General features: G+C 63.4%; 59 protein-coding genes and 1 tRNA gene (2 of these 60 running past the window's edge). 29 read left to right on the forward strand and 31 right to left on the reverse strand.

Annotated features, from left to right (window positions below):
* Positions 1 to 745, reverse strand: the beginning of a protein-coding gene (locus AC1DX4_RS09470; RefSeq protein WP_477220067.1) for an amino acid permease. Its footprint begins 797 nt before the window's first position; 745 of the gene's 1,542 nt are visible here — the first part of the coding sequence; its start codon is at positions 743 to 745; its stop codon lies off the left edge, out of view.
* Positions 746 to 768: 23 nt separating this feature from the next.
* A complete protein-coding gene (locus AC1DX4_RS09475; RefSeq protein ID WP_477220068.1) occupies positions 769 to 1,587 on the reverse strand; it encodes an N-formylglutamate amidohydrolase in 819 nt (272 codons plus the stop codon).
* A gap of 137 nt (positions 1,588 to 1,724) precedes the next feature.
* On the opposite strand from AC1DX4_RS09475, the gene AC1DX4_RS09480 reads away from it, so the two are divergent.
* The 3 genes from AC1DX4_RS09480 to AC1DX4_RS09490 all read left to right on the forward strand — a co-directional run bounded on the left by AC1DX4_RS09480 (position 1,725) and on the right by AC1DX4_RS09490 (position 7,044).
* Positions 1,725 to 2,552: a MurR/RpiR family transcriptional regulator gene (locus tag AC1DX4_RS09480; protein ID WP_027030940.1), complete on the forward strand. Its 828-nt coding sequence runs from the start codon at positions 1,725 to 1,727 to the stop codon at positions 2,550 to 2,552.
* A gap of 203 nt (positions 2,553 to 2,755) precedes the next feature.
* Complete coding sequence (locus tag AC1DX4_RS09485) at positions 2,756 to 3,916, forward strand: efflux RND transporter periplasmic adaptor subunit (protein ID WP_477220069.1); 1,161 nt, start codon at positions 2,756 to 2,758, stop codon at positions 3,914 to 3,916.
* Complete coding sequence (locus AC1DX4_RS09490; RefSeq protein WP_477220070.1) at positions 3,913 to 7,044, forward strand: efflux RND transporter permease subunit; 3,132 nt, start codon at positions 3,913 to 3,915, stop codon at positions 7,042 to 7,044. Before AC1DX4_RS09485 ends, AC1DX4_RS09490 begins: the two co-directional genes overlap by 4 nt.
* Positions 7,045 to 7,078: 34 nt before the next feature.
* On the opposite strand, the gene AC1DX4_RS09495 is transcribed toward AC1DX4_RS09490, so the two are convergent.
* The 7 genes from AC1DX4_RS09495 to AC1DX4_RS09525 all read right to left on the reverse strand — a co-directional run bounded on the left by AC1DX4_RS09495 (position 7,079) and on the right by AC1DX4_RS09525 (position 13,531).
* On the reverse strand, positions 7,079 to 7,489 hold the full coding sequence (locus AC1DX4_RS09495) for a GtrA family protein (RefSeq protein ID WP_477220071.1): 411 nt from the start codon (positions 7,487 to 7,489) through the stop codon (positions 7,079 to 7,081).
* The gene (locus AC1DX4_RS09500) at positions 7,486 to 8,304 is read right to left on the reverse strand and encodes a ChbG/HpnK family deacetylase (protein ID WP_477220072.1); all 819 of its coding nucleotides are present in this window, start codon (positions 8,302 to 8,304) and stop codon (positions 7,486 to 7,488) included. Before AC1DX4_RS09500 ends, AC1DX4_RS09495 begins: the two co-directional genes overlap by 4 nt.
* The gene (locus AC1DX4_RS09505) at positions 8,301 to 9,284 is read right to left on the reverse strand and encodes a glycosyltransferase family 2 protein (protein ID WP_477220073.1); all 984 of its coding nucleotides are present in this window, start codon (positions 9,282 to 9,284) and stop codon (positions 8,301 to 8,303) included. Before AC1DX4_RS09505 ends, AC1DX4_RS09500 begins: the two co-directional genes overlap by 4 nt.
* The gene (locus AC1DX4_RS09510; protein WP_477220074.1) at positions 9,277 to 10,458 is read right to left on the reverse strand and encodes a glycosyltransferase family 87 protein; all 1,182 of its coding nucleotides are present in this window, start codon (positions 10,456 to 10,458) and stop codon (positions 9,277 to 9,279) included. The genes AC1DX4_RS09505 and AC1DX4_RS09510 overlap by 8 nt, the downstream gene beginning before the upstream one ends.
* Positions 10,459 to 10,642: 184 nt before the next feature.
* Positions 10,643 to 11,122: a hypothetical protein gene (locus AC1DX4_RS09515; protein ID WP_477220075.1), complete on the reverse strand. Its 480-nt coding sequence runs from the start codon at positions 11,120 to 11,122 to the stop codon at positions 10,643 to 10,645.
* A gap of 71 nt (positions 11,123 to 11,193) precedes the next feature.
* Positions 11,194 to 12,231, reverse strand: a complete 1,038-nt coding sequence (locus tag AC1DX4_RS09520) for a zinc-binding dehydrogenase (protein ID WP_477220076.1) — start codon at positions 12,229 to 12,231, stop codon at positions 11,194 to 11,196.
* A gap of 58 nt (positions 12,232 to 12,289) precedes the next feature.
* Positions 12,290 to 13,531 (reverse strand): acyl-CoA dehydrogenase, encoded by a 1,242-nt coding sequence (locus AC1DX4_RS09525; protein WP_477220077.1) that lies wholly within the window; start codon positions 13,529 to 13,531, stop codon positions 12,290 to 12,292.
* A 121-nt stretch (positions 13,532 to 13,652) separates the two neighbouring features.
* On the opposite strand from AC1DX4_RS09525, the gene AC1DX4_RS09530 reads away from it, so the two are divergent.
* The 6 genes from AC1DX4_RS09530 (at position 13,653) to AC1DX4_RS09555 (ending at position 17,973) form a co-directional block, all read left to right on the forward strand.
* The gene (locus tag AC1DX4_RS09530; protein WP_477220078.1) at positions 13,653 to 14,468 is read left to right on the forward strand and encodes an SDR family oxidoreductase; all 816 of its coding nucleotides are present in this window, start codon (positions 13,653 to 13,655) and stop codon (positions 14,466 to 14,468) included.
* Positions 14,469 to 14,507: 39 nt separating this feature from the next.
* Positions 14,508 to 14,993: a MaoC family dehydratase gene (locus tag AC1DX4_RS09535; RefSeq protein ID WP_477220079.1), complete on the forward strand. Its 486-nt coding sequence runs from the start codon at positions 14,508 to 14,510 to the stop codon at positions 14,991 to 14,993.
* On the forward strand, positions 14,990 to 16,024 hold the full coding sequence (locus AC1DX4_RS09540) for a phosphotransferase (RefSeq protein WP_477220080.1): 1,035 nt from the start codon (positions 14,990 to 14,992) through the stop codon (positions 16,022 to 16,024). Before AC1DX4_RS09535 ends, AC1DX4_RS09540 begins: the two co-directional genes overlap by 4 nt.
* Entirely contained in the window at positions 16,024 to 16,800 is a 777-nt protein-coding gene (locus AC1DX4_RS09545; RefSeq protein ID WP_477220081.1) for an SDR family NAD(P)-dependent oxidoreductase, read from the forward strand. The genes AC1DX4_RS09540 and AC1DX4_RS09545 overlap by 1 nt, the downstream gene beginning before the upstream one ends.
* A 92-nt stretch (positions 16,801 to 16,892) precedes the next feature.
* Entirely contained in the window at positions 16,893 to 17,537 is a 645-nt protein-coding gene (locus AC1DX4_RS09550) for a TetR/AcrR family transcriptional regulator (RefSeq protein ID WP_477220082.1), read from the forward strand.
* 187 nt (positions 17,538 to 17,724) lie between these two features.
* A complete protein-coding gene (locus AC1DX4_RS09555) occupies positions 17,725 to 17,973 on the forward strand; it encodes a DUF680 domain-containing protein (RefSeq protein ID WP_477220083.1) in 249 nt (82 codons plus the stop codon).
* Positions 17,974 to 18,022: 49 nt separating this feature from the next.
* On the opposite strand, the gene AC1DX4_RS09560 is transcribed toward AC1DX4_RS09555, so the two are convergent.
* The 8 genes from AC1DX4_RS09560 to AC1DX4_RS09595 all read right to left on the reverse strand — a co-directional run bounded on the left by AC1DX4_RS09560 (position 18,023) and on the right by AC1DX4_RS09595 (position 25,826).
* A complete protein-coding gene (locus tag AC1DX4_RS09560) occupies positions 18,023 to 19,072 on the reverse strand; it encodes a Gfo/Idh/MocA family protein (RefSeq protein WP_477220084.1) in 1,050 nt (349 codons plus the stop codon).
* A gap of 31 nt (positions 19,073 to 19,103) precedes the next feature.
* Positions 19,104 to 19,889, reverse strand: coding sequence for a ThuA domain-containing protein (locus tag AC1DX4_RS09565; protein ID WP_477220085.1), 786 nt, complete (start codon positions 19,887 to 19,889; stop codon positions 19,104 to 19,106).
* Positions 19,890 to 19,967: 78 nt separating this feature from the next.
* On the reverse strand, positions 19,968 to 20,198 hold the full coding sequence (locus tag AC1DX4_RS09570) for a hypothetical protein (protein ID WP_172348645.1): 231 nt from the start codon (positions 20,196 to 20,198) through the stop codon (positions 19,968 to 19,970).
* A 59-nt stretch (positions 20,199 to 20,257) separates the two neighbouring features.
* A complete protein-coding gene (locus tag AC1DX4_RS09575; RefSeq protein WP_477220086.1) occupies positions 20,258 to 20,842 on the reverse strand; it encodes a sarcosine oxidase subunit gamma in 585 nt (194 codons plus the stop codon).
* Entirely contained in the window at positions 20,835 to 23,843 is a 3,009-nt protein-coding gene (locus AC1DX4_RS09580; protein ID WP_477220087.1) for a sarcosine oxidase subunit alpha, read from the reverse strand. Before AC1DX4_RS09580 ends, AC1DX4_RS09575 begins: the two co-directional genes overlap by 8 nt.
* Positions 23,840 to 24,136: a sarcosine oxidase subunit delta gene (locus AC1DX4_RS09585; protein ID WP_019861127.1), complete on the reverse strand. Its 297-nt coding sequence runs from the start codon at positions 24,134 to 24,136 to the stop codon at positions 23,840 to 23,842. Before AC1DX4_RS09585 ends, AC1DX4_RS09580 begins: the two co-directional genes overlap by 4 nt.
* Positions 24,137 to 24,147: 11 nt before the next feature.
* Positions 24,148 to 24,570: a hypothetical protein gene (locus tag AC1DX4_RS09590; protein WP_477220291.1), complete on the reverse strand. Its 423-nt coding sequence runs from the start codon at positions 24,568 to 24,570 to the stop codon at positions 24,148 to 24,150.
* Positions 24,571 to 24,572: 2 nt separating this feature from the next.
* Positions 24,573 to 25,826 carry a sarcosine oxidase subunit beta gene (locus AC1DX4_RS09595; protein ID WP_477220088.1) on the reverse strand — a complete coding sequence of 418 codons (1,254 nt, stop codon included), beginning with the start codon at positions 25,824 to 25,826 and terminating at the stop codon, positions 24,573 to 24,575.
* A 201-nt stretch (positions 25,827 to 26,027) separates the two neighbouring features.
* Between AC1DX4_RS09595 and AC1DX4_RS09600 the strand changes: the two genes are divergently transcribed.
* The 8 genes from AC1DX4_RS09600 to AC1DX4_RS09635 all read left to right on the forward strand — a co-directional run bounded on the left by AC1DX4_RS09600 (position 26,028) and on the right by AC1DX4_RS09635 (position 32,068).
* On the forward strand, positions 26,028 to 26,396 hold the full coding sequence (locus AC1DX4_RS09600; protein ID WP_477220089.1) for a DUF2568 domain-containing protein: 369 nt from the start codon (positions 26,028 to 26,030) through the stop codon (positions 26,394 to 26,396).
* 110 nt (positions 26,397 to 26,506) lie between these two features.
* Complete coding sequence (locus AC1DX4_RS09605; RefSeq protein ID WP_477220090.1) at positions 26,507 to 27,265, forward strand: SDR family oxidoreductase; 759 nt, start codon at positions 26,507 to 26,509, stop codon at positions 27,263 to 27,265.
* Between the two features lie 111 nt (positions 27,266 to 27,376).
* On the forward strand, positions 27,377 to 27,763 hold the full coding sequence (locus AC1DX4_RS09610) for an SET domain-containing protein (protein WP_477220091.1): 387 nt from the start codon (positions 27,377 to 27,379) through the stop codon (positions 27,761 to 27,763).
* Between the two features lie 176 nt (positions 27,764 to 27,939).
* Complete coding sequence (rpsU, locus tag AC1DX4_RS09615) at positions 27,940 to 28,218, forward strand: 30S ribosomal protein S21 (protein ID WP_023810129.1); 279 nt, start codon at positions 27,940 to 27,942, stop codon at positions 28,216 to 28,218.
* 138 nt (positions 28,219 to 28,356) lie between these two features.
* A complete protein-coding gene (locus tag AC1DX4_RS09620) occupies positions 28,357 to 29,211 on the forward strand; it encodes a tetratricopeptide repeat protein (RefSeq protein ID WP_477220092.1) in 855 nt (284 codons plus the stop codon).
* Positions 29,212 to 29,419: 208 nt separating this feature from the next.
* On the forward strand, positions 29,420 to 29,896 hold the full coding sequence (locus AC1DX4_RS09625) for a DUF992 domain-containing protein (protein ID WP_477220093.1): 477 nt from the start codon (positions 29,420 to 29,422) through the stop codon (positions 29,894 to 29,896).
* A 90-nt stretch (positions 29,897 to 29,986) separates the two neighbouring features.
* Complete coding sequence (locus tag AC1DX4_RS09630; RefSeq protein WP_477220094.1) at positions 29,987 to 30,472, forward strand: DUF992 domain-containing protein; 486 nt, start codon at positions 29,987 to 29,989, stop codon at positions 30,470 to 30,472.
* A 159-nt stretch (positions 30,473 to 30,631) separates the two neighbouring features.
* Positions 30,632 to 32,068: an MFS transporter gene (locus tag AC1DX4_RS09635; protein WP_477220095.1), complete on the forward strand. Its 1,437-nt coding sequence runs from the start codon at positions 30,632 to 30,634 to the stop codon at positions 32,066 to 32,068.
* An 18-nt stretch (positions 32,069 to 32,086) separates the two neighbouring features.
* Here the strand turns inward: AC1DX4_RS09635 and AC1DX4_RS09640 are convergent, their stop codons facing one another.
* Genes AC1DX4_RS09640 through kdpF form a run of 7 tightly spaced genes read right to left on the reverse strand, consistent with a single transcriptional unit; the run spans position 32,087 to position 40,300 of the window.
* Complete coding sequence (locus AC1DX4_RS09640) at positions 32,087 to 32,779, reverse strand: response regulator transcription factor (protein ID WP_477220096.1); 693 nt, start codon at positions 32,777 to 32,779, stop codon at positions 32,087 to 32,089.
* Positions 32,776 to 35,508: a DUF4118 domain-containing protein gene (locus AC1DX4_RS09645; protein ID WP_477220097.1), complete on the reverse strand. Its 2,733-nt coding sequence runs from the start codon at positions 35,506 to 35,508 to the stop codon at positions 32,776 to 32,778. Before AC1DX4_RS09645 ends, AC1DX4_RS09640 begins: the two co-directional genes overlap by 4 nt.
* A 57-nt stretch (positions 35,509 to 35,565) precedes the next feature.
* Positions 35,566 to 36,132: a potassium-transporting ATPase subunit KdpC gene (gene kdpC, locus AC1DX4_RS09650; protein WP_477220098.1), complete on the reverse strand. Its 567-nt coding sequence runs from the start codon at positions 36,130 to 36,132 to the stop codon at positions 35,566 to 35,568.
* A gap of 12 nt (positions 36,133 to 36,144) precedes the next feature.
* A complete protein-coding gene (kdpB, locus tag AC1DX4_RS09655) occupies positions 36,145 to 38,238 on the reverse strand; it encodes a potassium-transporting ATPase subunit KdpB (protein WP_477220099.1) in 2,094 nt (697 codons plus the stop codon).
* Positions 38,235 to 38,450 carry a hypothetical protein gene (locus AC1DX4_RS09660; protein WP_027043198.1) on the reverse strand — a complete coding sequence of 72 codons (216 nt, stop codon included), beginning with the start codon at positions 38,448 to 38,450 and terminating at the stop codon, positions 38,235 to 38,237. The genes kdpB and AC1DX4_RS09660 overlap by 4 nt, the downstream gene beginning before the upstream one ends.
* A gap of 25 nt (positions 38,451 to 38,475) precedes the next feature.
* Positions 38,476 to 40,179: a potassium-transporting ATPase subunit KdpA gene (kdpA, locus tag AC1DX4_RS09665; RefSeq protein WP_477220100.1), complete on the reverse strand. Its 1,704-nt coding sequence runs from the start codon at positions 40,177 to 40,179 to the stop codon at positions 38,476 to 38,478.
* Positions 40,180 to 40,210: 31 nt separating this feature from the next.
* On the reverse strand, positions 40,211 to 40,300 hold the full coding sequence (gene kdpF, locus AC1DX4_RS09670) for a K(+)-transporting ATPase subunit F (protein ID WP_292584858.1): 90 nt from the start codon (positions 40,298 to 40,300) through the stop codon (positions 40,211 to 40,213).
* Positions 40,301 to 40,672: 372 nt separating this feature from the next.
* On the opposite strand from kdpF, the gene AC1DX4_RS09675 reads away from it, so the two are divergent.
* A complete protein-coding gene (locus AC1DX4_RS09675) occupies positions 40,673 to 41,170 on the forward strand; it encodes a YciE/YciF ferroxidase family protein (protein ID WP_027043200.1) in 498 nt (165 codons plus the stop codon).
* Between the two features lie 176 nt (positions 41,171 to 41,346).
* Here AC1DX4_RS09675 and AC1DX4_RS09680 read toward each other — a convergent pair whose 3' ends face one another.
* Positions 41,347 to 42,066 carry a Crp/Fnr family transcriptional regulator gene (locus tag AC1DX4_RS09680; RefSeq protein ID WP_477220101.1) on the reverse strand — a complete coding sequence of 240 codons (720 nt, stop codon included), beginning with the start codon at positions 42,064 to 42,066 and terminating at the stop codon, positions 41,347 to 41,349.
* A gap of 221 nt (positions 42,067 to 42,287) precedes the next feature.
* Between AC1DX4_RS09680 and AC1DX4_RS09685 the strand changes: the two genes are divergently transcribed.
* Together AC1DX4_RS09685 and AC1DX4_RS09690 are read left to right on the forward strand one after the other, a co-directional pair.
* Positions 42,288 to 42,524 carry a DUF6894 family protein gene (locus tag AC1DX4_RS09685; RefSeq protein WP_477220102.1) on the forward strand — a complete coding sequence of 79 codons (237 nt, stop codon included), beginning with the start codon at positions 42,288 to 42,290 and terminating at the stop codon, positions 42,522 to 42,524.
* Positions 42,525 to 42,663: 139 nt separating this feature from the next.
* Positions 42,664 to 42,861 carry a hypothetical protein gene (locus AC1DX4_RS09690; protein ID WP_477220103.1) on the forward strand — a complete coding sequence of 66 codons (198 nt, stop codon included), beginning with the start codon at positions 42,664 to 42,666 and terminating at the stop codon, positions 42,859 to 42,861.
* A gap of 144 nt (positions 42,862 to 43,005) precedes the next feature.
* On the opposite strand, the gene AC1DX4_RS09695 is transcribed toward AC1DX4_RS09690, so the two are convergent.
* Both AC1DX4_RS09695 and AC1DX4_RS09700 read right to left on the reverse strand, forming a co-directional pair.
* Positions 43,006 to 43,308 (reverse strand): DUF982 domain-containing protein, encoded by a 303-nt coding sequence (locus AC1DX4_RS09695; protein WP_172224268.1) that lies wholly within the window; start codon positions 43,306 to 43,308, stop codon positions 43,006 to 43,008.
* A 301-nt stretch (positions 43,309 to 43,609) separates the two neighbouring features.
* Positions 43,610 to 43,792 (reverse strand): hypothetical protein, encoded by a 183-nt coding sequence (locus tag AC1DX4_RS09700; protein WP_477220292.1) that lies wholly within the window; start codon positions 43,790 to 43,792, stop codon positions 43,610 to 43,612.
* 528 nt (positions 43,793 to 44,320) lie between these two features.
* Between AC1DX4_RS09700 and AC1DX4_RS09705 the strand changes: the two genes are divergently transcribed.
* Entirely contained in the window at positions 44,321 to 45,823 is a 1,503-nt protein-coding gene (locus tag AC1DX4_RS09705) for a winged helix-turn-helix domain-containing tetratricopeptide repeat protein (RefSeq protein ID WP_477220104.1), read from the forward strand.
* 50 nt (positions 45,824 to 45,873) lie between these two features.
* On the opposite strand, the gene AC1DX4_RS09710 is transcribed toward AC1DX4_RS09705, so the two are convergent.
* Together AC1DX4_RS09710 and AC1DX4_RS09715 are read right to left on the reverse strand one after the other, a co-directional pair.
* Positions 45,874 to 46,101, reverse strand: coding sequence for a hypothetical protein (locus AC1DX4_RS09710; protein ID WP_477220105.1), 228 nt, complete (start codon positions 46,099 to 46,101; stop codon positions 45,874 to 45,876).
* Between the two features lie 162 nt (positions 46,102 to 46,263).
* Positions 46,264 to 46,353: transfer RNA gene (locus AC1DX4_RS09715), tRNA-Ser, on the reverse strand.
* Positions 46,354 to 46,837: 484 nt separating this feature from the next.
* On the opposite strand from AC1DX4_RS09715, the gene AC1DX4_RS09720 reads away from it, so the two are divergent.
* The 5 genes from AC1DX4_RS09720 to AC1DX4_RS09740 all read left to right on the forward strand — a co-directional run bounded on the left by AC1DX4_RS09720 (position 46,838) and on the right by AC1DX4_RS09740 (position 50,341).
* The gene (locus tag AC1DX4_RS09720) at positions 46,838 to 47,458 is read left to right on the forward strand and encodes a hypothetical protein (protein WP_477220106.1); all 621 of its coding nucleotides are present in this window, start codon (positions 46,838 to 46,840) and stop codon (positions 47,456 to 47,458) included.
* 107 nt (positions 47,459 to 47,565) lie between these two features.
* On the forward strand, positions 47,566 to 47,889 hold the full coding sequence (locus AC1DX4_RS09725) for a hypothetical protein (RefSeq protein WP_477220107.1): 324 nt from the start codon (positions 47,566 to 47,568) through the stop codon (positions 47,887 to 47,889).
* Positions 47,890 to 47,927: 38 nt separating this feature from the next.
* Positions 47,928 to 48,590, forward strand: coding sequence for a peptide-methionine (S)-S-oxide reductase MsrA (gene msrA / locus AC1DX4_RS09730; RefSeq protein WP_477220108.1), 663 nt, complete (start codon positions 47,928 to 47,930; stop codon positions 48,588 to 48,590).
* Positions 48,591 to 48,802: 212 nt separating this feature from the next.
* Positions 48,803 to 49,792 (forward strand): BMP family lipoprotein, encoded by a 990-nt coding sequence (locus AC1DX4_RS09735; protein WP_477220109.1) that lies wholly within the window; start codon positions 48,803 to 48,805, stop codon positions 49,790 to 49,792.
* Positions 49,793 to 49,900: 108 nt separating this feature from the next.
* Entirely contained in the window at positions 49,901 to 50,341 is a 441-nt protein-coding gene (locus tag AC1DX4_RS09740; protein WP_477220110.1) for a GNAT family N-acetyltransferase, read from the forward strand.
* Here AC1DX4_RS09740 and AC1DX4_RS09745 read toward each other — a convergent pair.
* Positions 50,336 to 50,731, reverse strand: coding sequence for a hypothetical protein (locus AC1DX4_RS09745; RefSeq protein ID WP_477220111.1), 396 nt, complete (start codon positions 50,729 to 50,731; stop codon positions 50,336 to 50,338). The two genes, AC1DX4_RS09740 and AC1DX4_RS09745, sit on opposite strands and share 6 nt — an antisense overlap.
* A gap of 22 nt (positions 50,732 to 50,753) precedes the next feature.
* Positions 50,754 to 50,960: a SlyX family protein gene (locus AC1DX4_RS09750; RefSeq protein WP_477220293.1), complete on the reverse strand. Its 207-nt coding sequence runs from the start codon at positions 50,958 to 50,960 to the stop codon at positions 50,754 to 50,756.
* Positions 50,961 to 51,177: 217 nt separating this feature from the next.
* On the opposite strand from AC1DX4_RS09750, the gene AC1DX4_RS09755 reads away from it, so the two are divergent.
* The 3 genes in view from AC1DX4_RS09755 to AC1DX4_RS09765 are tightly spaced (at most 1 nt apart) and all read left to right on the forward strand, a layout consistent with a single transcriptional unit that may run on beyond the window.
* Positions 51,178 to 52,710 carry an ABC transporter ATP-binding protein gene (locus tag AC1DX4_RS09755; protein WP_477220112.1) on the forward strand — a complete coding sequence of 511 codons (1,533 nt, stop codon included), beginning with the start codon at positions 51,178 to 51,180 and terminating at the stop codon, positions 52,708 to 52,710.
* On the forward strand, positions 52,707 to 53,846 hold the full coding sequence (locus AC1DX4_RS09760) for an ABC transporter permease (RefSeq protein WP_477220113.1): 1,140 nt from the start codon (positions 52,707 to 52,709) through the stop codon (positions 53,844 to 53,846). The genes AC1DX4_RS09755 and AC1DX4_RS09760 overlap by 4 nt, the downstream gene beginning before the upstream one ends.
* 1 nt (position 53,847) lies before the next feature.
* On the forward strand, positions 53,848 to 54,114 hold the 5' portion of the coding sequence (locus AC1DX4_RS09765) for an ABC transporter permease (RefSeq protein ID WP_477220114.1). 705 nt of this gene lie beyond the right edge of the window; only the first 267 of its 972 coding nucleotides appear in the window; its start codon is at positions 53,848 to 53,850; its stop codon lies beyond the right edge, outside the window.

Here is a 54,114-nt window from a genome sequence, read left to right on the forward strand (position 1 = left end):
TGATGGTATAAAGCGGGTAGAGAAGGCCGATAAGGAAGGCCACAAGTGCGGTGCGGGCCGTCGGAACATAGGCACCGCCGGGATCGCCGGTCGTGTTGACGAAAGTCGTCAGCCGCGAAAGATCGAAGCCATGCGCGCCCCAGATCAGGAAGGTCAGCGTCAGCACGACCGCAACGACGAGGATGAGGTAGCCGGAAAAGTCCGTCAACATCGTCGTCGTCTTGATGCCGAGATGATTGAAGAGGCCTTGGGTTACGGTAATCATGACGACTGCCGCCGTCTGCTGCCAGAAGCCCCAGCTCGATGTGTCCCAACCGAAGATCGGGCCCGCTACGAGCCCTTGAAACAGCAGGTAGACGCCGACATTCACCGAGGCGACGACGAAGATCAGGCCGAGCAGGTTGATCCAGGCCGTGGCCCAACCCCAGCCGCGTCCGCCCAGGATCGACGACCAGTGATACAGGCCGCCGGCTGTCGGATAGGCTGATCCGATCTGGCCGAGGGAAGCCGCGACCACGAGCGCAAAGACACCGCCGATTACCCAGCCGATGGTCGCCTCGAAACCGCTGCCGGTGGCCATCGCCAGCGGGAATGACGTGATGCCGCCAGCCAGAATGCAGATGATCGAGAAGGAAATGGCGAAGTTGGAGAAGCCGCTCATGCGGCGAGACAATTCCTGGGCGTAGCCCATACTGTGAAGGATTTTTGTGTCCTCCGACTTGTCAGAATGATCCGGTGTTGTCATGTCAGAATTCCCCTTATTGGTTCTTAGCTGGCCGATTGAACTGACTTTCCGACTACGCTTCGTCGAGAGCCCTTGGCCTCCTCTGGCTCCAGATCCGAAAAAATGCCCGTGAGCAGATCCGCCCATTTCCGCTGCCCGGTCTCGCCGGAGATTTCATCGTTGCGGATTTCGATCATGGCGCAGGGCAGCCCGCGCGAGCGTGCATGCCGTTCCAGCGTGAAATAGACGCGGTCATCAGGCGAATAGGGTTCGTTGACGCCGACGGTGACGCCGGCAAGCCGCTTGAGCGCCGATATCAGCGGCGACGCCAGCCGCTGATCGTCATCGTGGATGATGCCGATATGCCAGGGCCGGTTGCGGCCCTTGTAGACCGGCGTGAAAGAATGGACGGAAACCAGCCGGGTCTCCTGGCCGCGGGCCAGCCGCTCCTCGACGATGCCTTCGATGGTGCTGTGAAACGGCTGCCATGACAGGGCGACCCGCGCCGCAAGCTGTTTTTCCGACAGGCCGGTATTGCCTGGTATGGCTGTCGTCTCGCTGACCGGCGGCACCAGGTCCGGCGCATCGAGCGGCCGGTTGCAGTCGACGACCAGACGCGAAATGCGGGTTTCGACCAGCGTCGCATCGAGCGCATGCGCCATGCGCGTTGCCACCGGCAGCGCACCCGGATCCCAGGCGATATGGCGGGACAGGTCCTCGGCGGCAAGACCGAGCGTGCCGAATTCGGCGGGCAGGAAATTGGAAGCGTGATCGCAGGTCAGTACGAACGGGCTCGCTCCGCGTGGGTTCGTCACCCCCACGGAATCAGGCGATGCAAGGCTGGTACGCCGCGCTGTCTCCATAGTCCTGCCGTCCCCGGGGAGCGCTGTACCGTATGTTACGTATTTTGTATCATTGCGTCCCTATGGATGATTTCATACAGTTTGCCCGGCTTTGTCAAATGCGATCTCAGGGGGCGGGCCAACGGGTGGGGGAAAAGATGATTTCCAGCATTGCCGAACTGATCGCCGACCGCATCGGCACGATGCCGGCCAGCGAACGGCGCGCGGCGCAGACGCTGATCGCCAGCTATCCGATGATCGGCCTGAAGACGGTCGCCGAATTCTCGACCGCGGCCGGCGTCTCCTCGCCGACGATCCTACGCTTCGTGGCTCGGCTCGGCTTCCAGAACTATCCGGAATTCCAGTCGAGCCTGCAGGACGAACTGGCGGCGCAGCTGCAGTCGCCGGCGATACGGACGCTCAACCCGCCCTCGCCCGGCGGCGGTACAGTGTCGCCAATGCTGGAAGCGACGCTCGACAATATGCGCGAGACCTTCCGCCACCTCTCCGACAAGCAGCTTGCCGACATCGCCGCACGGCTTGCCGACCGGCGGGGCAAGACATTCCTCATCGGCGGCCGCTTCACCGACCCGCTGGCGCGCTACATGGCCGCCCACCTCGCCGTCATCCAGCCCGATGTCTTTCATCTCGCCGGCCAGGAGAGCATGTGGCGCGACCGGCTGATCGACATGGGCAAGCGCGACGTGCTGGTGATCTTCGACATCAGGCGCTACCAGGACAGCCTCGTGCGCTTCGCCGAGAAGGCGCATCAGCGCGGCGTGCAGATCGTGCTGTTCACCGATCAGTGGCTGTCGCCGATCGCCCGCTTCGCCCGCCATGTCATCGCCGGACGGACCGCTGTGCCGTCGGCATGGGATTCCTCGGCAGCACTTTTCGTCGTCGCCGAAACGCTGATCGGCGCCGTCACCAGGCAGCTCGAGGCCGACGGCGCACGGCGTATTCGGGAAATGGAAGGGCTGCGTTAAGCGGGCTCCGCGCAGTCTCATCCACCCCAAAGCAAGCGTGCGGACATCACGTTACCGCGATTTAATGTGCACGATTGCGTGATAATTGCCATAAACCGATGATATCGGGAGTGGGAGTGGCCGGTTTTGCCCCCCAGCCCTTGTCGTCGCTGCATCCACTTCCACTTGGAACCAGCAGAACGATTCTTGCCGCTGGAGTGCCGATGTCGAGTTGGAAACAGATTGTCCTTGCGCTTGTCGTCGTGGTCGCCGCCACGGCCGCGTGGGCTCGCTTCTATCCCGGCGCTCCCGAAGTGCTGGCGCGCTGGGGCATCGACTGGGCCTATGGCGCCACACCTCGGGCGAAGGACACGGCGGCGGCTGGTTCCCGGCAGGCAGGGCGCAACGGCGCCCAGATTGCCACCATCGTTGCATCGCCGGCCGCCTCGGCTGTTATCAACGACCGCCTGCAGGCGATCGGCACCGGCCGCGCCAACGCTTCGGTGACCGTCAACCCTTACAGCTCCGGCCGCCTTGCCGAACTGCTGGTCGAATCCGGTACTCATGTCGACAAGGGGCAGATCATCGCGACGCTTGATTCCGAAACCGAGATCATCTCCCAGGACCGGGCCAAGCTCGCCTTGCAGGATGCGCAATCTAAACTTGATCGCGTCAAGTCGCTGCGCGCTTCCAATGCCGCGACGCCTGTCGCCGTTGCCGACGCCGAAGTGGTGCTGGCAGGCGCGAAGCTGGCGCTCCAGGATGCCGAGCTTGCGCTGCAGCGGCGCTCCATCCTGGCGCCGATCGCCGGCACTGTCGGCATCCTGCCGATCTCGGCCGGCAACTATGTCACCAACCAGTCGGCGATCGCCACGCTCGATGACCGCTCCTCGATCCTGGTGGATTTCCAGGTGCCCGAGCGTTTCGCCGCCGCGGTCAAGGTCGGTGGGCAATTGACGGCAACGCCGATCGCCAATCCGAGCAACGCCTATACCGGCACGATTTCGGCCATCGACAATCATATCGACGAAAAGAGCCGCACGCTGCTGGTCAAGGCCAAGATCGCCAATCCCGCCGATTCGCTGCGCGCCGGCATGTCGTTCTCCATCACCATGAAATTCCCCGGCGAAACCTATCCGGCCGTCAGCCCGCTGGCGATCCTGTGGGGATCGGACGGCGCCTATGTCTGGCAGATCGAGGACGGCAAGGCCAAACGCGTGCCGGTGCGCATCATCCAGCGCAACACCGAGACCGTACTGATCGACGCCGAGATCGACAGCGGCGACATGGTTGTCACCGAAGGCACGCAGAACGTCAGCGAGGGCGGCGAAGTCCGCATCGCCGGCCAGGAACCGCGTGCCGCCAACGCCGCCGAAGGCTCATGACCGGACCCGTCAACGCTGCCAGCGATACCGGCTTTACCGCCCTGTTCATCCGCAGGCCGGTCATGGCCTTCGTGCTCAACGTCCTCATCGCGGTTGCGGGCCTCGCCGCCTTCTACGGCGTCGAGATCCGCGAATTGCCCGACGTCGACCGCGCCGTGGTTACCGTCTCGACCACCTTCGAAGGGGCGGCTGCCGAAACCGTCGACCGCGAACTGACCGACACGATCGAGGGCGCTGTAGCCCGCGTCTCCGGCGTCAAGTCGATCTCGTCTTCCTCCTCCTTCGGCTCGAGCCGCGTCACCATCGAATTCAACGACGGTGTCGACCTCAATGTCGCCGCCTCCGATGTGCGTGACGCCGTCGGCCGCGTCGCCAACCAGATGCCGGACACCGCCGACCCGCCGCGCATCGTCAAGGCCGATGCCAATTCCGACGCTGTGATGCGCCTGGCGGTGACCTCCGACAACATGTCGATCCAGGACATGACGGTCGTCGTCCAGGACCAGATCGAGGATGAACTGGCCGCCGTGCCTGGCGTTGCCGACGTCCAGGTCTATGGCGACCGCGACAAGATCTTCCGCATCGACGTCGACCAGAACAAGCTCGCCAGCCTCGGCTTCACGGTGGCCGATCTCAGGACAGCCCTTGCCTCGGTCGCCTTCGATTCCCCGGCCGGGTCGATCACCACCACCAACCAGGACCTGATCGTCCGCACGACGGCCGATGTGACGACGCCCGAGGAATTCGAAAACATCATCATCGGCGGCACGACGCGCATCCGCGACGTCGCCACCGTCACGCTCGGCCCCGATGTCGGCCAGACCACGCTGCGCTCGGACGGCAAGACCGGCATCGGTATCGGCATCATCCGCCAGGCGGAATCGAACACGCTGGATATTTCCACCGGCGTCCAGGCCGCCGTCGCCAAATTGCAGGAAAACCTGCCCAAGGGCATGGCGATCAAGATCACCAGCGACGACGCCGTCTTCGTCAAGGGCGCCGTGCACGAGGTCGAAATCGCGCTCGGCCTGTCGGTGACCATGGTGCTGATCGTCATCTACATCTTCCTGCTCGACTGGCGCGCCACGCTCATCCCAGGCCTGTCGATGCCGGTCGCCATGATCGGCACCATCGCCGCCATCTACCTGGCCGGCTTCTCCGTCAACATCCTGACGCTGCTCGCCATGGTGCTGGCCACGGGCCTTGTCGTCGATGACGCCATCGTCGTCCTGGAAAACATCGTGCGACGACGCAACGAAGGCATGGGGCCGCGTGCGGCTGCCGTGCTCGGCGCGCAGGAAGTGTTCTTCGCCGTCGTTGCCACGACGCTGACGCTGGTCGCCGTCTTCGTGCCGATCTCCTTCCTGCCCGGCCAGACCGGCGGGCTGTTCCGCGAATTCGGCTTCGTGCTTGCCATGTCGGTGCTTCTGTCCTGCGTGGTGGCGCTGACACTTTGCCCGATGCTCGCCTCGCGCATGCTGACCAGCGCCTCGCTCCACCATGAAGGCGGCCACGGCATTGGCGCTCGTATCGGCGGCGCGTTGAATGCCGCCTACAAGCGGATCCTGCACGCTTGCCTCGATGCGCCCTGGATCGTGGTTCTGGTTGCGGTGCTGTTTGCCGGCACCGCTTTCGCGCTGTTCGGCACCATCCGCCAGGAACTGACGCCAACCGAGGATCGCGCGGCCGTGCTGTTGCGCATCAATGCCCCGCAAGGCGTCAGCCTCGATTACACGACGCAGCAGATGCAGAAGATCGAGAAGCTGATCCAGCCGATGCGCGATTCCGGCGAGATCCGTTCGACCTTCGAGAATGCCGGCCAGAACGGCTCCTATAATTCCGGCTTCATGGTGATGACGCTGGCGCCATGGAACGAGCGCAGCCGCAGCCAGCAGGAGATCATGGCCGAGATCAGCCAGCTGACCAAGCAGGTGCCGAGCGTGCGCATCTTCCCGGTGCAGCCCAACAGCCTCGGCATCCGTGGCGCCGGCAACGGCCTGCAATTCGCGCTGGTCGGCAACGACCGAAAGGCGCTCGGCGACGCGGCGGTGAAGATCATAGCCGAAATGCAGAAGGACCCGCGCTTCCAGACGCCGCGCCTGTCGATCGACCCGACGCAGCCGCAGCTGGCCGTCGCCATCGACCGCGAGCGCGCCTCCGACCTCGGCATCGATATTACGGGCCTCGCCAACACCATGCAGGCCATGCTCGACGGCAACGACGTCGTCGACGTCTACATCGCCGACCGCAGCTATGGTGTGAAGCTGGTCTCGACCACCAATCCGATCAACGATCCGACCGATCTGGAAAATGTCTTCCTGAAGACAGCCGATGGCCGCTTCGTGCCGATGTCGACCATCGCCACGCTGACCGAACGCGCGGTGCCGCCGTCGCTGTCGCGCGAACAGCAGCAGCCATCGGTGGCCATCACCTCCAACCTCTCAGGCAATTTCGCCCTTGGCGATGCGCTGAGCCAAGCCGAAGAGATCGCCACGCCGCTGCTGCCGCCGGGTAGCCGCATCCTGCCGCTGGCCGAGGCCGCGACGCTGGGCGAAACCAACAGCGCCATGGTCACCATCTTCGGCTTCGCGCTGGTCATCATCCTGCTGGTGCTGGCCGCGCAGTTCGAAAGCTTCGTCAGTGCCGTCATCATCATGGCGACGGTGCCGCTTGGCCTCGCCTGCGCCATCTTCGCCTTGCTGCTGTCGGGCACCAGCCTCAACGCCTACAGCCAGATCGGCCTAGTGCTTCTGGTCGGCGTCATGGCCAAGAACGGCATCCTGATCGTCGAATTCGCCAACCAGCTGCGCGACCGCGGGCTTGGTGTGCGCGAGGCGATCGAGCAGGCCTCGATCATCCGCTTGCGGCCGGTGATGATGACGATGATCTGCACCATACTTGGCGGCGTACCGCTGGTGCTGGCGGCAGGCGCCGGGGCCGAGGCACGCGTGGCACTCGGCTGGGTGATCGTCGGCGGGTTGGGGCTGGCCACCGTCTCGACGCTATTCCTGACGCCGGTCGCCTATCTCCTGCTTGGCCGCTTCGTCACCCCGAAGACGCATGAAGAAGCGCGCCTCAAGCGTGAGCTCGAGGAAGCCGCCTACACCAATATGGAGCCGGCGGAGTAGAGCAATCCCGGCAAGATGGATTGCGGTTTTCCGTCTATTTCAGCAGCCGGCCCTCGATCGACCAGCGTGCGGCGAGGAAATTCAGCACCGCCGCCACGATGACGCCGCCGATCTTGGCCGGCCACACGCCGGCGATGCCGGCGAACAGCGCGAGCGAAAGGCTGGAGACGCCGAGCGAAATCAGCGCACCCAGCGAGACGAAGCGAAGGAAGGCATCGCGCAGCCGAATGGTCCGATCGCGCTCGAACGACCACAAACTGTTGGCGGTGAAAGAGAAGATGACGGCAATGAACCAGGAGGTGACATTGGCCGGCAGCGGCGGGACATGCAGCTTGAGCAACACGAAGAAGCCGGCAAGGTCGATGGCCGTATTGACCAGTCCGACGATGGCAAAGCGAACGATCTTGCTGCCGGTCGAACGTCGGGGCTGGTCCGCGCCGCTCATCCCTGGCCGTCCATGATCTCGACATTGGCGCGGGCCAGGCTGTCGCCGAAATCGTCCGAGGCCAGGACCGCGAACTCCACCTCGCGCACGCCTTGCATCGGGTCGCGCGCCCGCAGCGTCTCGTCGACATGGCCGGGGTGGCACATGAATAGCGCTCGTTCCGGCAGTGCGTCGACGGCGGCCTGCAGAACCGGCGCAAATCTCTCGGGTTGCCGCCAGTCATAGATGCCGGCGAGCGGCTCGAAAAGGCTGAAGCCGGCGCGCCGCATCGACCCATTGAAACCGGCAGCCACGGCGGCGATTGCCGCGACTTTCGGCGCCACGACGGCATTGCCAAGTGCCGGCGCACCGCGCAGTATCGGCCTGCCGCCAGCTTCGGAAAAATGCGCGCGCAGCCATTTGCGCACGACCGGCAGGAAATGCACGTGCTGGTGGCCGTCGATGAAGTCAGGTTGGCGGCCAAGCGCCTCGACGAAACGGTTGTGCTGGGCGTCGAGCTCGGCATGGACATCCCGCTCGTCAATGCTGCCGCGCAGGACCGGCAATGCCAGCGAACGCAGCGGCGGCAGTCGGCCCTCCGGCGCCAGGCTCGACCGGCCGGTGACGGCAGGCTGGTCGGTGAGGGTCAGGTGCAGCCCGACCGCCGCGCGGCCGCACAGCGGCTTGATCCGCGTCGCCGCATCAGGCCATTCCGGAAAGCCGGTCATGCAACTGGTGCCGGTCAGGCGGCCGCGATCGAGCAGGTCGAGAATCCCGGTGGAGACGCCCGGCGCCAGGCCGTAGTCGTCAGCGATCAGGCGGATGCGCCGCGTCATGCGCCGGGCGCGCCTGTCGGCCTGTCCGGAACGTCGCCGCGCAGGACATCGCGCACGATATAGACCGGCCGATCCTTGCTCTCCGAAAGCGTGACCCAGACATATTCGCCGATCAGGCCGAGCAAGGTGAGGTTGAGGCCGCCGAGCAGGACGACGGCGACCATCAGGCTGGGATAGCCGGGGACGGCGATGCCGTAGAACATCACCTCGAAGAACACCTTGGCGCCGTAAACGAGGCCCGCCAATGCCGCCAGCATCCCGCTCAGGCTGATGATGCGCAACGGGATGACGGAAAAGGACGTAAATCCCTCCAGCGAGAAGGCAATCAGGTTGAGCCGGCTCCATTTCGAGGTGCCGCTGGCGCGATTCTCCGGCGAATAGGGCATGGCTTTCTGGCGAAAGCCCGCCCAGGCGAACAGGCCCTTGTTGAAGCGCCGCTTGTCGCGCAGGCTCGTCAGCGCGCGCACCACGGCACCGCGCATGACGCGAAAATCTCCCGCATTCTCGGGAATGTCGAAACGCTGGCTGCTGTTGATCAGGCTGTAGAAAAGCCGCGCCAGCTGGCTGCGCCGCCAGCTGGCCTCGCGGCGGTCGTTCTGCGCGTAGACGACATCGATATCGCGGTTTTCCACCAGCTCGGCGATCATCTTCAGGCTGGTGTCCATCGAATGCTGGAGGTCGGCGTCCATGACCAGCGCCATGTCGCCGCGCGACTGGTCGAGGCCGGCGAGCACCGCGACCTCCTTGCCGAAATTGCGGCTGAGCCGCACGATCTCCCAGGACCCCGACAGTGCCCGCGAAAACCGCTCCGCGCTATCGTCGCGGCTGCCGTCGTCGACCAGGATCTTGTGGACTGCCATGCCGAAGCGCTGCGCCACCGTGGCTTCCAGCTTGTCGAGCAATGCGGCAAACGCCGATGCCGATTGCGCCTCGTTGAAGAACGGCGCCACGATATCGAGAACAGGCCGCGACTCAGCCATTTGCCACAGGCCTTTCATTCATCACCTTGTCTCGTGTCACCTTGTCTCGTGCTTTCGCCCAGAACCACCAGATCAGGGAACCGGCGATAACCGTGACGGTGATCGGCCGGAACCAGGGATACGTCAAATCCTGGATATGGCGTTCGACGCCGGTTAGCCCTGTGAGGAACAGGGTCACCGCCAGCACCGAGGCCAGGACCCCGCCTCGTTCCTCGCGCCACAACAAGGCGATAGCGAGACCGGCAGGCACGGCGATCATGGCATAGGTGTTGGGCTCGACACGCGGGTTGAAGACGCACATGTAGAACGTCGCCGTCAGGAAGATGGCGAGCCCGGCGGTCCCGCGTTCGAGCTTGCGGTCGAACCAGATAACCGCGGAGAGCGTGAACAGGGCCATCACGACCCGCACGATCGTAGCGCCGAATTCCGGGATGGGCAGCCCCATTTTCGTGAAGGGCGCCGTGAAGTCGGTGGGAACGAAGTGGCTGGTGTTGTCGACAGCCATCGAGGTCAACATCCCGGCAAAAGCAAGATACTGGTCGTTGAGATAGCTGGCGGGAGCGAAAGCATAGGGCAAAGCGAGCACGAACAGCACGGCCAGCACCAGCACCGGTATCAGCCGGAAACGCAGGGCTCCCACCAACAACAGCATGATGATCGCGGTCGGCTTGGCGATGATGGCAAGCGAGGCCCAGAAGAAGGTTTCGGCGCGCCGGCCTTCGAGCGCAGACAAAGTGAGGAGCCAGCAGGCGCCGGTCAACAGGATCGTCGCCTGGCCGTTGCGGATCGCACCCAGCGCCATCGGCAGAGCGAGGAACAGCCCGAAGGACAGCAGCCATGGCAATTCCCCGCCGCCGAGCTTGCGCACCTGCCGCATCGCGGCGAAGGTCAGCACCGCGAAACCGATAATATGCCACAGCAGGCCGCCGAGATGCGGACCGAGCTTTACCAATGGAACATAAAGCGCGGCAAAGGCCGGCGCGTAGAGATAGCCCATCTCGGATTGGAGATTGTAGAGCGGCCGGCGGGCCAGCAGCGCCTCACTGCCGTCTATATAGGCTTGCCAGACCGTCCGCGTGTGCGGAGACCACAGGACCAAGGCAAGAACGATCAGGAACGCTCCGATCCACAGGCCAAGTCCCAAACGGTCGAAAACCGGCTTGGACATCGTCATCAAGACACCCCACAACACCCCGGAACAGGCTCAGTCCAGCACTATCCCGGCATTCGATGGCGGCGGCATATCACGGACAAAGCGGCGCGGCATAGGGGGGTGATCGGCGCTAAGGCCACACCTTCATTCGCCTCGAATGTCGGAACCCGTCTTCATCTTAGCCAACCCGAAGCAGGCGACCTGACTAGTCACCTGTAAATTCAGGCAGGCGAAAATAGGGATTGCGCGGGTCGTATGGATCCTTTGGCTCACCCTTGCCAGTCGATACGGCACCCGGGATCAGCACCCCTTTCGGTCCGAATTGATAGTCGATGCCGGCACAGAGGTAAGCGAGATCCTGATAGTTGAAACTGCGCAACGCACTACCGCCTTCGAACGCTGCTGCTTTAAGTTGCTCGGGCGTGAGCGGGCCGATCGTCCTGTCGCGGTAGGCTTTGACCTTGGCCTTGTTGAGCCTGGACGACTGACATTCGGCGCCGATCACCCGCGCCAGCATGATGTTCCTGACCGCGGTCGCGGCGGGGTCGTCCAGGGGAGCGGAATATTTCTTGAGAAAGTAATTCGTATTCGGATCGTTCGTCATGGCCTTGCGCCAAAACGGCGGAAATTTGTCGGCCGCCTGTGCGCCGATAGTGCCGACCATCGACAGCAGGACGATCGGCACAAACCACCATCTTCTCATAAGCAGCCCATTTCTTTCAGTTGCCGGACTTCATCTCACCCAGCCATGGTCACTCAAGGCCGTATAAAAACCTTGCCGTTGGGCTTGGCCAGTTCCGTCGGCACCCGCGCGATTGCCTCGGCGAGCGGCACGATAGCCGTCACATCGGTAGACCAGCGCCCGTCGGAAAACCGCTTCTGCGCTTCTAGGATCGCCGGACCACGCCGCTCCTTGGATTGCCGCATCCATTCGCTCAGCCAAAAACCTTCGATGTGCTTGTGCTGAAAGATCAGCTGGCCGGGTTCGCGGATGATGGTGGCGTCCGTGTCGAGCCGGCCGTAGATGATCCAGCGCGCCCGTTTCGGCATCGCATGGAAGATGGCCGAGGCCAGCGGCCCGGTGACCGCGTCGAGGAAGATGCGCGGTTGTTCGGCCTTCATCACCTCGCGCAGTGAGGTCTCGAAATCCGGCGCTTTCTCGTTGAGCACATGCGCAGCGCCGATCTCTTTCAGAGACGCGATCTGCTCATCGCGGCGCACGGTGACGATTGGCCGAAAGCCCTCCTCCCTGGCCAGGCCGATGATCAGCTTGCAGAGCTGGCTGGCGCCGGCGGTCATGATGAAGGCCTTTTCGCCCTCCTGTTTGACGATGTCGAACATGGCGATCGCGGTGAGCGGATTGACGATCATCGCCGCACCATCCTCGTCACGAACCGTGTCGAGAAGCGGAATGCAGGCTGCCGCCTCGGCGACGGCAAAGTCGGCCCACGAACCCCAGTTGCTGAGGCCGGTGGCGAAGGCGACGCGCTTGCCGACGAGGCTCCTGGGATAGGGTTCGTCGCCGCCGGCGACAACCGTGCCGACACCCTCGAAGCCCGCCGGCCGGCCCTTGGCGCGCGGCTGGCCATACTGGCCCTTGATGAAGGCGACGTCGGATGGATTGATCGAGGCCAGGCTGACCTTGATCAGCACCTGGCTCGGTCCAGGCGTCGGCACAGCGATACTGCCTGGTTCGAGATAGGGCTCCATCGCCTCAAGTACACTGCCGCTCGGCGTCTTGGTGTAGCCGTCGCCGACCAGAAGCAGCGCCTTCATTTCGGAGGGAATGGTCATCGGTGACACTCCTTGGTTGCTGGCAGAAGGACCATAGCGCAGCGGGCCGAGCTGCCGCTCAGATCTTCTCCTGCGTGTATTTCTTCAGCTCCGTCCGCGCCACCTGGCGGCGATGCACGGCATCGGGCCCATCGGCGAGGCGCAATGTCCGCAGATGCGTCCACGAACGCGCCAGCGGCGTGTCCTGGCTGATGCCTTGCGCGCCGAACATCTGCACCGCCTCGTCGGTAACCTTGAGCGCGACGCGCGGCGCGATGACCTTGATCTGGCTGATCCACGGGGCAGCGGCGCGCGCATCGCCCTGATCGATCATCCACGCCGCCTTGAGACAGAGCAGCCGGGCCATCTCGATCTCCATGCGGCATTCGGCGACGATGTCGAAATTGGCGCCGAGTTTCGCCAGCTTCTGGCCGAAGGCCTCGCGGCGCACCGAACGCTGGCACAGCATCTCCAGCGCCATCTCGGCCTGGCCGATGGCGCGCATGCAGTGATGGATGCGGCCGGGGCCAAGCCGCCCCTGCGCGATTTCGAACCCCCTGCCCTCGCCGAGGATCAGGTTCGAGGCCGGTACCCTGACATTGTCGAAGCGAAGGTGCATATGGCCATGCGGCGCGTCATCGTCGCCATAGACCTGCATGGCGCGGACCTTGGTCACGCCTTTGGTGTCCGCAGGCACCAGGATCATCGAATGGCGGCGGTGCTGCGGTTCTCCGTCGCCCCCGGTCCGTACCATGACGATGTAGATGGCGCAGCGTGGATCGCCGGCGCCCGACGCCCACCATTTCTCGCCATTGAGCACATAGTCGTCGCCTTGCCGCTCGCAGCGCATCGCGATGTTGGTGGCGTCGGATGAGGCGACATCAGGCTCGGTCATCAGATAGGCCGAGCGGATTTTTCCATCCAAAAGCGGTTCAAGCCATGTTTTCTTGTGGTCGGCCGAACCGTAGCGTTCCAGCACCTCCATATTGCCGGTGTCGGGCGCCGAGCAGTTGAAGGTCTCGGCGCCGAGATGCGCCTTGCCCATCTCCTCGGCGAGATAGGCATATTCGACAGTGGACAGGCCGTAGCCGCGTTCCGAGCCGGTCAGCCAGAAGTTCCACAGGCCGCGCTCTCTGGCGGTCTTCTTCAGCCCTTCGAGGATCTCGCTCTGGCGCGTGCTGTAGACCCAGCGATCGCCTGCGTTGCCCACCTCGCCCAGGAATTCCTTGTCGAGCGGCATGATCTCGTCGCGCACCATGGCCGCGACGCGCGCATGGATCGGCTTCAGCCGCTCGGTCATGCCGAGATTCATCTCCGTCATCGGTCGCTAACCCTTCATAGAGGCCCGGCATTTTGTCAGTGGCAAGGATGACCGTACTTCGGATAGCCTTGTCAACGCGAACTCTTTGCCCGCATGTCGAGGCAGAGCGCGGAGGATTGGGATGGCCTATCTCGACGAGCTGTTTTCCGTGGCCGGCAAGACCGCGCTGGTGACGGGAGCGGCAACCGGCATCGGCCGGATGGCGGCAACAGCACTGGTGAAAGCCGGCGCCAGCGTCATGATCGCGTCGCGCAAGGGCGAGGATTGCATCAAGGTCGCCAATGAATTGAACGGGCTTGGCGCGCCTGGCCCAGCCGAAGGCTTCACCGGCGACGTCTCCAGCGAAGCCGGCATCGCCGCACTTGTCGCCGAGGTCAAGGCGCGGACCGGCAAGCTCGATATTCTGATCAACAATGCCGGCGTTTCCTGGGGCGCGCCGCTGGAGAGCTTCCCCTATTCGGCATGGGCCAAGGTGCTTGGCGTCAATGTTACAGCCGTCTTCCACCTGACGCGCGAATTGCTGCCGCTGCTCGAAGCCGCCGCCAGCGACGCCGATCCGGCCCGGGTGATCAATCTGGGTTCGGTGATGGGCACGCAGCCGCTGGCCGACGACGCCTATTCCTACACCGCGTCCAAGGCCGCGGTGCATCATCTGACGCGCACGCTCGCGCTCGAATTTGCCGCACGCCGCATCACCGTCAACGCCTTCGCTCCCGGCCCCTTCCAGAGCCGGATGACGGCCTTTGCCACGGGTACGGATGAACAGGCCAGGCATGTCGGCAATCATGTTCCGATCGGCCGTATCGGCGCGCCGGATGACATTGCCGGCGCAACGCTCTATTTGTGCAGCCGTGCAGGCAGCTATGTCACCGGCGCCATCCTGCCGATCGACGGCGGGCAGTCGGTGCAGCATGGATTGACCTTGTTCAAGGAATGACATTTTCCGGCCGTAGAAGCCGGAGGTGAACTGGAGGACATGAGCTTGGAACCGATCAGTCTCGATGTGCTTGTGGCCAGTGTCGGCAAGGAAGTTGGCGTCTCACCCTGGCGGGTGGTGACGCAACGCATGATAGACCAATTCGCCGACGCCACCGACGACCATCAGTTCATCCACTGCGACCCCGAGCGGGCCCAGCGCGAGACGCCGTTCGGCGGCACCATCGCCCACGGCTTCCTGTCGCTGTCGCTGCTCTCGGCAATGACCTTCGAGACCATGCCGCCGCTGGAAAACGGCAAGATGGGTGTGAATCACGGCTTCGATTCGCTGCGCTTCCTGGCGCCGGTGAAGACCGGTGCGCGCATCCGCACCCGTTTCGTGCTGGCCGACGTCAAGGTCAGGCCGTCAGGCTGGGTGCAGACCGCGCATGACGTGACGATCGAAATCGAAGGTTCCAAGAAACCGGCGCTGACCGCCCGCTGGCTGACGCTCACCCTGATCGAACGCCAGCCCGAGACCGCATGAACGACGCCAACGCGCTCGACCAGGCAGCGCTTGCGCCTTACCTCGAGGCGGAAATCCCGGGCTTTTCCGGGCTCGCTGCCATCGAAAAGTTCAAATCCGGCCAGTCCAACCCGACCTATCTGCTGACGGCGGCCAGCGGCCGCTATGTGTTGCGCGCCAAGCCGCCGGGGCAATTGCTGAAATCGGCGCATCAGGTCGACCGCGAATTCCGGGTGATGAAGGCGCTCGCCGGCACCGCCGTGCCGGTGCCCGCAATGCTGCATCTGTCGGCAGAGGACTCGCCGATCGGCCGCATGTTCTATGTCATGGATTTCCTCGACGGCCGCATCTTCTGGGATCCGGCGCTGCCGGAAGCGTGCGACAACGACGAGCGCGCCGCGATCTATGACGCCATGAACGGCACGCTCGCGGCCCTGCACGACGTCGATGTCGAGGCCGTGGGTCTCGGCGATTTCGGCCGGCCAGGCAATTATTTCGAACGGCAGCTGGCGCGCTGGACCAGCCAATACCGCGCCTCGGAAACCGGCAGCATTGCCGACATGGACCAGCTGATCGCCTGGCTGGAAACGCACATGCCCGCAGACGACGGCCTGATATCGCTGGTGCATGGCGACTACCGACTGGACAATCTGATCTTCGCGCCGGACCAGCCAAGGGTCATCGCGGTGCTCGACTGGGAACTGTCGACATCGGGCCACCCCTTCGCCGACATCGCCTATCAATGCATGCAATGGCGCCTGCCGCATGCCTCCGGTTTTCGCGGCCTAGGCGGTATCGACCGCGCTGCGCTCGGCCTGCCCTCCGAAGAAGACTATGTCGCCGCCTATTGCCGGCGGCGCGGGCTCAGCGGCATCGGCAACTGGACCTTCTTCCTCGCCTTCTCCTTCTTCCGCTTGGCGGCGATCTGCCAGGGCGTCTACAAGCGCGCGCTGGACGGCAACGCCTCCAATCCCGAAAAGGCCAGAACCTACGGCGAAGCGGTAAAGCTGCTTTCGCATCTCGCCGCCAGACTGATCGATAAGGCGGCGTGATGGGCCGCTTTGACGGGGCAACAGTGCTGATCACGGGTGCCGCCGGCGGGCTCGGCCGTGGCGCCGCGAAAGGCTTTGCCGCCGAGGGTGCGCGGCTGGTGCTGTCGGACATCGACGAAAAGGCACTCGCCGATCTTGCCTCGACCTTGCCGGCCGAAATGGCGATCCTGGCCGGCAACATAGCCGACGAGAAACTCTCCGAGGATCTGGTCAGGCTGGCTGTCGAACAATTCGGCCGGCTGGATGTCGCCGTCAACAATGCCGGCATCGTCCAGAGTTTCGTGCGCCTGCCGCAGGTCGCGTCGGACGAAGCCCGCCGCATCCTGGAGATCGACCTGTTCGGTGTCTTCTATGCCATGAAGCACCAGATCCCGCAGATGGAGCGGCAGTTCAAGGCTACGGCCAAGGGTGGCGCCATCGTCAACATCGCCTCGGTTGCCGGGCTGGTCGGCGCGCCGAAACTTTCGGTCTATGCTGCCGCCAAGCATGGCGTCGTCGGGTTGACCAAATCGGCCGCCGCCGAATACGCCACCAAGGGTGTGCGCATCAACGCCATCTGCCCTGCCCACACCAGGACAGCGATGGTCGACAGCTTCGTGCACGTATCCGGCGCGCCGGAGGCAGAGGCGTTGGCCGAACTGACACGCGGCGTGCCGATGAAGCGCGTGGCGGAAGTCGACGAAGTCATCACCGCCATCCTGTTCGCCGCCGACCCGGCCAATTCCTTCATGACCGGCCACGCACTGGCCATCGACGGCGGTGTTGGCGCCATCTGAACCATGCCGCATGGGAACTTCCCGTGCCCTTGTCCGTTTCCGTACAGCGTATATGATTTAGCCACGCACCAACCAAACGAAGGCACCAGATTTTGCCGCCGAGCGTCCAGAAACGCCGCGAAAAACAAAAGGCCGAACTGCGCTCCGAACTGCTCGAAGCCGCGCACAAGCTCGTCCAGGAAGAAGGCTATGAGGGCCTGACCATCCGCAAACTTGCCAAGCGGGTCGGCTATGCGCCGATGTCGGTCTATTCCTATTTCGCCGACAAGCAGGACATTCTGTTTGCACTTGCCGAAGACGCCTTCGAGACGCTTGCCCGCCGCATCGAGGAGCATCCGTCCGACGATCCGATCGAGGCCCTGCGGGCGGTGATGACTGAATATGCCGCTTTCGGCCTCGGCAATCCCAATGAATACCGCACCGTTTTCATGACCGAAAAGACCACGCTGCCGGAAGGCCGGAGTTTTGAAGAAATGCACGAGGCCAACCCGGCGATGAAGGCGCTGATCACCCGGGTCGAAGCCTGCGTCGTCGCCGGCAAATTGCAAGGCGATCCGCGCGCCATCGCCACCATGCTGTGGGCGGTCGGCCACGGCACGATCTCGCTGCTGATCACCTTCCCCTTCTACCCCTTCGGCGACCCATATGCTTTCGTGAAACGGATGTGCGATCTCCAACTGGCCGCACTCAGCACCCAGAACGTGCCGCCATTGACCGAGACTCCGGTCGACTGCTGAACGACATCTCCTTCGCTCCACACCTCCTCGCCATCCCTCCCAACCAAACCGAGGGCAATTTCTTGGTTAACAAACAATTTATCGTACGCGTACGATTTTGACTTGAACTTCGCGATCAGCGGTCGTATTTGTACGTCATACCGTACATGTACGGAAAGAATTTAACCGTTGAAAACGGAGACTGACGATGAAAAAGACCCTCCTCACCCTCGCCGCCGTGTTGGCCCTTTCCGGCTCGGCCTTTGCCGCCAGCGCCACCCAGCCGGTCAAGCACGTGCCGGCCGCGAGCTGCGTCGACACCAAGACCAATGTGAAGCTCGATTGCGCCTCGACCGGGTCGGTCGAGAAGAAGGGCGCCACGGAAAATACCGCTGAAGGCAACGGCCCGCGCCTCGGCATCAGCATCAACCCGTGGATCGTGCCGAGCGCGTTCTAAGATTTGCGTGAAACACTTCTGGCCGGCACAAGCCGGCCAGGCGGATATTTCAGCCTGATGTAACCGGCAGTCTGGCGGCTGAACTTTCAAAGGCCGCGTCGATCAGCCTCTGCATGTCCGCGGCGCGCCGGAAGGACGGGGCGCCATTCTGCCCGGCATCCAGCGCATCGACAAAACGCTGGGCGTTGCGCTTGACATCCGGCAGGGCTAGCTCCCGCCAGAGCTGAACATCGACGTCCTCTCCCAGGCAAGCCGAGAGCCGTGCCACCTTGCCATCGGTCTCGACCTTGAGCGCTCCTTTGGTGCCATGCAGCGCCAGAGACAAATCATTGCCATGGCCGGTTGTGTAGCGGCTCGCCATGATCGTCGCCAGCGCGCCGGATGTCAGCCGTGCCGTCATCGCCACACTGTCATTGGCGTCCAGCACATAGTCGCCGATCCGGTTGCCGTCGGCCTTCGGAAACGTCACCAGATCGGCGTGCAGGCTGACAATATCCTGGGCCGCGCCATAGGTGGCGAAGTCGAGAATGTGGATGCCGACATCGCCCAGAACGCCTGTCGAACCGTGCCGGCTCGACAGGCGCCACAGCCACTTGTCCTCGACGCGCCAGTCCCCCCAGGATTTGCTGACCAGCCAGCTCTGCTTGTAGCTCGCCTCGACATGGCGCAATTCGCCGATCGCGCCTGCCAGCACCAGACGCCGTGCTTCCTGGATCGCCGGTGAATTGCGGTAGGTTAGATTGACCATGTTGACGAGACCGGCGGCCTCTGCCGCTTCGGTCATGGCAAGTGCATCGGCGTGGTTCGGTGCCAGCGGCTTTTCGCAAAAGACATGTTTTCCCGCGGCAAGCAACGCCAGCGTCGTCGCCTTGTGCACACCGTCCGGAGTGGCGTTGATGGCGGCGTCGAAATCGCCCCAGGCGATCGCCGCTTCAAGGCTCTCGAAGAAGTCGCCGATCTTGTTGGCGGCGGCAAACGCCGCCGCGCGGCCAGGCAGCTGATCGACACAGGCGACAATGCTGCAGCCAGGAACTTTTGCGAACTCTTCGATATGATGTCCGGCGATCCAGCCGGTGCCGAGCAAGAGCAGGCGATGCATCAGATCAGGTCCCCCATTAACTCAACCCCCATCAACTCAGGCCCTTGTCGCCATCGGCATGCAGGCGCAGGCCCTTCTGGACGATCTTCTCCTTGGCCTTGTCCGTCGGCACGTTGGGCGCGTTGGTGATGCCGGACCATGCGGGCGCCGGGTTGTGCGCCCAGTGCACGGCGTTGCGCAGCACCTGCCGCACGCCTTCATTGTGATAGATCGGATAGGTCTCGTGGCCGGGTGAAAAATAGAAGATGCGGCCCGCGCCACGCTGGTAGGTCAGCCCCGACCGGAACACCTCGCCTCCCTCGTACCAGGAGACAAACACCGTCTCCAGCGGCTCCGGCACCGCGAACGGCTCGCCGTACATTTCCGTTTCGCCGATCTCCAGGCATTCGCCGATGCCTTGCGCGATCGGGTGGCTGCGGTTGATCGCCCAGACCCGCTCGCGCTCGCCCGCCTCGCGCCACTTCAGCGAACAGGGCGTGCCCATCAGCCGCTTGAAAATCTTCGAGTAATGGCCGGAATGCAGCACGATCAGCCCCATGCCTTCCCAGACCCGCTTCTGCACGCGCTCGACGATTTCGTCCTTGACCTCGCCATGCGCCGCATGGCCCCACCACAGCAGCACATCGGTGGCGGCAAGACGCTTCTCGCTCAGGCCGTGCTCGGGTTCCTGCAAGGTGGCTGTGGTCGCCTCGATGCCCTTGTCCTGGTTGAGCGCCGCGGCAATCGTGCCATGCATGGTCAGGGGATAGAGGTCACGCACGGCGGCATTGGTCTGCTCATGGACGTTCTCGCCCCAGACGACAGCTTTGATCGGCATTTTTCCTCTCCAAAGCGCTTTGAATATCTCAACTGGCGATGCCTTGGGAAGATGCCTTTCAACCAAAATTGCGGAAAATCAGGGCTTGCGGGGTTTCCGCCCGGGGACGGTCTTGGCCTTACCCGGCTTTGCGGGCGCGCCGGGGATCGCCGAACTGGTGATGGACACCGGGTCGCTGGCCGGAAAGGTGTCCTCGAGGCCTTCCTCGAGTTCCTGTTCAGCGCTTGGCGCTTCGTGTTGCTCATGCTCGAGCGAACGGACTGCCGACGTCTTTTTCACCGGCGACTTCGGCGCGGATTTTGATGGCATCGGCACTTCTCCCTCGACCTGTTGCCGCACAACGGGCGCGGGCGGCAAACGTTCCGGGATCAGCCCGCCGCGTCGCGTGCTCCCTCGGACAGGAAAGTAAAGACATAGTCCGAGAAGGAACGCCAGCACTCCACCCGGAAGGCGTCCTCGGCCGTGCGCAACAGCACGATCTCAGTCTTGCCGAGAATGGTGCGCGAGGCCGCGCCCACCGGGAAGGCATCGAGCGAAAGGTCCTGCGGGCAGCCCGAATTGATCGCGGCTTCGGCCGCCGGACCGGTGACCGATATCGCAATGTTGCGGTGAGAGATGCCGACCGCCGAATGCAACGCGGCAACCCCTGCGCAATCGGCCAGCGGGTCCTTGCCGGCTTCGTCGATGACCAGCCACTCGTCAGGGCCGAGCCACAGCGCCGTGCGCCCTGCCTTCGACGCCGAAGTCTTCGGCTTCTTCGGCAAGGTCAGGCCAAGCGCCTTCGATAGGGCAGCGACCGAAGCCTCCGGCGCGCGCAATGAGATGCGCTCCGCCGGCGGCAGCACCGCGACCTTGACACCCGTCGCGGAGACGGTGCGTCCAGCCAGTGCAGGGCGGCGCTCGACCGAAGGCGTTGCGGTGGTTGTTACTTTTTTCGCAGCAGCCTTAGCCATTGAGGCGGCCTCCCGTCTCGTCGAAGAACACCATGCCGGTAACCTCCACTTCGATCACCCCGTTCGGCATCGGCACATAGAGCGTGTCGCCCATACGGTCGCGACCGCCGGCGACCAGCGCCAGCGCAATCGAGCGGCCGCAATTCTGCGACCAGTAACTCGAGGAGACGTGGCCGATCATCTTCATCGGGATCGGCTGCTTGGGATCCTCGACAATCTGCGCGCCCTCTTCCAGCACCACCTTCGGGTCCTTGGTCTTGAGACCAACCAGCTGCTTGCGGCCCTTGGCGACCAGATCGGGCCGCGTCAGGCCGCGGATGCCAACGAAGTCGGTCTTCTTCTTGCCGACCGCCCAGTCGAGGCCGGCGTCGTTCGGCGTCACGGTGCCGTCCGTATCCTGGCCGACGATGATGTAGCCCTTTTCGGCGCGCAGCACGTGCATGGCCTCGGTGCCGTAAGCGGCGGCGCCATGCTTCTGGCCCTCGGCCCACAGCGCTTCCCAGACGGCCTGGCCGTAATCGGCCGGCACATTGACCTCGAAGCCGCGCTCGCCGGTGAACGACATGCGGAACAGCCTGGTCGGCACGCCGCAGATCTTGCCTTCGCGCACCGACATATGCGGCAGCCCCTCGTCGGACATGTCGATGCCTTCGACCAGCGGGGCGATGATGTCGCGCGACTTCGGACCCTGCACCGCGATGACCGCCCACTGCTCGGTGATCGAGGTCAGCCAGACATTGAGATGCGGGAACTCGGTCTGGAGATAGTCCTCCATATGGTTCATGACGCGCGGCGCGCCGCCGGTCGTCGTCGTCACATGGAAACGGTCCGGCGCCAGCCTGCCGACGACACCGTCATCATAGATGAAGCCGTCCTCGCGCAGCATGATGCCATAGCGGCAGCGACCGGGTTCCAGCTTCTCCCACGGATTGGTGTAGAGCAGTTCCATGAACTTGGCCGCATCCGGCCCGACGACCTCGATCTTGCCGAGCGTCGAGGCATCGAACAGGCCAGCATTGGTACGCACCGCTACGCATTCGCGGTCGACCGCCGCATGCATGTCCTCGCCGGCCTTCGGGAAATACCAGGCGCGCTTCCACTGGCCGACATCCTCGAACACCGCGCCTTGCGCTTCGGCCCAGGGATGGATCGCGGTCTTGCGCGTCGGGTCGAACAGCGGCCCGCGCGCATGGCTGACGATCGCGCCGAAGGTGACCGGCGTGTAGGGCGCGCGGAACGTGGTCAGGCCGACTTCGGGGATCGGCTTGCCCAACGTCTCGGCCGCAATCGCCAGGCCGTGCATGTTGGAGGTCTTGCCCTGGTCGGTCGCCATGCCGTTGGTGGTGAAGCGCTTGACGTGCTCGATCGAGCGCATGCCTTCATGCACCGCCTGGCGGATGTCCTTGGCGGTAACGTCGTTCTGGAAATCGACGAAGGCCTTGACCGTGGTGTCTGGCCCGGCGCCGGGTGCCGCGCCCAGCATGCCGCGCGACCAGCTTTCCGAGGCGTCGACCTTCGGCTTCGTGCCCTTGGCGGTCTTGGCGCTGGAATCCTTCGCGCCGGCATCTTTCGCTGCCTTGGCCCCAGCCGCATAGGCTTCGTCCACTGTCGCTGACAGCCCGTCAGTGCCGTTGCAGGCGCCGACCGAGACGCAGTCCTGCGCATAGGTACCGGGCACGAAGCGCTTGGTCTCGTCGTTGAAGGCGACCTTGCCGCGCGATTGCGAGAACAGGTGCACCGACGGCGTCCAGCCGGCCGACATCAGGATCGCATCGACGGGAATAGTGCGCTCGCCGCCTCCATTCTTCGGCTGCACGGTCATAGAGGATACACGCAATTTGCCGCCGGCGCGGATCACAGCGCGGCCGAAATTGATCTCGATGCCGAGCGCCCGCGCCTCGTCGATCACCGGTCCGGTCGGGTTGTCGCGCAGATCGACGATCGCCGCGACATTGACGCCGGCCTTCTTCAGGTCGATCGCCGCCGCGTAGGCGGAATCATTGGCCGTGTAGACGCCGACATTCCTGCCGACCGCCACGCCATACTGGTTGAGGAATGTGCGGGCCGCACCGGCCAGCATGATGCCCGGCCGGTCATTGTTGGCGAACACCATGTGGCGCTCGATGGCGCCCGAGGCCAGCACGACGCGCTTGGCGCGCACCTGCCACAGCCGCTCGCGTGGCAAATCATGGCCGGGGGCCTTCAGATGATCGCTGACGCGCTCGACCAGGCCGACGAAATTCTGCGCGTAATAGCCAAAGGCGGTCGTGCGCGAGAGGACGCGGACATTATCCATGGCGCTCAGCTTGGCGATCGCACCTTGTGCCCAGGCAAAACCGTCCTGGCCATCGATCTTCGCCCCGGTCTCGAAACGCAGGCTGCCGCCGAACCCGGCCTGCTCGTCGGCGAGGATGACACGCACGCCGGTCTCGGCCGCTGCCAATGCCGCCGCTAGACCCGCGGCACCACCGCCCAGCACCAGCACGTCGCAATGCGCATAGCGCGAGGAATAATGGTCGGGATCGGGCTTGTCGGGCGAAACGCCGAGGCCAGCGGCTTCACGGATCTTGGGCTCGTAAAGGCTCTTCCACGCCGCCTTCGGCCACATGAAGGTCTTGTAGTAGAAGCCGGCCGAAAACATCGGCGATGCCAAATCGTTGACCGCGCCGACGTCGAAGGCTAGCGACGGCCAGCGGTTTTGCGAGTTGGCGGCGAGCCCGTCATAGAGCTCCTGCACGGTGGCGCGCACATTGGGCGTCTTGCGCGCGTCGTCACGCACGATCTGTACCAGCGCGTTCGGCTCTTCAGCCCCGGCGGACAGGAAGCCGCGCGGACGGTGATACTTGAACGAGCGGCCGACCAGATGCACGCCATTGGCAAGCAGCGCCGAAGCCAGCGTGTCGCCCTCGATGCCGGCATAGGACTGGCCGTCGAAGCTGAAGCGCGCGGTCTTGGCCTGGCTGAGGCGACCGGCTCTCGGGATGCGGAACGCGCCGCTCATTTGGCAACTCCCGGCAGCTTGGCGGGTTTGGGTTCGCCGGCCTTGTAGGTCATGACGAACTTGTCGGTGACGGTGTCGCGCACCGCGTTGAAGAAGCGGGCGCAGCCATGCATGTGCCGCCAGCGCTCATAGATGATGCCCTTGGGATTCGAGCGGATGAAGAAGAACTTTTCGAAGTCGTCGTCGCTCTCGCCCGCCATGTTGGCCGAGCGCGCAATATGCGCCTCGCCGGCGTTGCGGAATTCGAGCTCCGGGCGCTCTTCCTCGCAATAGGGGCAGCGGATGAGAAGCATCGTCTTTGTTCCTACAATTCGCCGTGGCCGACGTGGGCGCCGGCCGGTTGGTCGCAAAGCCTTTGGCCCATAGCCGCAAATGGCGCGACGAGCCGGATGCGCTCCTCCACGCTTGCGGCTGGGCGAAACAGGTCGCGATACGCCATGTTGCCGATGGTGAGTTGCATCGGATCGGTCGTGACGATGACGCGACGTGGCTCGAATGGTTCGTCCTCGCCAAGATCGGAAGGCCTGTTCTCCACGAACATCACCACCTTCTGGCCGCCGCTCCACACGCAGGCCAGTATGCCGTCGTCAACCGAAAACGGCCAGTTGGCTTCGTTTCCGGCGCGGCTGATCGGCTGCGTGCGCACCTCTTCCGGCGACGGCAGATGGAACATGCCCTGTTCTCCCGCTAGCACCAGCGGCACCGCAACAGCGATCTCGGCCATCATCATCAGTGCGCCACCGCCGCCGCCGCCGCTTCGTCGATGAGGCGGCCGGTGCGGAAGCGCTCGATGGTGAAGGGCGCGTTGATCGGATGCGGATCGTCCTTGGCGATGGTATGGGCAAAGACATGGCCCGAACCGGGCGTCGCCTTGAAGCCGCCCGTGCCCCAGCCGCAATTGACATAGAGGCCGGGCACCGGCGTCTTGGCCAGGATCGGCGAACGGTCCGGCGTCACGTCGACGATGCCGCCCCACGAACGCAGCATCTTCATGCGTGTGAAGATCGGGAACATCTCGCAGATGGCGTCCAGCGTATGCTGCAAGATGTGCAGGCCGCCGGTCTGCGAATAGGAGACATACTGGTCGGTGCCGGCGCCGATCACCAACTCGCCCTTGTCGGACTGCGAGATATAGGCGTGCACGGTGTTCGACATTACCACGCAAGGCACCACCGGCTTGATCGGCTCCGAAACCAGCGCCTGCAGCGGATAGCTTTCAAGCGGCATGCGCACGCCAGCCATGTTCATGATGACGGAGGAATGGCCGGCGGCAACGACGCCGACCTTCTTGGCGCCGATGAAGCCGCGCGTCGTGTCGACACCCATGACCGCGCCGTTCGGCGCGCGCTTGACGCCGGTGACCTCGCAATTCTGGATGATGTGGACGCCACGCGCCGAAGCGCCGCGCGCATAGCCCCAGGCCACCGCATCGTGGCGCGCCGTGCCGCCGCGGCGCTGCAGGGCAGCACCAACGACCGGATAGCGCGCATCTCTGGAGATATTCAGCGGCGGGCAGAATTCCTTCGCCTGCTCCGGCGTCAGCCATTCATTGTCGATGCCGTTCAGCCGGTTGGCATGGACATGGCGCTTCAGCACCTGGATATCGTGCACATTGTGGGCGAGCATCATGACGCCGCGCGCCGAATACATGACGTTGTAATTGAGCTCCTGGCTGAGCCCATCCCACAGCTTCAGCGCGTGGTCGTAAATGCCTGCGCTCTCGTCATAGAGATAGTTGGAACGGATGATGGTGGTGTTGCGGCCGGTGTTGCCGCCGCCAAGCCAGCCCTTTTCCAGCACCGCGACATTGGTGATGCCATGCACTGTGGCGAGATAGTACGCCGTGGCCAGGCCATGGCCGCCGGCGCCGACGATGATGACGTCGTATTCCTTCTTCGGCTCTGGCGAGGACCATTGTTCCTCCCAACCCTTGTGGCCGCGCATGGCCTCGCGGGCGATGGCGAATACCGAATATTTTTTCAACGTTCCAGCCTCGCAAATGGCGGCAGGGCGTTCACTCAGCCCCGGCGCGCGAGGTGTATCACTAGCGAAACCGCGCTTCCACCCTTGCGCTGTTTGCGACGGCGCTTGCCGTTTTGCGCCGCGGCGAAAAAGACCCATGCGGGCTGGCTCCCATGAAGGCCTTCGGCCACATTGTCCGCCGCGAAACTCCAAAGGATGATTATGGGTAACGCCTGGTGGAATCTGACGCTACGTTTCCTGCTGGAACTTGCCGCCTTGCTCGGTCTCGGCATAGCGGGCTGGAACCTGTCCGGCGGATGGTGGCGCTGGATCCTCGCATTGGCCTTGCCGCTCATTGCGGCCGTGCTGTGGGGTACTTTCGCGGTGCTCGACGACCCGAGCCGTTCGGGCCGCGCACCGGTGCCTGTGCCGGGCACGGTACGGCTGATGCTCGAACTGGTCATCCTGTTCGGCGGCGCTGCCGGATTCTATGCCGCCGGTTACATGACCACGGGCATCATCGTCGCCCTGCTCATCGCCATCAGCTACGCATTTTCACTCGACCGGCTCGGTTGGCTGCTGAAGCAATAGTTCGGAACGACGCGACCTGTGCAGGTATCGGGTGGCTCCGACCTGCTTCATCTGCGACCAAGCATCCCGATTGCCGGCGAGACCGGCACGAAGAACAGGGATGCAGAAAAATGCTCGCACTCGCCAACAAGATCGCCATCGTCACCGGCGCCAGTTCCGGCATCGGCCGCGCCACGGCAAAACTCTTCGCCGAGGAAGGTGCGAAACTCGTCGTCTCTGCCCGCCGTCAGGCCGAGCTCGATACGCTGGTCGCCGAGATATCAGACGCGGAAGGCACGGCCGTCGCGCTTGCCGGTGATGTCAGGGATGAAGCCTATGCAAAAGCCCTTGTCGATCTGGCGGTCGAAAGCTTCGGCGGGCTCGACATCGCCTTCAACAATGCCGGCGCCGTCGGCTTGATGGCACCTTTGCCCGACATGCTGACGGCGACATGGCACGAGACCATGGACATCAACCTGACCAGCGCCTTTCTCGGTGCGAAATACCAGATACCGGCGATGCTGGAGCGCGGCGGCGGCTCGCTGATCTTCACGTCGAGCTTTGTCGGCTACACTGCCGGCATGCCGGGCATGGCCGCCTACGCCGCTGCCAAGGCCGGCCTGATCGGCCTGACACAGGTTCTGGCCGCCGAATATGGGCCGAAAGGCCTGCGCGTCAATGCACTGCTGCCGGGCGGCACCGATACGCCCGGCGCGACAACGACGACGCCCGAGGCCCGCGCCTTCGTCGAAGGCATCCATGCCTTGAAGCGCATGGCACAGCCGGAGGAGATCGCCCGCTCGGCGCTTTATCTCGCCTCCGACGCCTCGAGCTTCACCACGGGAACCGCGCTGTTTGCCGATGGCGGCGTCTCGATCAACCGGACGTGAAGGTTTTTTGCGGCGAACAGGCCGGTTCGCCGCTTTGACGCAGGCAGCCGGTCTTGCTTTTTTCCCGCGATTTGGCGATTCCGTTTTGTCGTCGAAACGGGTCCCGAAACCATGATGCTGATCCGAACCTATGTGGCTGCGAGCGCAATCGAGGGCGTCGGCATGTTCGCCGCCGATCCGATCCGGAAAGGCGCCTCGATCTGGCGCCTCGAGCCGGATTTCGACCGGCTGATCCCGATGGACAAATATGAGGCAGCACCCCAGCCTCTGAAGGAATTGCTCGACCGCTATGCCTATCCGAGCCCGGATCGGCCGGGCTTCATGGTCTACGAGGTCGACAACGGCCGCTTCATGAACCATTCGGCGACGCCGAACACCGATTTTTCGCAATATGGCGGCGCCACCGCGACCCGCGACATTGCCGCAGGCGAGGAGATCACCTGCGACTACGGCGAATTCTTCGAGGATTTCGAACGGCTGCACCTGGCCACGGCGTAGCTGGCGCCCTATCTTTGGCCTACCGTGGCAATTTGGCTGTCGTCCTGCATTTCGACTGTGGACAGCGCAGCCTGATTCTGCTATCAGCCGCCACAATTCGTGGTGTCGACCGCCGCGGAGGCTAGTGGCTATGGCCGCTTGCCTGATGATATCAAACCCGAAAGACAGGATTGCCCGTGCAGGTACTCGTCCGCGACAATAACGTTGATCAGGCGCTTCGCGCGCTCAAGAAGAAGATGCAGCGCGAAGGCATTTTCCGCGAAATGAAGATGCGCGGTCACTACGAGAAGCCTTCCGAGAAGCGCGCCCGTGAAAAGGCTGAAGCCGTTCGCCGCGCCCGCAAGCTGGCCCGCAAGCGCGCTCAGCGCGAAGGCCTGCTGCCGATGACGCCGCGCCCGGTTGCTGCTGGCGCCGCCGGCGGTGCAGGTGGTGCGCCGCGTCCGCCGCGGTTCTAACGCCTATTTTTCGTCCTTTTCGAAGGATACTAGAGGTGGCGCGATGCGGAATCGCCGCCACCTTTTTGTTTTTGACGTGACCCGGCCCGGAGGGGGGATCCGGACCCGAATGACGGCGCAAGTGAGGACAGGGCAGACATGAACGCAACGAGCGTGGAGCGCGGGACCGCATTGCGTGGTTTCGCCCTGACAGCGGCCCTGCTTTCCGGACTGGTGCTGGCGGGTTGCCAGACATCGGGCCCGACCGGCGAGTTCAACAACATCGACAAGGCGCAAGGATCGAGCGAGAACATCTCGTCGCTTTCGGCGGTGATCCAGCGCAATCCCCAGGATCCCGAAGGCTACAATGTGCGCGGCTCGGCCTATGGCCGCGGCGGCCAGTACCAGGCGGCGCTCAAGGACTTCAACCAGGCCATTCAGCTCAATCCGAATTTCTACCAGGCCTATTCGAACCGCGCGCTCATCCAGCGCTTCCTCGGCAATCAGGAAGCCGCTCTCGCCGACTACAACCGCTCGATCCAGATCAACGGCAATTATGACGCCGCCTATATCGGCCGCGGCAATCTCTACCGCAAGGCCGGCCGCACCCAGGATGCCTTCAGCGACTTCCAGAAGGCGATCCAGCTCGACACGACGGACGCCCGCGCCTACCACAATCGCGGCCTGATCTATCAGAGCCAGGGCCAGCACAAATTCGCCATCGAGGATTTCTCGACCGCCATCTCGCTGGCGCCGGATGCCGCAGAACCTTACAACGGCCGTGGCCTGTCCTATCTGGCCACCGGTGACGAGGACAATGCGTTCTCCGACTTCAACATGGCCATCAAGCTCGACGGCCAGAACGCCGAGGCCTGGGCCAACCAGGCGCTGATCTACGAGCGGCGCGGCGACAAGGCGAAGGCGGCGAAATCCTATAAGGAAGCCGTCCGCCTCAACCCCAGCTACCAGCCGGCCAAGGACGGCTTGTCGCGCGTCGGTGGCAGCGCCAGCTGACATCGGCTTCGGCTTAACCGGCTAAGCAATACGGGCTGTTTGCGTGTCCGAAAGGACACGCCGCGCTGGCTATCGCCGCCAATCGGGCAACCGCGCGTTAACCCCTGCAGCAATGCATTAGCCCTTGCCTTGTTCACGCCAAGTTTTCGACGGAACGGTCTGGCCACTCAAGCCGTTATTTCCAAGCGATTTACGAAAGGACCCTCCCATGATCAAGAAACTCGTCTGCGCCGCTGCCCTTGCAACGACCGTATTCGCTGCCGCCCCGGCCAGCGCCGGCAAGCTGCAACTCGGCACGCTCGACTGCACCATCGACGGCGGCACCGGCTACATCGTCGCTTCCAACAAGGGCGTGTCCTGCGTCTTCCGTCCCTATCACCATGGACCGTCGGAGATTTACACCGGCGTCATCTCCAAGATCGGCGTCGATCTCGGCCAGACGCATCAGGGCCAGCTTGTCTGGGCGGTTTTTGCCGCGACCCGCGACCGCGATGCGGGTGACCTTGCCGGCAGCTATTACGGCGTCAACGCCGAGGCGAGCGTCGTCACCGGTGGCGGCGCCAATCTGCTGGTCGGCGGCTTCGACAGCGCCTTCATGCTGGAGCCGCTCAGTGTCCAGGCACAGACTGGCGTCAATCTCGCCGTCGCCGTGACCTCGCTTGAGCTGATCCACTCGCTCAAGTGATTGCAGGGAGCCATTTGCTCCACGACCTCTACCTTGCGGCTCGGAACCAGATAGGATGGTTGCGAGCCGTTTGATTTTGAGGGGACCGCCATGCCGAAGACAGCCATTGCCGCTGCCGTGATTGCAATCGTGCTTGGCGTGCCACAAGCGCAAGCGCAGGACCGCGGCATCGAGCTCGGCACGCTTGAATGCGCCATATCGGGCGGCACCGGCTTCATCTTCGGCTCGAGCAAGGATCTAAGCTGCACCTTCACCCCGACCGACAAGAGCTTCGCACCGGAGGCCTATTTCGGCGCCGTCAACAAATACGGCCTCGACATCGGCACGACAAAGCAGGCGGTGATGCGATGGCTGGTGCTGACGCCGCTGAAGAACATCTACGCGCCCGGTGCGTTGGCGGGCGACTATATCGGCGCCAGCGCCGAGGTGACGGCGGCCGTCGGTGCCGGCGCCAACCTGCTGGTCGGCGGCTCGTCGCAGTCCTTCACCCTCCAGCCTTTCAGCCTGCAGACGCAGACAGGCATCAATCTCGCCATCGGCGTCAGCCAGTTCCAACTGCGCAGCACCGAGAATTGACCGCTTGAAAAAACCGCTTGAACTCAACCGCGGTTGAGGTCCTACAAGCCTGCCCCACTGAAGCAGCGCCTCGATCGCGCTGCGCATGGTCCTGCCGGAAACCTTTGCTGGCTTCTGGTGCCATGCGCCGGCATCGAGATATGCATGACTGGGGTGGACATGACTGAAATCAGCACAAACAGGGTCGACTGGCGCGCATTGTGGGCGAGCGGCGATCTGGCGCGCTTCTGCTTCATCAGCCTCGGCATCCTGCTGCACGCCACCAACGAAACGATGGTGGCGACCGTCATGCCAGCCATGGTTGGTGAAATGGCCGGCGTGCAGCTCGTCGGCTGGTCGCTGGCGGTCTATGAACTCGGCGCCATCGTCGCCGGTGCCGCCGCCGGACGGTTGGTGAGCTACGTGGCGCTGCGCACCAATATGGTGGTCGCGGCCCTGCTCTACGCGGCCGGGGCGCTGATCTGCGCCACCTCGCCGTCCATGCAATTGTTCCTCGCCGGTCGCCTGGTCGAAGGGCTGGGCGGCGGCGCGCTGGTATCGCTGGCTTTCGTCTCGGTCGAGCGGCTGTTCTCGCGTGCCATCTGGCCGCAGCTTTTCGGCATCATGTCGGCGATCTGGGGCGTCGCGGCGTTCAGCGGCCCGTTGCTGGGCGCAATCATGACCGAGCTTCTCTCGTGGCGCTGGGCCTTCGGCGTCTTCACTCTCGGCGGAACCGCCATGGCGCTGGCCAGCTTCCTCGTGCTCAACACGCCGGAGGCGACGCGACCCGTGCTGAGCGCCGGCAAGGTGCCGCCCTTCCCGTTCGCCGCCCTTGGCTGCCTTGCCGTCGCCGTGGTGCTGATCGCCTCGGCCGGCGTCGACATTGCCGTGCTTCGCTCCTCGCTGCTGATCGTCCTTGGCCTCGCCGGCCTGGCGCTGTTCTTCACCATCGACGCGCTGAAGCCGCGCTCGCGGCTTTTCCCGTCGCGGCTGTTCTCGTGGCGCACGCCGGTCGGCGCCGGCATGACCATGGTCGCCGCCTTTTCCGTCGCCACCTGCTCCTTCGGCGTCTACGGACCGCTGCTGCTAACCAGCCTGCATGACATTCCGCTGCTGACCACGGGCTACATCATCGCCGCCGAATCGATCGCCTGGTCGATCCTGTCGATCCTCGTCGCCAACGCGCCGCCGCATCGCGAGCGGCTGATCATCGTCGCCGGCGCGCTGATGATCGCGGCGGGCATTGCGGGCTTTGCCTATACGATCCCGCTGGGCTCGATCCCGCTGATCCTGGTCTGCGCCCTGTTGCAGGGCGGCGGCTTCGGCATTGCCTGGCCGTTCCTGACCCGCGTCATCGTCGCCTCCGCCCCGGACGACGAACAGACCATCGCCTCGGCCGCCGTGCCGACCATGCAGCGCATAGGCTATGCCGTGGGTGCCGCGCTTGCCGGCATCGTCGCCAATGCCAGCGGCTTTTCGCAAGGGCTGAACCACGACGCGGCGGCCAATGTCGCGAGCTGGCTGTTCCTCGCCTTCGTGCCGCTCGGCCTTCTCGGCTGCCTAGCGGCCTTGCGGGCATCAGCGGCGCCAAACCGACCGCTGGAAGCTATCGGCTGACGCAAGTTTAAGGCTGCCTCACTCGACCACACGCAGCCGATAGCCGACACCGGTCTCGGTGGTGATGTGCTGTGGTTGGTCGGGGGTCTTCTCAATCTTTTGCCTGAGCTGCCTGACATAGACCCTGAGATACTGCACGTCGGTCGTATCGCCCCAGATCTGCTTCAGGATAAAATGGTGGGTCAGCACCTTGCCGGCATGCTGCACCAGGATGCGCAATATGTCGTATTCCTTCGGCGAGAGTTTTATCTCCTTGCCCTCGACCTTGACGATGCGCTTGACCAGATCGACGCTGAGGTCGCCGCTCTGGAACACAGGCTTTTCGCCCTGTTGCTGGAACTTGTGCCGCAGCGCCACGCGGATGCGCGCCACCAGTTCGTTCATACCGAACGGCTTGGTGACATAATCGTCGGCGCCGAGTTCCAGAGCCTGGACGATGCCGGCCTCGTCGGTGCGGCTGGAGAGAATGACGACAGGAATGTCGAGGCCGTCGTCGCGCCATTTGCGCAGCAGCTCATGGCCGCTCATGCCGGGCAGGCCGAGATCGAGCAGCACCAGGTCCGGCTTTTCCTGGTCCATCAATTCGATCGCCGCCTTGGCGTTCGGCGCCTCGCTGACCGCATAGCCCTGGCTGCCTAGGCCGACCCGCAGCAGTTTGCGGATCGGCGGCTCGTCATCGACAACCAATATCCTGACATTCGCGTTCGTCATGCCAAATCATCCACATCATTGTCGTCCGTATTGGCGGCGCTGAGATCGGGCGGGTTCGCAGGCTTCGGCATTTTGATGGTGAAAACCGCGCCCGAACGGTCGGTTCGGTTTGCCGCCGTGATCGTGCCCCCCATCGCCTCGATGAAGCCGCGGCAGATCGATAGCCCAAGCCCGGTGCCGGCGCGAACCTGGTCACGCTTGCGCACCCGGTAGAACGTGTCGAAAATCCGTTCCAGATCACCGGGGGGAATGCCCGGCCCCTCATCCATGATCTGCAGGATGACGGACCCATTGTCGCTCCAGCCCTGCACGCGGATCGTCGAGCCGGCCGGTGCGTATTTCGCCGCATTGTCGAGGAGGTTGAACAGCGCCTGCTCGAACAGGACGGGATCGACCTTCAACATCGGCAAATCCGGGGGGATATCCACCTCGGTCTTATGCTCGCCGATGATTTTCCTGGCCCTCTGCAGGGCGGAGCCGACGATGTCACCGACATAGTGGAAGGCGAAGTTCGGCTCCATTGCGCCGGACTCGATCTTGGTCATGTCGAGCAAATTGGCGATGAAGCGGTTCAGCCGCTCGGACTCGTCGAGCACGGTCGTCAGCAATTCCGCCCGGTCCTCTTCGGGAAGTGCCGGCGCGAATTCCCGCAGCGTGCCGGCAGCGCCCATGATGGCGGCGAGCGGCGTTTTCAGATCATGCGAAATGGAGGTCAGCAGCGCCGAGCGCAACCGATCGGCCTCGGCCAGGAGCTTGGCCCGGTCGACATCGGCGACGAGCTGGATACGTTCGATGGCGACCGCTGCTTGGTCGGCCAGCGCGTCGAGCAGGCGCTGCTGCTCCGGCGTCAGCAGCGGCCCCTGTTTGTCATTGTCGAGGCCGACGACACCGATTGCCGTCCGTCCTGTCCGCAACGGAAGATAGAGGCGCTTGGCGCCAGGCAACGTGTCGGCGCCGCGCCCGGCAGCACGATTGTGCTCCCATGCCCAGCGGGCGGCCGCGATGTCGGCCTCGGCCAGCGTGTCGTCGGGCGGATAGCCGGCCTTGACGGTGATGGTGCCGTCTTCGGGCAGAAGCAGCACCACACGCAGCTTCAGCATCGAGGCGATCTGGAAGGCGGTGGCCCACAGAACGTCGTCGAGCGTGCCGGCACCGGCGAGCTTCTTTGAAAAGAGGTAGATGTCTTCCGTGGCCCGCGCCCGCGAGCGGGCGGCGATTGCCTGGCGCTGCACGCGCACCGTCAGATTGCTGGCAATGACGGCGACGACCAGGAACACGCCGAGCGCGACAATGCTCTCCGGATCCCGGATCGTCAGCGTGTAGCGCGGCTCGAGGAAGAAATAGTTGAAGGCAAGGGCGCTGGCGAGACAGGCGTACAGAGCCGGCCATAGACCGCCGGTCACCGCCGACGCCAGCACCCCGATGAGGAAGATGATCGCCAGGTTGCGAACATCGAGAAACTGGTCGAGCAGGACGGCAAAGGCGAGCGAGCCGGCGACGAAGGCCGTGGCCTTGAGATAGGGCCAGATCTCGAACTGCCATTGCTCGTCCGCCGGCTTGACGCTTCTCGACACCGCATCGTTGCGTTCGGTTCCCGAAATGACATGGACGCTGATGTCGCCGGCATTGCGGATGAGATCATAGGTCAGCGAACCTTCGATCAATTCGCGCCAGCGCGACCGGGTCGGCCGGCCGACCACGATGTGGGTAAAATTGTTCGCCGTCGCATAGCGCACGATGTCCTGCGCCACGTTCTGACCCGGAATGGTCGTCACCTCGGCACCGAGCTGTTGGGCGAGGCGCAAATTGTTTGCGAGCCGATCCTTGTCTGCCTCGGGCATGCTGGCCGAGCGAGGACTGTCGACATGCAGTGCCGTCCACGGGGCACGCAGCCGGTCCGCCAGCCGGCGCGCATAGCGGATGCGGGCCGCTCCGCCCGGGCGGGCGTCGAGACAGACGAGGACCCTTTCCCCTGCAGCCCAGGGGCCTTGGATGGCATGCGACTGCATGTGATTGAGCAACTGCTCGTCGACGCGCTGCGCGGTGCGGCGAAGCGCCAGTTCCCTGAGCGCCGTCAGATTGCCGGGCGAGAAATAGTTCTCGATAGCGCGCTGGGCGGTGTTGGGGAAGTAGACCTTGCCTTCCTCGAGCCGCTTGATCAGGTCGTCGGGGGTAAGATCGATGATCTCGACATCGTCGGCCTGGTCGATGATGGAATCGGGAACCGTCTCACGGACCCTGACCTTGGTGATCTGGGCGACGACATCGTTCAGGCTTTCGACATGCTGGACGTTGAGCGTCGTGTAGACATCGATGCCTTGCGTCAGGATTTCCTGGACGTCGAGATAGCGCTTGGGGTGGCGGCTGCCGGGCGCATTGGTGTGGGCTAGTTCATCGACGAGGACCAGCGCCGGACGCCGGGCGATGATGGCGTCGATATCCATCTCGTCGAGCATGCGCCCCTTGTAGTCGACCTTGCGGCGGGGAATGATTTCATAACCCTCGACCAGAGCCTGGGTTTCCTTGCGGCCATGCGTCTCGACGACGCCGATCACCACATCGATGCCGTCGGCCAGCCTGGCACGGCCCGACATCAGCATTTCGTAGGTCTTGCCGACACCGGGTGCCGCGCCAAGGAATATCCGCAGACGGCCGCGTCCCTCCCGCTCGGCATGCTCGAGCAGCGCGTCGGGGGAAGGTCTGTTTTCGTTGCTGCGGTCGTCCGGCATCAGGATCGATCATGGAGGGGTCCGGGGATGCTGTCGATCCCCGGTCCGCGCCATCAACTACTTAGCGGCGTCCAGCGCCAGGTTGAGCGCCAGCACATTGACCACCGGCTCTCCCATGAAGCCGAGTTCCCTGCTCTGGACTTGACCGTCGACAAGCGCCTTGATCTTGGCTTCGTCGATGCCCCTGGCCTTGGCCACGCGCGGAACCTGGAAATAGGCGGCCTCCGGGCTGATATGCGGATCGAGGCCGCTGCCCGATGACGTCACCATATCCATCGGCACTTGCGCGTTCGGGTTCTCCGCCTTCAGCTTGTCGGCATCGCCCTTGATGCGCTCGATCAGCTTTGGATTGGTCGGGCCGAGATTGGTGCCGCCGGAGGCGGTGGCGTCGTAGCCATTGCTGCCGGCCGCTGAAATCCGGCCATGGAAATACTTGTCGCTGGCAAAGCCCTGGCCGATCAGCTCGGAGCCGATGACCTTGCCGTCCTTCTCGATCAGGCTGCCATTGGCCTGGCGCGGGAACAGCGCCTGGGCAATGCCGGTCATGCCGATCGGATAGATCAGGCCGGTCAGGACCGTGAAGAAGACGATCATGATGATCGCGGGTCTTATCTGGGTGAGCATGGAACTTGTTCCTTAAGCGAGGCCGAGGGCGGTGACGATCATGTCGATCGCCTTGATGCCGACGAAGGGGACAATGATGCCGCCGAGGCCGTAGACCAGGAGGTTGCGGCTGAGCAGCGCGCCGGCGCCGATGGCGCGATACTTGACGCCTTTCAGCGACAGCGGGATCAGCGCGATGATGATCAGCGCGTTGAAGATGATGGCCGACAGGATGGCGCTCTGCGGCGTCGCCAGATGCATGATGTTGAGCGCCTGCAGCGGGCCGGTGGTCTGCCCCGGCGCGACGTAGAAGACGGCGAACATGGCCGGGATGATGGCAAAGTACTTGGCGACATCGTTGGCGATCGAGAAGGTCGTCAGCGAGCCGCGCGTCATCAGCAGAGCCTTGCCGATCTCGACGATCTCGATGAGCTTGGTCGGATCGCTGTCGAGATCGATCATGTTGCCGGCTTCGCGCGCGGCAACCGTGCCGGTGTTCATGGCGACGCCGACATCGGCCTGGGCAAGGGCGGGCGCATCATTCGTGCCGTCGCCGCACATGGCGACGAGCTTGCCCTTGGCCTGTTCGTCGCGGATCAGCTTCAGCTTGTCCTCGGGCGTCGCCTGGGCAAGGAAGTCGTCGACGCCGGCCTCCGCCGCGATCGCGGCCGCCGTCAAAGGATTGTCGCCGGTGATCATCACCGTGCGGATGCCCATGCGGCGGAGTTCCGTGAAGCGCTCGCTGATGCCGCCCTTGACGATGTCCTTGAGATGGACGACGCCGAGCAGGCGCCCGTCGCGCTCGACCGCCAGCGGCGTGCCGCCGGACTTCGCGACCTCGTCCGCGATCGCCTGGAGATCCTTGACGGACTCGCTGCTCGGACGCGTGCCGTGGGCGGCGACCGTCGACTGGTTGACATGGGCAAGCACGGAATCGACCGCGCCCTTGCGCACCGACGAGCCATCGACATCGACACCGCTCATGCGGGTCTGCGCGGTAAAGGGAACGAAGGTTGCGTGCAGCGTTGCCATGTCACGGGCGCGGATGCCGTATTTCTCCTTGGCCAGGACGACGATCGAGCGGCCTTCCGGCGTTTCGTCGGCGAGCGAGGCGAGCTGCGCCGCGTCGGCCAGTTCCTGTTCGGTGACGCCCCTGACCGGACGGAATTCCGTCGCCTGGCGGTTGCCGAGCGTGATCGTGCCGGTCTTGTCGAGCAGCAGCGTGTCGACGTCGCCGGCTGCCTCGACGGCGCGGCCCGACATGGCCAGCACATTGAAGCGCACCAGGCGGTCCATGCCGGCGATGCCGATGGCCGACAGCAGCGCGCCGATCGTGGTCGGGATCAGGGTGACGAACAGGGCGACGAGCACGGTTACCGAGATATAGCCGCCCGAATAGGAGGCAAAGCTCGGGATGGTTGCGGTGGCCAGCACGAAGATCAGCGTCATGCCGACCAAAAGGATGTTGAGCGCGATCTCGTTCGGCGTCTTCTGGCGCTCGGCACCTTCGACCAGCGAGATCATGCGGTCGAGGAAGGTGTGGCCGGAGGCGGCCGTGATGCGCAAACGGATCCAGTCGGACAGCACCTGCGTGCCGCCGGTGACCGCCGAACGGTCGCCGCCGGATTCGCGGATGACGGGGGCCGACTCGCCGGTGATCGCCGCTTCGTTGACCGAGGCGACGCCTTCGATCACCTCGCCGTCCGACGGGATGATGTCGCCGGCTTCGACCAGAACGATGTCACCAACCTTCAGGCTGGTGCCGGGCACGAGCTTGAACTTGGTCCTGTCCTCGCCGGCTAGCAGCTTGGCCTGGGTCTCGGTGCGCGCCTTGCGCAGCGAGTCGGCTTGCGCCTTGCCGCGCCCCTCGGCGACCGCTTCGGCGAAATTGGCGAACAGCACGGTAAACCACAGCCAGATGATGATCTGCAGCGTGAACTTGAAATCACCGCCACCGGTAATGAGATCCCTGACGAACAGAACAGTGGTCAGCGCCGAGACGACGGCGACGACGAACATCACCGGGTTCTTGATCAGGGTGCGCGGGTTCAATTTCTTGAAGGCCCCACCAATGGCGGGCCACAGGATGCTGGCATCCATGATGCTAGCGGATTTGGACTGGCTCATTTGTTGGCTCCAGTATCTGAAATGTTGGCAGGCACCGATCGATCGGATGCCGAAGGAAGATGCGGCGGCCCATAGACCAGCAGCCAGATGACGATCATGGCTGCCGCAATGCCGAGGAAAGTGGACACGGTCGGGAAAGGAGGGGGGATTGTCTCCCCCTCCCTGTCGGTCCGACGCTCAACCTTGCGACGCATGTTTTTGAACCAGGACATGATTTTGACCCAAGACGGGGCGCTCTCAGAAGGTCTGACCATGGATCATGGCCAGGTGTTCGACGATCGGTCCGATCGCCAGCGCCGGGAAGAAGGTGAGGCCGACAACGATCAGGATGACGCCGACCAGCAGCCCGACGAACAGCGGACCGTCGGTCGGGAAGGTACCGGCGGAGGCGGGCACCGTCTTTTTCGCCACCAGAGAGCCGGCGATGGCAAGCGCCGGGATGATGACGAAGAAGCGACCTACCCACATGGTGATGCCGAGCGTGATGTTGTACCAGGGCGTGTTGCCGGAAAGGCCGCCAAAGGCCGAGCCGTTGTTCGCTGCCGCCGAGGTGTAGGCATAGAGAACTTCGGAGAAGCCGTGCGGACCGCCATTGGCCATCGAGGCCACGGCGCTTGGCAGCACGACCGCGATGGCCGTGAAGACCAGCATGACCAGAGGCAGGGCGAGGATGGCGAGCATCGCCATCTTGACCTCCTTGGCCTCGATCTTCTTGCCGAGATATTCGGGCGTGCGGCCGACCATCAGGCCGGCAACGAAGACAGCGACGACGATGAACATCAGGATGCCGTAGAAACCGGCGCCGACGCCGCCGACGATGACTTCGCCGAGCTGCATGTTGATCATCGGGATGAAGCCGCCGATCGCGGTGAACGAGTCATGCATGGCGTTGACCGCGCCGCAGGAGGCGGCGGTGGTGATGACAGCAAACAGTGCCGACAAAGCGATGCCGAAGCGGGTCTCCTTGCCTTCCATGTTGCCGCCGTCGATGCCCAGCGCGTGCACCAGCGGATTGCCTGATGCTTCCGCCCAGTAGCAGATGGTGACGCCGGCGATGAACAGGACACCCATCGTGGCCAGGATCGCCCAGCCCTGGCGCTGGTTGCCGACCATGCGGCCGAAGACGTTGGTCAGCGCCGCACCGAGCGCGAAGATCGTGACCATCTGGATGAAGTTCGAGATCGCGTCGGGGTTTTCGAAAGGATGCGCCGCATTGGCGTTGAAGAAGCCGCCGCCATTGGTGCCAAGCATCTTGATGGCGACCTGCGAAGCGACAGGGCCAAGGGCGATGGTCTGCTTGGCGCCTTCGAGCGTGGTGGCATCGACATACGGCCCGAGCGTCTGCGGCATGCCGAGCCAGACATAGACAAGGGTGAGCACGATGCAGGCCGGCAGCAGGATGTAGAGCGTGCAGCGGGTCATATCGACCCAGAAATTGCCGATCGACTTGACCGAGGCGCGGGCGAAGCCGCGGATCAGCGCCACCGCGATGGCGATGCCGACCGCCGCTGACATGAAGTTCTGCACCGTCAGGCCGGCCATCTGCACGAGGTAGGACATCGTGCTTTCGCCGCCATAGTTCTGCCAGTTGGTGTTGGTCACGAAGCTGACGGCGGTGTTGAAGGAAAGGGTCTGCTCAACGGCAGGCATCCCGGCCGGATTGTAGGGCAGGACGCCCTGCAGCCGCTGCAGGACATAAAGCACGAGGAAACTGGCCAGGCTGAAGAGCATGATGCCTGCCGCGTAAACCGTCCAGTGCTGCTCCTCGCGCTCGCTGGTTCCTGCAATGCGATAAAGGACCCGTTCGACGGGCCCGAGGATCGGCGAGAGAAATGTGCGGTCGCCGTTGAAAACGCGGTACATGTAGCCGCCGAGCGGCTTCACCAGCAGAACGACGACCACGCAGTAGGCGAGGATCTGTATCCATCCGTTGAATGTCATTGAAGTAGCTTTCCGTGCCTTGCTGTTGCCGTCAGAAGCGTTCTGGGCGAACGAGGGCGTATGTCAGGTAGGCGAGCAGGAACAAGGTCACACCGCCGCCGAGGATATAGTCGATAAGCATGTTGCGATCCTCCGGTTTAAAGAATGTCGCAGACTTTGATGTAGGCGACGGAAAGGGCGAAAAACAAAATCTCCAGCCCGACAACGACGATATCCATCGTGCATGTTCCTTATCTTCGTTTTATTTGCGCTTCGCATTGCAGACCTGCGGTTGGCAGGTCGAAAGCATATGAAAACACTCCCGTCGCGACAGATGAGCGCGACCGAGCTGTGTGTTCCCTGGAGAATATGGACCCGATCGCCATAAAGGTTCGAGACGGCGCGGGGCGGAAAGAAATAGGAATTTTATAAAGATTTTCGGGATGCGGATCAGTCGGAACAAATCCGCCGATACGAGATTGTCGACCCGAGGGACCACCTGAAGGAGATGACAATGGCAAAGCAGAAAATGCTCGACGACCTGTTTCACGACACGCTGAAGGACATCTATTTCGCCGAAAAGAAGATCTTGGCGACGCTGCCGAAAATGGCCAAGGCCGCGCAAAGCGCCGAACTAAAGGCCGCCTTCGAAAAGCATCGCACCGAAACCGAAGGCCATGTCGCGAGGCTGGAGAAGGTCTTCGGCGTGATCGGCAAGAAGCCGGTCGGCAAGACCTGTGCCGCCATCATGGGCATCACCGAAGAAGGTGCCGAGATCATGGAGGAGTACAAGGGCTCGCCAGCGCTCGATGCCGGCCTGCTGGCCGCCGCGCAAGCAGTCGAACACTATGAAATCTCGCGCTATGGCACGCTGCGGACATGGGCCGGTGAACTCGGCCTGAACGAAGCCGTGACGCTTCTCGAAGCGACGCTGAAGGAAGAGAAGGCTACGGACCAGGCGCTGACCACGATCGCGGAGTCGGCTGTCAACGTCGCCGCCGAAGCAGCATAAATCTGCAAGATCGGGGGCCGCGCAGACCGGCCTTAAGGTGTGTCGAGATTCAGGTCAGGGCGCGCCGAAAACGATGGCTTTCGAGAACCGGAGCGGAGCGTACTCAAAGTACGTGAGCACCGGAAGCGCAGAAAGCCATCGTTTGCAGGCCGCCCTCACCTGAATATCGATACACCTTAGCGCGGTTCCCGCATCATGCTCAGATACGTCGGATCGAACTCGGCGATTTCCTGGAGCCGGTGCCAATCGAGAATTGTCACCGTGTGGTTTGCCCAGCTGACGACCCCAACCTTGCGCAAGGCGCCGATAACCCGGTTCATGTGCACCACCGACAGGCCGAGCACGTCGGCCATCTCTGCTTGCGAAAGCGGCAGATGAAAGCTCATGCCGTTGGTCCGCTGCACCACCTGCAACCGCACGAAAAGCTCACAGACCAGATGCGCCAGATGCGCGGTCTTGGAGCGCCGGCCCATGGCGACGATCCATTCGCGGTGAATGGCGCCGTCGACCAGCGTGTTGAGCCACAACAGCCGGGTCAGATGCGGCGCCTGCTCGGTGATTGTGCGAAGCCGGCCGTGATCGGCGAACATTACATGACAGGGCGACAGAGCGACGATGCCGTGATCCATGGTCTTCAGCAGGAAGGCGTGGAGATCGACGAAGTCGCCCGGCACCTGCAATGAGGTGAATTGCCGGCCGCCATTCTCCAGCACCTTGTAGCGCGCCGCGAGCCCATCGAGGATCAGCGTCGAATAGGTCGGCCGCGATCCCGATGCGACAATGTCCTGGCCAACGGCGAAATGCCGTTCGAAGGTCATCGCGCCGGCCAGCAGCGCCTTTTCGGCATCGGACAGGGCGTCGTGCTGGCCGAGGTTCAGGTAAAGGGATTCAAGCACCGCAACCTCCGGCGAAAGGGCTTCAGCAGCCGATCGCCACGTGTTTCTGTAGGAAGCAAGGCGGCTTCGGATGCACTAGGCCTTTGGCCGCTGATAGGCATTAACATTTGTTAGAGCCCGCTTGTTCCATGGTAAATGCCACCGTTGGTGGAACAACTGCCGGGCCCGCGAATTGTCGGTTGAATATCGCGCCATTTCAACAGCCTGAGGTCCAGCCCACCATGCCTCGATATTATCTTGACCTCTACAATGGCGACGGTCTGACGGTCGATGATGACGGCCAGGTCTTCGAAACGCGCGAACGCCTGCGGCGCGAAGCGATCCGCATCCTGCCCGACATCGTCCGCGACGAGATCATCGAAAACGACCACACCGCGATCACCGTCAAGGTACGCGACGAGGACGGGCGCCAGATCTTCGAGGCGTCGCTCGTCGTCTCGTCAGGCTGGTGCGACTGACGGCCCTGCCCGGCATCGATGGCAAAAGTTCTCCGACCATCATTTGTAATCGCCGCCCCCGCCGCGACGCTGCACCATGCAAAGCCGGAAGAGGCGGCGTTCAGAACCGCCGCCCCCTGCGGGATGGAGGTAGCAGCAGATGAACCGTGCAAAAGTCGACACCCAGCGTGACGAGCGCGCCAAACGTGAATCGCAGATCGTGATCGATGCCGAGCGGGCGGCCCGCGAGGCAAAGACCGCCAGATTGAGAGAGCTGCGCCTTGCCGCGCAGTCAGCGCAGGCGCCTGATCCGACGAGGCCCAAGCCGGCACGCCGGCGCGCACCTTCGAAAGGTTGATTGCCCCAACAGCGACGGGCAAACATCATCGGTGGATAAACGCGATCTTCCTCCAAAGTGARAGCCCGGCTGGGAGGGCCAGGCCGGGCTTTCTGTGGCGACCGATGCCGAATTGGCCACCACGACGGGAGGTGGCCGCAAAAATCAGGCGGCGTAGCCGCCATAGCCGCGTGCGACGGCGCGCGCCACGATGACCGGCTCGATCTCGGGCCAAAGGATACCGGTGGCTTTCGCGAAGTCGACGAGCGCATGGCGCGCCTCATCCCTGGTGATGCAGCCTTCCAGCGCAAGGTCACACGCCTCGACGGCATGGCGATAGAGCGGACCACGGCGCGACGTCGTCCAGTTGGTCAGGAAATCGTGCATCTCGGCCAGCGAGGCGATCTCGCGCTTGAAACCAAGGCCGACGGTGAGCGCCACCGGCGAATGAAACAGCTTGTCGTACATGAAACGGCTCCTGATTATCGCAGCGCCAGGAGAAATATCCGGGCTGGTCCACGGACGGGACGCCGTGAAACGCGCGGCAGGGCGAGAGGTTCCAGATGGACGCTTTTATTCGTCCGCGCCGATGGCCCTTGGGGCTACATCAGATGCCCGGACTCCAGCCATGGCTGCTGCTGACGCGGATCAGCAGCATGCCTATGCCGGAGACCATCGCCGCCCAGTAGAGCGGCGTGCCATTTCGGGCCATGGCTCGACAAGGATGAAGGCCTTTCACGCAGCATCGCCTTACAGCGCATGGCGCTGGCTACAGGCGAGCGCCAAGCCGCGCGGGTCTCTTCGTCTGTGTAGCAGAGCGGCCGGCAAGGAGACGCGCGCTCACGCGGCGCGCGCAGGCCGGTCCGGGGCCGCGCATATAGTGAAGCTCTGGCCGGTAGCGCGGTGCAACGAATTCGCGAAAGGCTGATGCCAACCGATTGATTACGGCCAGACGTCCTGTGACCCAATCTCTGCAAGATGCCGCTGCATGAGGCTGTTCGATTCCGATCCAGAGTCTCGTCGCCATCGAGGTGGTTCCCTATGATCTTGTGATGGCCGGCGGACATGGTCGCACAGTCCGCGACACTGAAGCCGCCGCCGATAAGGTCTCGGCTGGTGGAGCGCTTGAGCAAAAAACCGAATTGTTTTGAGCCGCAGTCAAAAACCCCCACGAGGGCGGCAAGTAGGCTACCCCTAGGGCGATGGCCAAGAACACTGCCAGAAGCCCGAACAGAAGCTTACGCGACATCATTGTTCCAACCTCACACGCCGGTGTCGATATGAAACAGCGTCTTAGCGCCCGGCATTGCCTGGAGCTGTGGGAGCAAGAACCGTGCCACGCTTGCCTGGCATGCTTCATGAAGAGGTTGATGTGTTGGCAAAGGTCAGGCCTTGGCTCGATAACCGTCGCAACGGTTTCGAGCTCTAGAGGCGACGCCGAAACTGTTCCGAAAACTTCCGAAACGTCTAGTATGCCCACATGCAGGGCACTCGCATTGCTTTTGGTCCGTTCGTACTCGATCCCGACATTGGGACGCTCCTCAAAGAGCAGATCCCGATCGCTCTTGGGCATCGTGGGCTGACGCTGCTTGCTGCGCTCACGGCCCGGCCCGGTGAGATCCTGACCAAGGCCGAGCTGATGGACGCTGCCTGGCCGGGCACCGCCGTTGAGGAAGGCAACCTTACCGTCCAGATCGCGGCACTAAGAAAGGCACTCGGTCCGGCTGATAAAGGCGGCGAGTGGATCGCCACGGTGCCCCGCGTCGGCTACCGCTTCACCGGGACTGTCGAGCCGGTGGCGAGCGCATCCCGCGGACTGGCACCACCCGCCGGCAAGCCGTCGATTGCGGTGCTGCCTTTTGCCAACTTGAGCGGCGACCAGAACCAGCAGTATCTCAGCGACGGCATAACCGAGGACATAATTACGGAGCTGGCCAGGTTCCGCTCCCTTCTCGTCATCGCGCGCAATTCATCTTTTCAGTTTCGCCATGCGGCATTGGACATTGCGGAAGTCCATCGCAAACTCGGAGTTCGCTACCTTGTCGAAGGCAGCGTACGAAAGCTCGGTGATCGCATTCGGATCACCACACAGCTGATTGACGTCGCCACCGGCGCCCACCTGTGGGCCCAACGGTACGATCGGGCCCTCGACGACATCTTCTCATTGCAAGACGAGGTTGCGGCTCTTATCGCCTCGATGGTCGAAGGCCAAGCGGAGGCCGATTCGGTGAGCAGGACCAGACGCAAGCCTCCGGCCGATTGGGATGCATACGACTACTACCTGCAGGGGCGCGCGCACTTCTACCGGTATGAACTGGACAAGTCCGAGCCCCTATTCGCCCAGTGTGTCGAGCTCGATTCGACGTTCGCTCAAGGCCACGCCTTCCTCGCGCAGGCCCTCGTCGGCAGATTTTGGTACGACAACGATCCGCGGACGCTACAGAAGGCTTGGAACTCGGCACAAACGGCGCTCGCTTTTGACAGGAGCGATGGCGTCTGTCACCAGAGCATGGGACTGGTGCTTACGCACATGCGCCAGCACAGCGATGCGGGAGTGCATTTCGAGCGAGCCCGCTCGTTGAACCCGCTGGACGTCAACATAGCGGGGGATTACGCAAGCTGGCTCAACTACGGCGGACGGGCCGAGACGGCGCTGAACGTGCTCGAAACTGCGCTCTTGCGCGACCCGTTACCTCCGATATGGTTCTGGGAGGTGAAGGGCAGCTCCCTCTTCCTGCTTGGAAGGTACGCGGAAGCCGTCGGTTCGTACCAGAAGGCCGGCGACCAATTCTTCATTCATGCCTTCCTCGCAGCGGCGTACGCACATTTGGGCGAGACGCAGAAGGCGCGCGCTGAAGTTGAGGAAGCACTGACGAGGAAACACGGCCTGACTGTCCGGCTGATTTCAGGTCTCCCGTTCGCCGACCAAGCCGCCCTCGAGCTTTTCACGTCAGGCTTCAGAAAGGCCGGTTTTCCCGTGTGAGATGTTGCGAAAATCTGCCGCAATGCCAAGAGCGGCAAGGCATTGAGGTCCTATTCCTCGTTGTCGCCAAGGTACGCCTTCACACTTCCGAAATCGCGGTACATTCCGCCGTCCGGGTGTTTCTTCTCATGCCAGGTGATCGTCCAACGGCCGGTGTCCTGAAGACCTTCCATGACCATCACCCGATCGCGCTCGGCAGGGAACTGCCGCTTGAGAAGATCGCTGACGGCCTTCAAGCCGCCATCCCGATAGGCTTGCACGTAGACATCATCTGCCATGGTCTTTTGCTCGTTTTTAGAGGCTGCCGGGTGCGCCGGCAGTCAAGCCGCTACTCTGCGAGCCATCCTGCTTAGTAGCAGCAGCGATAATAGAGGCGATAGTACGGGCCGACGCTGGCCGCTGCCAAATGCTTTGGAAATAAAGGGGTTTCAGGGGTTGGCTGGCGGAGAGAGCGGGATTCGAACCCGCGTTACGGTCTCCCGTAAACACACTTTCCAGGCGTGCGCCTTCAACCACTCGGCCACCTCTCCGTCCTTGCATGTCGCGCCGGCCGGTTACGCCGCGCGGGTTGGGGAGATGCATCTCCTTGGGGCTTCGGCACGGAATTTCCGAACCATGGACGCCGCCCAACCAGCGGACATCCTTCCCCGGCACCTGAGCCGTCGAAGCAACAGGCGCGGGGCTCATCTAGTCGATCCCGCGCCGAATGCCAAGCCATAACGGTGCTCTATTCGCTTTGCCGGCCACATGGTGTTTCTTGGGGCCGCCGCCGCAGCCGTTTCCGGGGTGCCCGCACCCCGAATGATGTGCACAGGCAAGGCAGCAGGACCCGCCCTGCTTGACTTCGCCGCCGGCCGGTTGTCGAGTGAAGCAGAGGCTTTGCGGGGGCATCGTCCTGATATGACATCAAGCAGCGAACAACCGGGCAGTGGAATCCCGGGGGATAGAGGGGCGCCAGCCGGCCGCCCGGGCGGTGACCTTTTTTACGTCCCGGTCGGCTGGCTCATATTCGTCATGGCGTGGTCGGCCTACAGCCTGGCGTCATCCTGGTGGCTGTTCGGGAATTCCGGCCTGCCGGACAAGATCTTCTATTTCTTCTTCGGCGGGCTGATCGCCAATGTCATCATCATCCTGTGGGGGCTTTACCTGCTCGGCCTCGCCTTTGGCCGCTCGGGGCGCTTCCCCCGCCATTTCACCATCTGGCAGATCGCCCTCATCGTCTGGGTGCTGGCAAGGCAGGCCTATGTGCTCACCGTGCCGGAATTCGTCTTCTCCGCCAGGAGCCTGGGCATCACCGCCATCGAGACCGGCGTCGGCCTGCTTTGCATCTACCTGCTGCGCGGCGGCTCGGGCGCCGAAACCGTCTACGCGAGACCCCAAGCCGAAGCGCCGCCGGTCGGCGTTTCCATTGCCGCCGCGTTGCTCGGCATCATCCTCGGCGCCGTCATCGGCTGCCTGGGCGGCTTTTTCGCCGGTTCGGTGATCGCCGATGTCGCCGAGGTCAGCTGCTTCGAGGGCGGCTGCGGCTATTTCGCCGTCTTCTTCGGCCTGGGCGGGCTGGTGGTCGGCGCCATTGTCGGCGGCATTCTCGGCGTCTGGCTTGCTCACAGGCGCCGGCGCAAACCGGTGGCGTAGGGATAGGATCCTTCAAATTCGCGTATCGCGGTTGCGGGCAAGCCATGCGCACTCTATTTCTCGCTGGTGCCGGAGATCCCGTCCAGGATCGGCCGGGGGAGAGCTTGATGTTTCGCTTCATTTTTCGTCTCGCCGCCATGGTCGCGCTGTCGGTCTCCGTCATCATGGCGGTACTCGACGCGACGCGCACGGTGGCCGCTTCGGCGCTTGTGCTGACCCCGCTCAACGCCAGCTGGCTGGCGGTCTCGCCGGACACGCGGGCGGCCTTCGAAACCTTCGTCCGCGCCAAGGCCAGTCCGCTGCTGTGGGACGGCGCCATCGCCTGGGTGCTCAACCAGCCGGGCTTTGCCGTGTTCGCAGTGCTGGCCTTCCTGCTCTACGCCATCGGCTACAGGCGCCAGCGGCGCACGGGACAATTCGCCGCCAACTGATCGATTTTCTTGCATCCTGACGGGAAGGAAGGCCGCGCATGTTCTTTCTCAGCGACATGCTGAACAAGAAGCTCAATCTACCAAAGCCGTCCGAGGCTTTGCCGGGCCGGGCCAAGGCGATCCCGACACCATCCAGGCACCATGTCCTGAAAAGGCCGCTCAAGGGCCCCTACCCCGAGGGGCTGGAGACGGCGATGTTCGGGCTCGGCTGCTTCTGGGGCGCCGAGCGCCTGTTCTGGCAGATCGAAGGCGTCTGGGTCACCGCCGTCGGCTACGCCGGCGGCATCACCCCCAACCCGACCTATCAGGAAACCTGCACGGGACTGACCGGCCATGCCGAAGTGGTGCTGGTCGTTTTTGACCCCAAGATGATCTCCTATGCCGTGCTTCTGCGGCTGTTCTGGGAAAGCCATGACCCGACGCAAGGCATGCGCCAGGGCAATGATGTCGGCACCACCTACCGCTCCGCGATCTACACGTCAGGCGATGGGCAATTCCAGGCGGCGAGCGCCTCGCGCGATGCCTATCAGCTCCAGCTGCGCGGTGCCGGCCACGGCCGGATCACCACCGAGATCGCGCCGGCGTCGGCCTTCTACTTCGCCGAGGCCGATCACCAGCAATATCTGGCGAAGAACCCTTACGGCTATTGCAACCTCAAGGGCACCGGCATCGCCTATACCATGCCGGCCGCTACCGCCTGACGGCTATCGCGCAAGGATCGGACCGCGGTGTGGCCTGCCCGTGGCACGCTTTTCCAAAAGGTCAAAATTCCGCGTGAATTTTGTTTCGGGCCGTGCCAGATTGCCCAGGAGCGGGAGGGGAATACACTCCTGGCTGACGTCGCGTGGCTGCCGGTGAACCGGGCAGCCAGGCGGTGCGTAACGGAAAAAATAACCGACAGGGTGTGGATCACATGAAACGTATCGTTCTCGGCCTCCTGGCCGCAACCGCAATGGTTCTTCCGGCTTTCGCCGCGGATGTCCAGCCGGCCATCCTCTATGATCTGGGCGGCAAGTTCGACAAATCCTTCAACGAGGCTGCCTTCCATGGCGCCGAGAAGTTCAAGACCGAGACCGGCACGCCCTATGTCGAGTTCGAAGTGTCCAACGCCTCGCAGCGCGAGCAGGCGCTGCGCCGCTTCGCCGAGGACGGCCACAACCCGATCGTCATGGCCGGCTTTGCCTGGGAGGACGCGCTGAAGAAGGTCGCGGCCGAATATCCCGATCTCAACTTCGCCATCATCGACGATGCCGTCGACCTGCCCAATGTCCGTTCGCTGGTGTTCAAGGAGAACGAAGGCTCCTACCTCGTCGGCATCATGGCGGCGATGGCATCGAAGTCGAAGAAGGTCTCCTTCATCGGCGGCATGGACATCCCGCTGATCCGCAAGTTCGAATGCGGCTATGTCGGCGGCGCCAAGTCGGCCGGTGCGACCGACGTCATCCAGAACATGACCGGCGACACGCCGGCCGCCTGGAACGATCCGGCCAAGGGCGGTGAAATCGCCAAGACGCAGATCGACCAGGGCTCCGACGTGGTCTACGCCGCGGCCGGCGGCACCGGCGTCGGCGTGCTGCAGGCGGCGGCTGATGCCGGCAAGCTCGGCATCGGCGTCGATTCCAACCAGAACGGCCTGCAGCCCGGCAAGGTTCTGACCTCGATGATGAAGCGCGTCGACGTTGCCGTCTATACCGCCTTCATGGACGGCAAGAACGGCACCTTCAAGGGCGGCCTCGAGAATCTCGGCCTCAAGGAAGGCGGCGTCGACTATGCTATGGACGACAACAACAAGGCGCTGGTGACGGACGAGATGAAGGCGGCGGTCGAAAAGGCCAAGGCCGACATCATCTCCGGCAAGATCCAGGTGCATGACTATACGGCTGACAACGCCTGCCCTTATTGATCGGCAAGCACTAGGTTTCGAACCGCCGGGCCTTGTCCCGGCGGTTTTGTTTTTGGAAGACTCTACAAGCGAGACACCGAGGCAAGAGTGACGCCGATCGTAGAACCCATGACCGAACGCGACGTCGAGGCGGTGGCACGATTGCGCGTTGCCACCTTTTTCGAGGGTAGCGCAAGGACGGCGGACGAAGACGCTGCCGGGCTCCGCCTGCTGTTGGCCGGGGACGGCTTCGAAACGGCGCTTGTCGCCCGGATAGGCGACGCATCGGTCGGGACCTGCCTGCTGGTTCGCCACGAACTGGAGCCGGCGCATGATTTTACGCCATGGCTGGCCGGGCTGGTCGTCGATGACGCGCACAGAGGCCGCGGGATCGGTCGCGCGCTGGTCGCGGCCATCGAAGCGCATGCGGCGTCGATCGGAGTGGAGAGGCTCTACCTCTATACGTGGGAAGCGCGTGATTTCTATGCTGGGCTCGGCTGGGTGGTCGTCGAGCGTCTCAAGCAGGACGGACACCCAATGCTGCTGATGGCGCGCGAACTCCGGCTATAGCCGGCCCACGAGATAGCCCAGCGCAAAGACCGCTATCAGCACGATGGCGACGACAAATCCGCGCCGGCCACCGAGCGAATGCACACCAACGCCGTATGGTGACCGGGACAGGCTTCGGATCACCGGGCGCGACTTGGCATCATTGCCACCCAGCCCAACACTGCGCATCTGCGGCAATTCGGCGATACGCTGGGTGACCAGTTCCCAATGATTTTCGGGCCGGCTACCTGGTTTTTCGGCACGGTCGAACATGTGCATGCGTTCGGCAAGCTGCAGCACCGCGTCGCGGAAGGCCGGGTCGATTTCCAGATCGCGCTCGGCCCGTTCGCGCTCCGCGTCGTTCATCAGGCCAAGCACATAGTCACCAGCCCTTGCGATGCGGTCGCTCATGATGTGTGCCCTCCCCTTTTCCTCACCAGTGCGGCGGCTTGGTCACGGGCACGTCGGGTGCGGCCTGCTCCTCCAGCGCCAGGAAGCGGTTGGTCAGCGCGTCGAGCTTGCGCTGCATGCGCTCGATCACCGTCCACTGCTCGGCGATCTGGCCCGACAGCTCCTCGATGGTGTTTTCCTGCTCGGCGGCGCGGATTTCCAGCGTCGTCAGCCGGTCGACGGGCATGATCATTCGCAATCCCTGATCTTGCATCGCAATGCCTTGCATCGTGATGCGAATTTCGACGTCGTCATATTAGCGAATATGAAGCCTGCGGACACGTTGGAAATTGACAAGCGCACCGGGATTTGCCGAGAGTGGACGCTGCTCCGCCAATTGGCACGGGCGGAGCGTCATGCTAGGCGTTTTGACCAAGCGATAAAAAAATAAGAGTGGGACTGGCTGCATGGCGCAAGCCGCAATCGAACTGATCGGCATCAACAAGAGTTTTGGCGCCGTGCGCGCCAACCGCGACATCAATCTGGAGATCGCGCGTGGCACCATCCACGGCATTGTCGGCGAAAACGGCGCCGGCAAGTCGACGCTGATGTCGATCCTCTACGGTTTCTACCAGGCAGACAGCGGTGAGATCCGCGTCGGTGGCAAACCGGCATCGATCAAGACGCCCAACGACGCGATCGCGCTCGGCATCGGCATGGTGCACCAGCATTTCATGCTGGTCGACAATTTCACGGTGCTGGAAAACATCATCCTCGGCGCCGAAAGCGATGCGCTGCTGAAGCGCAGCATCGCCAAGGCGCGTTCCGAGCTGGAGCGGCTGGAGCGCGAATACGGGCTGGAGGTCGATCCTGACGCCATCATCGAGGAACTGCCTGTCGGCCTGCAGCAGCGCGTTGAAATCCTCAAGGCGCTCTATCGCGGCGCCGAAATCCTGATCCTCGACGAGCCGACGGGCGTGCTGACGCCAGCCGAGGCCGACCATCTCTTCCGCATTCTCAAACAGCTGAAGGAACAGGGAAAGACGGTGGTGCTGATCACCCACAAGCTGCGCGAGATCATGGCCATCACCGACACCGTGTCGGTGATGCGCCAGGGCACGATGGTGGCGACTAGGGAGACCAAGAAAACCACCGTCGAGGAACTGGCCGAGCTGATGGTGGGGCGCCGCGTGCTGCTGCGGGTCGAAAAGGGCGAAGCGGAAGCCGGCGCCGTCAAGCTCGCGGTCAAGAACCTGACGGTCAGGGATTCGCGCGGCGTCACCATGGTCGACGACATCTCCTTCGATATCAGGGCCGGCGAGATCGTCGGCATTGCCGGTGTCGCCGGCAACGGGCAATCCGAACTGCTCGAGGCGATTTCCGGTATCAGGCGCGCCGTGTCCGGCTCGGTCATGCTCGACGGCAAGCCCATCGACCTGACAGGTGCCGCCGACCCCGGCGAATTGCGCGACCGCGGGCTTGCCCATGTGCCGGAGGATCGCCACCACGTCGGGCTGGTGCTGGCCTTCGAGGAGAACGAGAATTCCATCCTCGGTTACCATGACGACCCCCGCTATCTCAAAGGGCCGTTCCTCAACGTCGACGCCATCATGGCCGACGCCAAGGACAAGATCGAGAAATACGACATTCGTCCCGGCAATCCGCGCTTGAAGACCGCCAACTTCTCCGGCGGCAACCAGCAGAAGATCGTGCTGGCGCGGGAAATGGAACAGGACCCAGGTGTTTTGATCGTCGGCCAGCCGACGCGCGGCGTCGATGTCGGCGCCATCGAATTCATCCACAAGCGCCTGATCGCCATGCGCGACCAGGGCAAGGCGGTGCTGGTGGTTTCGGTCGAACTCGACGAGATCCGCTCGCTCTCCGACCGCATCCTGGTGATGTTCGCCGGCCGCATCGTCGGCGAGCGCAGCCCGGAGGCGACCGAGGGCGAGCTTGGCCTGCTGATGGCGGGCGTCGAGCGCCAGGAGGCTGCGGAATGAGCACGCCTTACGCCAAATTGCCGGCCTGGGCCGATTATGGGCTGATCCCGCTGATCAACCTGTCCGTGGCTTTCATCGTCGCCGGTTTCGTCGTGCTGCTGGTCGGCGAAAATCCGTTCCGCGCCGCCGTCATCCTGGTCGAGGGCGCCTTCGGCAAAGGAACCGGCATCGCCTTCACCCTGTTCTATGCCACCACCTTCATATTCACCGGACTTTCGGTGGCGGTTGCCGCGCATTGCGGCCTGTTCAACATCGGCACCGAGGGGCAGGCCTATATCGCCGGCCTCGGCATCGCCATCGTCTGCCTGTCCTTCGACAGCGTGCTGCCCTGGTGGCTGACATTTCCGCTGGCCATCGTCGCTTCGACGGTGGTAGGCGCCTTGTGGGCGCTCATCCCCGCCTATCTGCAGGCCAGGCGCGGCTCGCACATCGTCATCACCACCATCATGTTCAACTTCATCGCCGCCTCGATCATGGTCTACCTGCTGGTCGGCCCATTGAAGCCGGCGGCCTCGCAAGCGCCGCAGACGCGCAACTTCCTAGCCGGCGCGGAATTGCCGAAGCTCAACGGGATCATCGAGCTGTTCGGCGCCAAGATCCGCTCGGCGCCACTCAACATCACCTTCCTGCTGGCGCTGCTCATGGCCTTCCTGGTTTGGCTGCTGATCTGGCGGACCAAGCTCGGCTATGAGATGCGCACCTATGGCCACAGCCCCAAGGCAGCGCGCTATGCCGGCATTTCGGAAACCCGCATCATCATCACCGCGATGATGATCTCGGGCGCGCTGGCCGGCATGATGGCGCTCAATCCGGTAATGGGCGACCAGCACAATGTCGCGCTCGATTTCGTTTCCGGCGCCGGCTTCGTCGGTATTGCCGTGGCGCTGATGGGCCGCCTGCACCCGGTCGGCATCGTGCTGGCGGCGATCCTGTTCGGCATGCTCTATCAGGGCGGCGCCGAACTCGCCTTCGAGATGCCGGCGATCAGCCGCGACATGATCGTCATCATCCAGGGCTTGGTGATCCTTTTCGCCGGCGCGCTGGAACATATGTTCAGGCCTTACATCCAGGCAGTGTTCGCCTCTTTCAGTCCGCGATCGGTCGGCATGGAAGCGGTCAAGGGAAAGGGCGCCTGAGATGGATGTCTTCATCGCCATCGTGCAGATACTCGACTCCACCATCCGCCTGTCGGTACCGCTGCTGCTCGCTTGCCTCGCCGGCCTTTATTCGGAACGGGCGGGCGTCTTCGACATCGGGCTCGAGGGCAAGATGCTGGTCGGCGCCTTCGCCGGTGCGGCGGCAGCGTCGGTCTTGCATTCGGCTCTTCTCGGCCTCGGCATGGCCATCCTGGTCTCGGTCGCCTTCGCGCTGATCCACGGCTTTGCCTCGATCACCCATCGCGGC

The sequence above is a fragment of the Mesorhizobium sp. P3_A8 genome (genome assembly GCF_056402995.1).

Excerpts from the sequence above, each read along its gene's own strand:
- AC1DX4_RS09565 (WP_477220085.1), bottom strand. The coding sequence starts at position 19,889 with ATGCCGATCAAAGCTGTCGTCTGGGGCGAGAACGTCCATGAGCAGACC.
- msrA (WP_477220108.1), top strand. The coding sequence starts at position 47,928 with ATGTTCTTTCTCAGCGACATGCTGAACAAGAAGCTCAATCTACCAAAG.
- AC1DX4_RS09695 (WP_172224268.1), bottom strand. The coding sequence starts at position 43,308 with ATGTACGACAAGCTGTTTCATTCGCCGGTGGCGCTCACCGTCGGCCTT.
- AC1DX4_RS09760 (WP_477220113.1), top strand. The coding sequence starts at position 52,707 with ATGAGCACGCCTTACGCCAAATTGCCGGCCTGGGCCGATTATGGGCTG.
- AC1DX4_RS09690 (WP_477220103.1), top strand. The coding sequence starts at position 42,664 with ATGAACCGTGCAAAAGTCGACACCCAGCGTGACGAGCGCGCCAAACGT.
- AC1DX4_RS09570 (WP_172348645.1), bottom strand. The coding sequence starts at position 20,198 with ATGCCATCAAAATCCGCGCCGAAGTCGCCGGTGAAAAAGACGTCGGCA.
- AC1DX4_RS09505 (WP_477220073.1), bottom strand. The coding sequence starts at position 9,284 with ATGGCTGAGTCGCGGCCTGTTCTCGATATCGTGGCGCCGTTCTTCAAC.
- AC1DX4_RS09525 (WP_477220077.1), bottom strand. The coding sequence starts at position 13,531 with ATGACGGAGATGAATCTCGGCATGACCGAGCGGCTGAAGCCGATCCAT.
- AC1DX4_RS09735 (WP_477220109.1), top strand. The coding sequence starts at position 48,803 with ATGAAACGTATCGTTCTCGGCCTCCTGGCCGCAACCGCAATGGTTCTT.
- AC1DX4_RS09540 (WP_477220080.1), top strand. The coding sequence starts at position 14,990 with ATGAACGACGCCAACGCGCTCGACCAGGCAGCGCTTGCGCCTTACCTC.
- AC1DX4_RS09475 (WP_477220068.1), bottom strand. The coding sequence starts at position 1,587 with ATGGAGACAGCGCGGCGTACCAGCCTTGCATCGCCTGATTCCGTGGGG.
- AC1DX4_RS09500 (WP_477220072.1), bottom strand. The coding sequence starts at position 8,304 with ATGACGCGGCGCATCCGCCTGATCGCTGACGACTACGGCCTGGCGCCG.
- AC1DX4_RS09720 (WP_477220106.1), top strand. The coding sequence starts at position 46,838 with ATGGCGTGGTCGGCCTACAGCCTGGCGTCATCCTGGTGGCTGTTCGGG.
- AC1DX4_RS09575 (WP_477220086.1), bottom strand. The coding sequence starts at position 20,842 with ATGGCTAAGGCTGCTGCGAAAAAAGTAACAACCACCGCAACGCCTTCG.
- AC1DX4_RS09535 (WP_477220079.1), top strand. The coding sequence starts at position 14,508 with ATGAGCTTGGAACCGATCAGTCTCGATGTGCTTGTGGCCAGTGTCGGC.
- AC1DX4_RS09485 (WP_477220069.1), top strand. The coding sequence starts at position 2,756 with ATGTCGAGTTGGAAACAGATTGTCCTTGCGCTTGTCGTCGTGGTCGCC.
- AC1DX4_RS09640 (WP_477220096.1), bottom strand. The coding sequence starts at position 32,779 with ATGACGAACGCGAATGTCAGGATATTGGTTGTCGATGACGAGCCGCCG.
- AC1DX4_RS09710 (WP_477220105.1), bottom strand. The coding sequence starts at position 46,101 with ATGGCAGATGATGTCTACGTGCAAGCCTATCGGGATGGCGGCTTGAAG.
- AC1DX4_RS09685 (WP_477220102.1), top strand. The coding sequence starts at position 42,288 with ATGCCTCGATATTATCTTGACCTCTACAATGGCGACGGTCTGACGGTC.
- AC1DX4_RS09545 (WP_477220081.1), top strand. The coding sequence starts at position 16,024 with ATGGGCCGCTTTGACGGGGCAACAGTGCTGATCACGGGTGCCGCCGGC.
- kdpC (WP_477220098.1), bottom strand. The coding sequence starts at position 36,132 with ATGCTCACCCAGATAAGACCCGCGATCATCATGATCGTCTTCTTCACG.
- AC1DX4_RS09725 (WP_477220107.1), top strand. The coding sequence starts at position 47,566 with ATGTTTCGCTTCATTTTTCGTCTCGCCGCCATGGTCGCGCTGTCGGTC.
- AC1DX4_RS09480 (WP_027030940.1), top strand. The coding sequence starts at position 1,725 with ATGATTTCCAGCATTGCCGAACTGATCGCCGACCGCATCGGCACGATG.
- AC1DX4_RS09585 (WP_019861127.1), bottom strand. The coding sequence starts at position 24,136 with ATGCTTCTCATCCGCTGCCCCTATTGCGAGGAAGAGCGCCCGGAGCTC.
- AC1DX4_RS09555 (WP_477220083.1), top strand. The coding sequence starts at position 17,725 with ATGAAAAAGACCCTCCTCACCCTCGCCGCCGTGTTGGCCCTTTCCGGC.
- AC1DX4_RS09705 (WP_477220104.1), top strand. The coding sequence starts at position 44,321 with ATGCAGGGCACTCGCATTGCTTTTGGTCCGTTCGTACTCGATCCCGAC.
- AC1DX4_RS09560 (WP_477220084.1), bottom strand. The coding sequence starts at position 19,072 with ATGCATCGCCTGCTCTTGCTCGGCACCGGCTGGATCGCCGGACATCAT.
- AC1DX4_RS09605 (WP_477220090.1), top strand. The coding sequence starts at position 26,507 with ATGCTCGCACTCGCCAACAAGATCGCCATCGTCACCGGCGCCAGTTCC.
- AC1DX4_RS09590 (WP_477220291.1), bottom strand. The coding sequence starts at position 24,570 with ATGATGGCCGAGATCGCTGTTGCGGTGCCGCTGGTGCTAGCGGGAGAA.
- AC1DX4_RS09740 (WP_477220110.1), top strand. The coding sequence starts at position 49,901 with ATGACCGAACGCGACGTCGAGGCGGTGGCACGATTGCGCGTTGCCACC.
- AC1DX4_RS09635 (WP_477220095.1), top strand. The coding sequence starts at position 30,632 with ATGACTGAAATCAGCACAAACAGGGTCGACTGGCGCGCATTGTGGGCG.
- AC1DX4_RS09600 (WP_477220089.1), top strand. The coding sequence starts at position 26,028 with ATGGGTAACGCCTGGTGGAATCTGACGCTACGTTTCCTGCTGGAACTT.
- AC1DX4_RS09645 (WP_477220097.1), bottom strand. The coding sequence starts at position 35,508 with ATGCCGGACGACCGCAGCAACGAAAACAGACCTTCCCCCGACGCGCTG.
- AC1DX4_RS09580 (WP_477220087.1), bottom strand. The coding sequence starts at position 23,843 with ATGAGCGGCGCGTTCCGCATCCCGAGAGCCGGTCGCCTCAGCCAGGCC.
- AC1DX4_RS09675 (WP_027043200.1), top strand. The coding sequence starts at position 40,673 with ATGGCAAAGCAGAAAATGCTCGACGACCTGTTTCACGACACGCTGAAG.
- AC1DX4_RS09630 (WP_477220094.1), top strand. The coding sequence starts at position 29,987 with ATGCCGAAGACAGCCATTGCCGCTGCCGTGATTGCAATCGTGCTTGGC.
- AC1DX4_RS09745 (WP_477220111.1), bottom strand. The coding sequence starts at position 50,731 with ATGAGCGACCGCATCGCAAGGGCTGGTGACTATGTGCTTGGCCTGATG.
- AC1DX4_RS09530 (WP_477220078.1), top strand. The coding sequence starts at position 13,653 with ATGGCCTATCTCGACGAGCTGTTTTCCGTGGCCGGCAAGACCGCGCTG.
- AC1DX4_RS09755 (WP_477220112.1), top strand. The coding sequence starts at position 51,178 with ATGGCGCAAGCCGCAATCGAACTGATCGGCATCAACAAGAGTTTTGGC.
- AC1DX4_RS09490 (WP_477220070.1), top strand. The coding sequence starts at position 3,913 with ATGACCGGACCCGTCAACGCTGCCAGCGATACCGGCTTTACCGCCCTG.
- AC1DX4_RS09610 (WP_477220091.1), top strand. The coding sequence starts at position 27,377 with ATGATGCTGATCCGAACCTATGTGGCTGCGAGCGCAATCGAGGGCGTC.
- AC1DX4_RS09510 (WP_477220074.1), bottom strand. The coding sequence starts at position 10,458 with ATGACGATGTCCAAGCCGGTTTTCGACCGTTTGGGACTTGGCCTGTGG.
- kdpF (WP_292584858.1), bottom strand. The coding sequence starts at position 40,300 with ATGCTTATCGACTATATCCTCGGCGGCGGTGTGACCTTGTTCCTGCTC.
- kdpB (WP_477220099.1), bottom strand. The coding sequence starts at position 38,238 with ATGAGCCAGTCCAAATCCGCTAGCATCATGGATGCCAGCATCCTGTGG.
- AC1DX4_RS09495 (WP_477220071.1), bottom strand. The coding sequence starts at position 7,489 with ATGAGCGGCGCGGACCAGCCCCGACGTTCGACCGGCAGCAAGATCGTT.
- AC1DX4_RS09660 (WP_027043198.1), bottom strand. The coding sequence starts at position 38,450 with ATGTCCTGGTTCAAAAACATGCGTCGCAAGGTTGAGCGTCGGACCGAC.
- AC1DX4_RS09625 (WP_477220093.1), top strand. The coding sequence starts at position 29,420 with ATGATCAAGAAACTCGTCTGCGCCGCTGCCCTTGCAACGACCGTATTC.
- AC1DX4_RS09520 (WP_477220076.1), bottom strand. The coding sequence starts at position 12,231 with ATGACCATTCCCTCCGAAATGAAGGCGCTGCTTCTGGTCGGCGACGGC.
- kdpA (WP_477220100.1), bottom strand. The coding sequence starts at position 40,179 with ATGACATTCAACGGATGGATACAGATCCTCGCCTACTGCGTGGTCGTC.
- AC1DX4_RS09620 (WP_477220092.1), top strand. The coding sequence starts at position 28,357 with ATGAACGCAACGAGCGTGGAGCGCGGGACCGCATTGCGTGGTTTCGCC.